This window comes from Nocardia sp. NPDC051981, from assembly GCF_040680715.1.
In the GTDB taxonomy this organism is placed as follows: Bacteria; Actinomycetota; Actinomycetes; order Mycobacteriales; family Mycobacteriaceae; genus Nocardia.
Genome location: NZ_JBFAXK010000004.1, coordinates 1 through 55,587, shown reverse-complemented (window position 1 = coordinate 55,587; position 55,587 = coordinate 1). Strand labels below are relative to the sequence as shown.

General features: G+C 68.7%; 59 protein-coding genes and 1 pseudogene (1 of these 60 only partly in view). 28 read left to right on the top strand and 32 right to left on the bottom strand.

Going from position 1 to position 55,587, the window contains the following annotated elements:
* Positions 1–311 carry the 3' portion of a hypothetical protein gene (locus AB0L60_RS09595; protein ID WP_364609978.1) on the top strand. 214 nt of this gene lie to the left of the window's left edge, so only the last 311 of its 525 coding nucleotides appear in the window; its start codon lies off the left edge, out of view; it ends in the stop codon at positions 309–311.
* Here AB0L60_RS09595 and cbiE read toward each other — a convergent pair.
* Together cbiE and AB0L60_RS09585 are read right to left on the bottom strand one after the other, a co-directional pair.
* Entirely contained in the window at positions 308–1,552 is a 1,245-nt protein-coding gene (gene cbiE / locus AB0L60_RS09590) for a precorrin-6y C5,15-methyltransferase (decarboxylating) subunit CbiE (RefSeq protein WP_364609975.1), read from the bottom strand. The two genes, AB0L60_RS09595 and cbiE, sit on opposite strands and share 4 nt — an antisense overlap.
* Entirely contained in the window at positions 1,549–2,310 is a 762-nt protein-coding gene (locus AB0L60_RS09585; protein ID WP_364609972.1) for an SDR family NAD(P)-dependent oxidoreductase, read from the bottom strand. Before AB0L60_RS09585 ends, cbiE begins: the two co-directional genes overlap by 4 nt.
* A gap of 67 nt (positions 2,311–2,377) precedes the next feature.
* Here AB0L60_RS09585 and AB0L60_RS09580 point away from each other — a divergent pair, with 67 nt between their 5' ends.
* The gene (locus tag AB0L60_RS09580; RefSeq protein WP_364609969.1) at positions 2,378–2,800 is read left to right on the top strand and encodes a PPOX class F420-dependent oxidoreductase; all 423 of its coding nucleotides are present in this window, start codon (positions 2,378–2,380) and stop codon (positions 2,798–2,800) included.
* A gap of 85 nt (positions 2,801–2,885) precedes the next feature.
* Positions 2,886–4,049 (top strand): serine hydrolase domain-containing protein, encoded by a 1,164-nt coding sequence (locus tag AB0L60_RS09575; protein ID WP_364609966.1) that lies wholly within the window; start codon positions 2,886–2,888, stop codon positions 4,047–4,049.
* A gap of 23 nt (positions 4,050–4,072) precedes the next feature.
* Here AB0L60_RS09575 and AB0L60_RS09570 read toward each other — a convergent pair whose 3' ends face one another.
* Positions 4,073–5,200: a Xaa-Pro peptidase family protein gene (locus tag AB0L60_RS09570; RefSeq protein WP_364609963.1), complete on the bottom strand. Its 1,128-nt coding sequence runs from the start codon at positions 5,198–5,200 to the stop codon at positions 4,073–4,075.
* A 272-nt stretch (positions 5,201–5,472) separates the two neighbouring features.
* On the opposite strand from AB0L60_RS09570, the gene AB0L60_RS09565 reads away from it, so the two are divergent.
* Positions 5,473–6,441: a 5'-3' exonuclease gene (locus tag AB0L60_RS09565; RefSeq protein ID WP_364609960.1), complete on the top strand. Its 969-nt coding sequence runs from the start codon at positions 5,473–5,475 to the stop codon at positions 6,439–6,441.
* On the opposite strand, the gene AB0L60_RS09560 is transcribed toward AB0L60_RS09565, so the two are convergent.
* The 13 genes from AB0L60_RS09560 to dop form a co-directional block, all read right to left on the bottom strand.
* The gene (locus AB0L60_RS09560) at positions 6,442–6,849 is read right to left on the bottom strand and encodes a hypothetical protein (RefSeq protein ID WP_364609957.1); all 408 of its coding nucleotides are present in this window, start codon (positions 6,847–6,849) and stop codon (positions 6,442–6,444) included.
* Between the two features lie 152 nt (positions 6,850–7,001).
* Complete coding sequence (locus AB0L60_RS09555) at positions 7,002–7,730, bottom strand: DUF4333 domain-containing protein (RefSeq protein WP_364609954.1); 729 nt, start codon at positions 7,728–7,730, stop codon at positions 7,002–7,004.
* Between the two features lie 112 nt (positions 7,731–7,842).
* Positions 7,843–10,539 (bottom strand): RNA helicase, encoded by a 2,697-nt coding sequence (locus AB0L60_RS09550; RefSeq protein WP_364609951.1) that lies wholly within the window; start codon positions 10,537–10,539, stop codon positions 7,843–7,845.
* Positions 10,540–10,542: 3 nt separating this feature from the next.
* On the bottom strand, positions 10,543–11,517 hold the full coding sequence (gene tatC / locus AB0L60_RS09545; RefSeq protein WP_364609949.1) for a twin-arginine translocase subunit TatC: 975 nt from the start codon (positions 11,515–11,517) through the stop codon (positions 10,543–10,545).
* Positions 11,518–11,651: 134 nt separating this feature from the next.
* Positions 11,652–11,921, bottom strand: a complete 270-nt coding sequence (gene tatA / locus AB0L60_RS09540) for a Sec-independent protein translocase subunit TatA (protein ID WP_354832182.1) — start codon at positions 11,919–11,921, stop codon at positions 11,652–11,654.
* 65 nt (positions 11,922–11,986) lie between these two features.
* Positions 11,987–13,018 (bottom strand): 2-dehydropantoate 2-reductase, encoded by a 1,032-nt coding sequence (locus AB0L60_RS09535; RefSeq protein WP_364609945.1) that lies wholly within the window; start codon positions 13,016–13,018, stop codon positions 11,987–11,989.
* Positions 13,015–14,118: a YafY family protein gene (locus tag AB0L60_RS09530; RefSeq protein ID WP_364609943.1), complete on the bottom strand. Its 1,104-nt coding sequence runs from the start codon at positions 14,116–14,118 to the stop codon at positions 13,015–13,017. The genes AB0L60_RS09535 and AB0L60_RS09530 overlap by 4 nt, the downstream gene beginning before the upstream one ends.
* Entirely contained in the window at positions 14,115–15,107 is a 993-nt protein-coding gene (locus AB0L60_RS09525; RefSeq protein WP_364609941.1) for a YafY family protein, read from the bottom strand. Before AB0L60_RS09525 ends, AB0L60_RS09530 begins: the two co-directional genes overlap by 4 nt.
* A gap of 229 nt (positions 15,108–15,336) precedes the next feature.
* Positions 15,337–16,695, bottom strand: coding sequence for a Pup--protein ligase (pafA, locus tag AB0L60_RS09520; RefSeq protein WP_354832174.1), 1,359 nt, complete (start codon positions 16,693–16,695; stop codon positions 15,337–15,339).
* A gap of 202 nt (positions 16,696–16,897) precedes the next feature.
* The gene (gene prcA, locus AB0L60_RS09515) at positions 16,898–17,668 is read right to left on the bottom strand and encodes a proteasome subunit alpha (RefSeq protein ID WP_364609936.1); all 771 of its coding nucleotides are present in this window, start codon (positions 17,666–17,668) and stop codon (positions 16,898–16,900) included.
* A complete protein-coding gene (gene prcB, locus AB0L60_RS09510; protein WP_364609932.1) occupies positions 17,665–18,441 on the bottom strand; it encodes a proteasome subunit beta in 777 nt (258 codons plus the stop codon). The genes prcA and prcB overlap by 4 nt, the downstream gene beginning before the upstream one ends.
* An 80-nt stretch (positions 18,442–18,521) precedes the next feature.
* Positions 18,522–18,716 (bottom strand): ubiquitin-like protein Pup, encoded by a 195-nt coding sequence (locus AB0L60_RS09505; protein WP_033089305.1) that lies wholly within the window; start codon positions 18,714–18,716, stop codon positions 18,522–18,524.
* A gap of 193 nt (positions 18,717–18,909) precedes the next feature.
* Positions 18,910–20,409 carry a depupylase/deamidase Dop gene (gene dop / locus AB0L60_RS09500; protein ID WP_364609927.1) on the bottom strand — a complete coding sequence of 500 codons (1,500 nt, stop codon included), beginning with the start codon at positions 20,407–20,409 and terminating at the stop codon, positions 18,910–18,912.
* A 132-nt stretch (positions 20,410–20,541) separates the two neighbouring features.
* Here dop and AB0L60_RS09495 point away from each other — a divergent pair, with 132 nt between their 5' ends.
* On the top strand, positions 20,542–21,765 hold the full coding sequence (locus tag AB0L60_RS09495) for a DUF418 domain-containing protein (RefSeq protein WP_364609924.1): 1,224 nt from the start codon (positions 20,542–20,544) through the stop codon (positions 21,763–21,765).
* A gap of 80 nt (positions 21,766–21,845) precedes the next feature.
* Here AB0L60_RS09495 and AB0L60_RS09490 read toward each other — a convergent pair whose 3' ends face one another.
* On the bottom strand, positions 21,846–22,577 hold the full coding sequence (locus tag AB0L60_RS09490) for a TetR/AcrR family transcriptional regulator (RefSeq protein WP_364609921.1): 732 nt from the start codon (positions 22,575–22,577) through the stop codon (positions 21,846–21,848).
* Between the two features lie 132 nt (positions 22,578–22,709).
* Between AB0L60_RS09490 and AB0L60_RS09485 the strand changes: the two are divergent.
* Positions 22,710–23,141, top strand: a pseudogene (locus AB0L60_RS09485) (diiron oxygenase); the annotation flags it as partial.
* Between the two features lie 34 nt (positions 23,142–23,175).
* Entirely contained in the window at positions 23,176–23,403 is a 228-nt protein-coding gene (locus AB0L60_RS09480) for a DUF4873 domain-containing protein (RefSeq protein WP_364609918.1), read from the top strand.
* 18 nt (positions 23,404–23,421) lie between these two features.
* On the opposite strand, the gene AB0L60_RS09475 is transcribed toward AB0L60_RS09480, so the two are convergent.
* Complete coding sequence (locus AB0L60_RS09475) at positions 23,422–24,111, bottom strand: TetR/AcrR family transcriptional regulator (RefSeq protein WP_364609915.1); 690 nt, start codon at positions 24,109–24,111, stop codon at positions 23,422–23,424.
* Between the two features lie 127 nt (positions 24,112–24,238).
* Here AB0L60_RS09475 and AB0L60_RS09470 point away from each other — a divergent pair, with 127 nt between their 5' ends.
* Positions 24,239–24,694, top strand: coding sequence for a nitroreductase family deazaflavin-dependent oxidoreductase (locus AB0L60_RS09470; protein ID WP_354832155.1), 456 nt, complete (start codon positions 24,239–24,241; stop codon positions 24,692–24,694).
* Between the two features lie 3 nt (positions 24,695–24,697).
* Here AB0L60_RS09470 and AB0L60_RS09465 read toward each other — a convergent pair whose 3' ends face one another.
* Together AB0L60_RS09465 and AB0L60_RS09460 are read right to left on the bottom strand one after the other, a co-directional pair.
* Positions 24,698–25,060: an ArsC/Spx/MgsR family protein gene (locus AB0L60_RS09465; RefSeq protein ID WP_364609911.1), complete on the bottom strand. Its 363-nt coding sequence runs from the start codon at positions 25,058–25,060 to the stop codon at positions 24,698–24,700.
* Between the two features lie 46 nt (positions 25,061–25,106).
* A complete protein-coding gene (locus tag AB0L60_RS09460; protein WP_364609908.1) occupies positions 25,107–26,480 on the bottom strand; it encodes a hypothetical protein in 1,374 nt (457 codons plus the stop codon).
* Positions 26,481–26,834: 354 nt separating this feature from the next.
* Between AB0L60_RS09460 and AB0L60_RS09455 the strand changes: the two genes are divergently transcribed.
* Positions 26,835–27,050 carry a type II toxin-antitoxin system VapB family antitoxin gene (locus AB0L60_RS09455; RefSeq protein ID WP_364609905.1) on the top strand — a complete coding sequence of 72 codons (216 nt, stop codon included), beginning with the start codon at positions 26,835–26,837 and terminating at the stop codon, positions 27,048–27,050.
* Complete coding sequence (locus AB0L60_RS09450; RefSeq protein WP_364609902.1) at positions 27,050–27,502, top strand: PIN domain-containing protein; 453 nt, start codon at positions 27,050–27,052, stop codon at positions 27,500–27,502. Before AB0L60_RS09455 ends, AB0L60_RS09450 begins: the two co-directional genes overlap by 1 nt.
* Here the strand turns inward: AB0L60_RS09450 and AB0L60_RS09445 are convergent, their stop codons facing one another.
* Positions 27,503–28,282, bottom strand: a complete 780-nt coding sequence (locus tag AB0L60_RS09445) for a helix-turn-helix transcriptional regulator (protein WP_364609899.1) — start codon at positions 28,280–28,282, stop codon at positions 27,503–27,505.
* Positions 28,283–28,379: 97 nt separating this feature from the next.
* On the opposite strand from AB0L60_RS09445, the gene AB0L60_RS09440 reads away from it, so the two are divergent.
* The 7 genes from AB0L60_RS09440 to AB0L60_RS09410 all read left to right on the top strand — a co-directional run bounded on the left by AB0L60_RS09440 (position 28,380) and on the right by AB0L60_RS09410 (position 34,142).
* Entirely contained in the window at positions 28,380–28,790 is a 411-nt protein-coding gene (locus AB0L60_RS09440) for a carboxymuconolactone decarboxylase family protein (RefSeq protein WP_364609896.1), read from the top strand.
* A 10-nt stretch (positions 28,791–28,800) separates the two neighbouring features.
* Positions 28,801–29,274, top strand: coding sequence for a nuclear transport factor 2 family protein (locus tag AB0L60_RS09435; RefSeq protein WP_364609893.1), 474 nt, complete (start codon positions 28,801–28,803; stop codon positions 29,272–29,274).
* A gap of 185 nt (positions 29,275–29,459) precedes the next feature.
* Entirely contained in the window at positions 29,460–31,658 is a 2,199-nt protein-coding gene (gene helR / locus AB0L60_RS09430; RefSeq protein WP_364609890.1) for an RNA polymerase recycling motor ATPase HelR, read from the top strand.
* Positions 31,659–31,892: 234 nt separating this feature from the next.
* Positions 31,893–32,132, top strand: coding sequence for a DUF6374 family protein (locus AB0L60_RS09425; RefSeq protein ID WP_364609887.1), 240 nt, complete (start codon positions 31,893–31,895; stop codon positions 32,130–32,132).
* A gap of 38 nt (positions 32,133–32,170) precedes the next feature.
* Positions 32,171–32,725, top strand: coding sequence for a YbaK/EbsC family protein (locus AB0L60_RS09420; RefSeq protein ID WP_364609884.1), 555 nt, complete (start codon positions 32,171–32,173; stop codon positions 32,723–32,725).
* Between the two features lie 482 nt (positions 32,726–33,207).
* Positions 33,208–33,717, top strand: coding sequence for a hypothetical protein (locus tag AB0L60_RS09415; RefSeq protein ID WP_364609881.1), 510 nt, complete (start codon positions 33,208–33,210; stop codon positions 33,715–33,717).
* Positions 33,718–33,815: 98 nt separating this feature from the next.
* Positions 33,816–34,142: a DUF3467 domain-containing protein gene (locus AB0L60_RS09410; RefSeq protein WP_364609878.1), complete on the top strand. Its 327-nt coding sequence runs from the start codon at positions 33,816–33,818 to the stop codon at positions 34,140–34,142.
* Between the two features lie 415 nt (positions 34,143–34,557).
* On the opposite strand, the gene glnA is transcribed toward AB0L60_RS09410, so the two are convergent.
* Positions 34,558–35,994, bottom strand: coding sequence for a type I glutamate--ammonia ligase (gene glnA, locus AB0L60_RS09405; protein ID WP_364609875.1), 1,437 nt, complete (start codon positions 35,992–35,994; stop codon positions 34,558–34,560).
* 206 nt (positions 35,995–36,200) lie between these two features.
* Here glnA and AB0L60_RS09400 point away from each other — a divergent pair, with 206 nt between their 5' ends.
* From AB0L60_RS09400 to AB0L60_RS09385, 4 genes are all read left to right on the top strand, one after another.
* On the top strand, positions 36,201–36,446 hold the full coding sequence (locus AB0L60_RS09400) for a hypothetical protein (protein ID WP_364609872.1): 246 nt from the start codon (positions 36,201–36,203) through the stop codon (positions 36,444–36,446).
* A 167-nt stretch (positions 36,447–36,613) separates the two neighbouring features.
* Positions 36,614–37,081 carry an AMP-binding protein gene (locus AB0L60_RS09395; protein WP_364609869.1) on the top strand — a complete coding sequence of 156 codons (468 nt, stop codon included), beginning with the start codon at positions 36,614–36,616 and terminating at the stop codon, positions 37,079–37,081.
* A 10-nt stretch (positions 37,082–37,091) separates the two neighbouring features.
* Complete coding sequence (locus AB0L60_RS09390) at positions 37,092–38,303, top strand: helix-turn-helix domain-containing protein (RefSeq protein ID WP_364609866.1); 1,212 nt, start codon at positions 37,092–37,094, stop codon at positions 38,301–38,303.
* A 369-nt stretch (positions 38,304–38,672) separates the two neighbouring features.
* Entirely contained in the window at positions 38,673–39,092 is a 420-nt protein-coding gene (locus AB0L60_RS09385) for a hypothetical protein (protein ID WP_364609863.1), read from the top strand.
* Positions 39,093–39,153: 61 nt separating this feature from the next.
* On the opposite strand, the gene AB0L60_RS09380 is transcribed toward AB0L60_RS09385, so the two are convergent.
* Positions 39,154–40,698, bottom strand: coding sequence for a glycosyltransferase family 39 protein (locus AB0L60_RS09380; protein WP_364610846.1), 1,545 nt, complete (start codon positions 40,696–40,698; stop codon positions 39,154–39,156).
* 153 nt (positions 40,699–40,851) lie between these two features.
* Between AB0L60_RS09380 and AB0L60_RS09375 the strand changes: the two genes are divergently transcribed.
* Entirely contained in the window at positions 40,852–41,355 is a 504-nt protein-coding gene (locus AB0L60_RS09375) for a nitroreductase family deazaflavin-dependent oxidoreductase (protein ID WP_364609860.1), read from the top strand.
* Between the two features lie 37 nt (positions 41,356–41,392).
* Here AB0L60_RS09375 and AB0L60_RS09370 read toward each other — a convergent pair whose 3' ends face one another.
* The gene (locus AB0L60_RS09370) at positions 41,393–41,773 is read right to left on the bottom strand and encodes a nitroreductase family deazaflavin-dependent oxidoreductase (RefSeq protein ID WP_364609857.1); all 381 of its coding nucleotides are present in this window, start codon (positions 41,771–41,773) and stop codon (positions 41,393–41,395) included.
* 131 nt (positions 41,774–41,904) lie between these two features.
* On the opposite strand from AB0L60_RS09370, the gene AB0L60_RS09365 reads away from it, so the two are divergent.
* Positions 41,905–42,423: an NUDIX domain-containing protein gene (locus tag AB0L60_RS09365; protein ID WP_364609854.1), complete on the top strand. Its 519-nt coding sequence runs from the start codon at positions 41,905–41,907 to the stop codon at positions 42,421–42,423.
* A gap of 353 nt (positions 42,424–42,776) precedes the next feature.
* Here the strand turns inward: AB0L60_RS09365 and AB0L60_RS09360 are convergent, their stop codons facing one another.
* Genes AB0L60_RS09360 through AB0L60_RS09330 form a run of 7 tightly spaced genes read right to left on the bottom strand, consistent with a single transcriptional unit; the run spans position 42,777 to position 49,856 of the window.
* The gene (locus AB0L60_RS09360) at positions 42,777–43,922 is read right to left on the bottom strand and encodes an ABC transporter substrate-binding protein (protein WP_364609851.1); all 1,146 of its coding nucleotides are present in this window, start codon (positions 43,920–43,922) and stop codon (positions 42,777–42,779) included.
* Entirely contained in the window at positions 43,919–44,692 is a 774-nt protein-coding gene (locus tag AB0L60_RS09355) for an ABC transporter permease subunit (RefSeq protein ID WP_364609848.1), read from the bottom strand. The genes AB0L60_RS09360 and AB0L60_RS09355 overlap by 4 nt, the downstream gene beginning before the upstream one ends.
* Positions 44,689–45,546, bottom strand: coding sequence for an ABC transporter ATP-binding protein (locus AB0L60_RS09350; protein WP_364609845.1), 858 nt, complete (start codon positions 45,544–45,546; stop codon positions 44,689–44,691). The genes AB0L60_RS09355 and AB0L60_RS09350 overlap by 4 nt, the downstream gene beginning before the upstream one ends.
* A gap of 37 nt (positions 45,547–45,583) precedes the next feature.
* Positions 45,584–46,537, bottom strand: a complete 954-nt coding sequence (locus AB0L60_RS09345) for an ABC transporter permease subunit (RefSeq protein ID WP_364609842.1) — start codon at positions 46,535–46,537, stop codon at positions 45,584–45,586.
* Positions 46,534–47,571, bottom strand: coding sequence for a TIGR03842 family LLM class F420-dependent oxidoreductase (locus AB0L60_RS09340; RefSeq protein WP_364609839.1), 1,038 nt, complete (start codon positions 47,569–47,571; stop codon positions 46,534–46,536). Before AB0L60_RS09340 ends, AB0L60_RS09345 begins: the two co-directional genes overlap by 4 nt.
* Positions 47,572–47,601: 30 nt before the next feature.
* Positions 47,602–49,023 carry a dihydropyrimidinase gene (gene hydA / locus AB0L60_RS09335; protein WP_364609836.1) on the bottom strand — a complete coding sequence of 474 codons (1,422 nt, stop codon included), beginning with the start codon at positions 49,021–49,023 and terminating at the stop codon, positions 47,602–47,604.
* A complete protein-coding gene (locus tag AB0L60_RS09330) occupies positions 49,020–49,856 on the bottom strand; it encodes a nitrilase-related carbon-nitrogen hydrolase (RefSeq protein ID WP_364609833.1) in 837 nt (278 codons plus the stop codon). The genes hydA and AB0L60_RS09330 overlap by 4 nt, the downstream gene beginning before the upstream one ends.
* A 124-nt stretch (positions 49,857–49,980) precedes the next feature.
* Here AB0L60_RS09330 and AB0L60_RS09325 point away from each other — a divergent pair, with 124 nt between their 5' ends.
* The 3 genes from AB0L60_RS09325 to AB0L60_RS09315 all read left to right on the top strand — a co-directional run bounded on the left by AB0L60_RS09325 (position 49,981) and on the right by AB0L60_RS09315 (position 52,451).
* Positions 49,981–51,393: an aminotransferase class I/II-fold pyridoxal phosphate-dependent enzyme gene (locus tag AB0L60_RS09325; protein ID WP_364609830.1), complete on the top strand. Its 1,413-nt coding sequence runs from the start codon at positions 49,981–49,983 to the stop codon at positions 51,391–51,393.
* Positions 51,394–51,482: 89 nt separating this feature from the next.
* Positions 51,483–51,923 (top strand): nuclear transport factor 2 family protein, encoded by a 441-nt coding sequence (locus tag AB0L60_RS09320; protein WP_364609827.1) that lies wholly within the window; start codon positions 51,483–51,485, stop codon positions 51,921–51,923.
* Between the two features lie 117 nt (positions 51,924–52,040).
* Complete coding sequence (locus AB0L60_RS09315) at positions 52,041–52,451, top strand: hypothetical protein (protein WP_364609824.1); 411 nt, start codon at positions 52,041–52,043, stop codon at positions 52,449–52,451.
* A 70-nt stretch (positions 52,452–52,521) separates the two neighbouring features.
* Here AB0L60_RS09315 and arc read toward each other — a convergent pair whose 3' ends face one another.
* Entirely contained in the window at positions 52,522–54,282 is a 1,761-nt protein-coding gene (gene arc / locus AB0L60_RS09310; protein ID WP_364609821.1) for a proteasome ATPase, read from the bottom strand.
* A gap of 244 nt (positions 54,283–54,526) precedes the next feature.
* Here arc and AB0L60_RS09305 point away from each other — a divergent pair, with 244 nt between their 5' ends.
* Entirely contained in the window at positions 54,527–54,973 is a 447-nt protein-coding gene (locus tag AB0L60_RS09305) for a hypothetical protein (protein ID WP_364609818.1), read from the top strand.
* 38 nt (positions 54,974–55,011) lie between these two features.
* Positions 55,012–55,437 (top strand): hypothetical protein, encoded by a 426-nt coding sequence (locus AB0L60_RS09300; protein ID WP_364609815.1) that lies wholly within the window; start codon positions 55,012–55,014, stop codon positions 55,435–55,437.
* Positions 55,438–55,587: the final 150 nt, after the last annotated feature.

Genomic DNA, 55,587 nt, shown 5'->3' with positions numbered 1-55,587 from the left:
CCTTCCGGACCTCGTCGTTCTCCACCGAGGCCGAGCAACTCGCCGAGGACGGCCGGGTGCTGGTGCAGCCCGGCGACTGGCGCGGCAATCCCGCACTCGGTTCCCGCCAGCTCCAGGGCACGGCCCGCCTGCTGAGCACGGGCACTTTCGTGCCCCGGGTGCAGGCCGAGATCGAGGCCAAGTACGGGTGGCGCACCGCTCTCGCCCGGGCCGCGCACCGCCTCGCCAACGGGAACGCGCCCTACGGCAACCTCATCGTGCTGGTGACCGTGTTCGAACCCGGCCCGCTCGCCCTGCCCCCGATCGACTAGCCCACTGCCGCACGGGGTTTCACGACCGACCACTGGGTCACCGGCAGCTGTGGCCGCCAGGCGGTGAAGCCGCCCAGCGGCTCGGCCCGATACACCTGGAAACGGCGCAACGCACCGCCGTGCCGCTCGGCCAGGCGCAGTAGCAGCACATCGGATTCGGCGGTCACCGCGCTCGCGACCAGCCGGCCCCCCGGGCGCAGCCGCTCCCAGCAGACGTCGAACATGTCGTCCTGGGTGAGCCCGCCGCCGATGAACAGCGCATCCGGCGCGGGCAGCTCCGCGAACGACTCCGGGGCCGCGCCACGCACCTCGACACCCGGGACACCCAGGACCGTGGCATTGGCCGTAATCTGCTTGCGGCGGCTCTCCATTCGCTCGAAGGCGACGGCGCGGCAGGCCGGGTTCGTGCGGCACCACTCGATGGCGATGGTGCCCGAACCGCCCCCGACATCCCACAGCAGCTCACCCGGTGCGGGCGCCAGCGCCGCGAGCGTGAGCGCCCGCACCTCGGCCTTGGTGAGCTGGCCGTCGCCGCCGTACACCTCGTCGGGCAGGCCCGGCATCCGCGTCAGGCGCGGCGAAACCCGGTCGGCGACACCATCGATGGCCACGACGTTCAGCGCATCTCCGGCCGGGTGGTCCCACCGCGCGGCGGTGCCGCGCACGATCCGCTCGTCCGGCCCGCCGAGCTGTTCCAGCACGGTGAGCGCCGACCCGCCGAAGCCATTGCGCGCCAGCAGCTCCGCGACCTGCGCCGGAGTGTGCTGATCGGAGCTCAGCACCAGCACTCGGCGCCCGCCGGACAATTCCGGGAGCACTGTCTCCACAGGCCGCCCGACCGCGCTCACCACCGGCGTCTCGTTGAGTGCCCAGCCCAGCCGTGCGCACGCCAGCGACGCCGAAGACGGCTGCGGCAACACCCGCAGGGCCTGCGCCCCAAGCAGTTTCGTCAAGGTCACGCCGATACCGAAGAACATGGGGTCGCCGCTGGCCAGCACACCGAGCCGCCGCCCCGCGTACCGTTCCAGCAGCCCCGGCAGCGCGGGCACCAGCGGCGAAGGCCACGGCACCCGCTCCGCGCGCGCCGCCTCTGCGGGGATCAGCACCAATTGCCGTGCGGAGCCCAGTAATACCTCACACGCGGCGATCTCGCGCCGCGCCGCGCCGCCCAGGCCGTCCCAGCCGTCAGCACCGATGCCGATCACCGGAATCGGCAGCAACGGGCGTGAGGTTCCGGTCATCGCGGCATCCGCCGCCACACCGAGTACGGCACATACCGCATGGCCACGAACAGCAGCCGAATCCGCCGCGGCACCGCCACATCCCGCGCCCGCCGATACAGCCCCGCCACCACCGCGTCGGCCACCTGATCGGGTGTGCTCGACAGCGGCGCGGGCTCCATCCCGGCCGTCATGCGCCCGATGACGAATCCGGATCGGACCATGAGCAGGTGAACTCCGCTGCCGTGCAAAGCCATCTGCAACCCGGACGCGAACCCGTCCAGACCGGTCTTCGCCGAGCCGTACACGTAGTTCCCGCGCCGCACCCGCACACCCGCGATGGAACTGAACACCACGATCTGACCGTCGCCCTGCTCACGCAGCAGATTCGCCAGACTGGTGAGCACGCTCACCTGGGCGACGAAATCGGTCAACACGATCTCGACCGCGTGCGCCGGATCCTCCTCGGCCCGAGCCTGATCCCCGAGAATCCCGAATGCCACCACGGCCACGCCGATGCGTCCGTGCTCGGCGATGATCTTCTCCAACAGCGGCTGGTGCGACGCCATGTCGTCGGCGTCGAACTCGACGCAGTGCACCGCCGCCGCCTCGGCGATCAGCAACTCCTTCGTCTGTTCCTGTAGCTGGTCGCTGCGGCGCGCCGCCAGAATCACCACCCGGCCGGGCGACAGCCGTCGCGCCACCTCCAGCCCGATCTCACTGCGCCCGCCGAGCACCAGCACGACGCCCTTGTCGACGTCCCGCGATCCGAAACCCATGGCCCACAGTTTGCCACCCGGGCACCGCTGTCCGGTGCTCCCGAGGCCGGATTGCTAGCGTCGGATCATGACCAGCACCGCCGCACGCCCGGAACTGTCGCCCGCCGCCGCCGACTTCGTCACCGAACGCCACCTCGCCACCCTCTCCACACTGCGCGCCAACGGCACCCCGCATGTGGTCGCGGTCGGGTTCACCTGGGATCCCGAGGCCGGCATCGCGCGCATCATCACCAATGACGGGTCGGTCAAGGTCAACAATGTGCGGCGCTCGGGCTACGCGGCGGTGAGCCAGGTCGACGGCCCGCGCTGGATCACCCTCGAGGGTCCCGCCACCGTGCTCGACGACCCCGATTCGGTGGCCGACGCGGTCGAGCGCTACGCCGGGCGCTACCGACAGCCCCGGGAGAACCCGACCCGCGTCGTGATCGCCATCGCTGTGCAGCGCGTGATGGCCAGCAGCGTCTTCAAGGGCGACGCCGCCGGGCACTGACACCGATCCCGGCTGGTGCGCGACCGATTACTTTGCGGCACACGGCACGTCCAATCTCTCGAGTGCGCACCAGAGAGGGAGAGCCATGTCCACGCTCCGAGAAGTGTTGCAGGCACACGTCGACGACGGCGGTGTCCCCGGCGCGGTCGGCCTGATCGCGCGTGGCGACCGGATGCAGACCGCCGCCGTCGGCCTGGCCCACGCGGGCGGCACGGTCCCGATGGCCGCGGATTCGCTGTTCCGCTGGGCGTCGATCACCAAGCCGCTGACCGCCGCGGCCGTGCTGATGCTCGTCGAGGACGGGGTGATCGGGTTACACGACCCCATCGCCCCGTGGCTGCCCGAACTCACCCACCCGCGCGTGGTCCGCACCCCCGGCAGTCCCCTCGACGAGGTGGTGCCCGCCCATCGCCCGATCACCGTCTTCGACCTGCTCACCTCCCGGGCGGGCTACGGCTGGGCCTCCGATTTCGAACTGCCCGCCGTCCAGGCGGTGTTCCCCGTCCAGCGCGACGGCCGGGAACCGCAGAGCTACCCGTCCATGGACGAATGGCTGGCCGAGCTGGCCGCACTGCCCATGCTGGCCCAGCCGGGCACCGCGTGGCTCTACGACACCTGCTCGGTCCTGCAGGGCGCACTCGTCGCCCGCGCCTCCGGCCGGACCTTCCCCGACTTCCTGACCGAGCGGCTGTTCGAACCGCTCGGCATGCAGGACACCGGTTTCACCGTCCCCGCCGCCCACCGCGACCGCTTCACCAGCTACTACCGCCGCGGCGACACCGGCCTCGAACTGGCCGACGCCCCCGACGGCCAGTGGAGCACTCCCCCGGCCTTCCCGCTCGGTCACGGCGGCCTCGCGGGCACCGCAGGCGACTGGCTCCGCTTCGCGCGCCTGCTGCTCGCCGACGGCGTCACCCCGGAGGGCCGGAAACTGCTGTCCGCCAACGCGGTTCGCCTCATGACCACCGACCACACCACTCCAGCCCAGCGTGCCCACGGCGATCTCTTCCTGGAGGGCCAGGGCTGGGGCTGCGGCGGCACGGTCGACATCGCCCACCTGGAACCGTGGAACGTGCCGGGCCGCTACGGCTGGGTCGGCGGCACCGGCACCTGCGCCCACATCATCCCGGCCACCGGCACCGTCACCATCCTCCTGACCCAGGTCGGTGCCGACAGCCCGACCCCGGATACGACCATGCGCGACTTCTGGCGCTACGCCGCCACTTTCGACGCCGACGCTGCCTGCTGACCCGGAATCGGGTGGGGGTGGAGCTATAGGCGGGTCAGTCCGTGGGGGCGGTTGTTCATCGACTCGCAGCCGTCCTCGGTGACGATCACAATGTCCTCGATGCGCGCGCCCCAGGCCCCCGGGAAGTAGATGCCCGGCTCGATGCTGAAGGCCATACCCGGTGCGAGGACCAGGTCGTTGCCGGACACGATGTAGGGCTCCTCGTGCACCGACAGTCCGATGCCGTGGCCGGTGCGGTGTACGAAGTAGTCGGCCAGATCTGCAGCGGCCAGCACGTCGCGGGCGGCGGCGTCGATGGATTCGGCGGTGACGCCGGGGCGCACGGCGGCCACCGCGGCGGCCTGGGCGCGTTCCAGTTCGGTGAACTGCGCGGCCACCTCCTCGCTCGGCTCGCCGAGTACGTAGGTGCGGGTGGAATCGGAGAAGTAGCCGGGCTCGACCGGACCGCCGATATCGATCACCACCACGTCACCCGGCTCGATCACCCGATCCGACACCAGGTGGTGCGGGTCCGCGCCGTGCGGGCCGCTGCCCACGATGACGAAGTCGGCCTCGGTGTGGCCCTCCTCGACAATGGCGGCCGCGATATCCGCGCCCACCTCGGCCTCGGTGCGGCCGGGACGCAGGAACTCGGCCATGCGGGCGTGCACCCGGTCGATGGCCGCGCCGGCCCGGCGCAGGGCCTCGATCTCGCTGGGGTCCTTCACCATTCGCAGCTCGCGCAGCAGCGGGGTGGCCGAAACCGGTAGCGAGCCAAGCTGATCGGCGATGGGCAGCAGGTGCAGGGCGGGCATGACATCGGTGACCGCCACCCGCGCACCGGCATTGAGCACGTTCCGGACGATGCGATACGGGTCCACCCCGTCCACCCAGTCCACGATCTGCAACCCCAGCTCACCGGCCGCCGATCCCTTCAGCGAGGCCAGCTCCAGCTTCGGGATCACCACCGAGGGCGTCTCCCCGCTGGCGGGGATCACCAGGCAGGTCAGTCGCTCGAAGGACTGCGCCCGCGACCCCATGAGGAACCGCAGGTCAGCACCCGGTGTGATGAGCAACGCGTCGAGATGAGCGTGGCGCGCCAACTCGGCCGCCCGCTCCAACCGTGACCCGTAGACCTCCGCCGCGAACCGTGACTCGTGATGAGCGCTCATGCCCACCGACGCTACTCCCCAACCCCGCCACCCTCCAGCCACTGTCGAACTTCGCACCCCACCACCGTGTGCCACCACCGGACAACACCCCGAGCCCCCTGCCGCTCAGCACTTTTCGGCCCACATACGAACCAGTGCGGCTTCGACCGCACCAGCGCGCCGGCACACCGGGTCCACCGAGCCATCCCCCGGCGGCGCCCGCACGGGTCGACGACCGACGGACACGCGGCGCTGCACGGACCTGTCGGCCGGTCCCGGTAGGGTCGACCGCTATGAGCACCCCTGCCACCGGTCCGTTGTTGCTGCTCGATGGGGCCAGTCTGTGGTTCCGGGCGTTCTATGCGATCCCGGAGAAGATCACCGCACCCGACGGGCGGCCGGTCAATGCGCTACGCGGGTTCACCGACATGGTCGCCGCGCTGGTCAAGCAGCATGCGCCGAGCCGGCTGGTGGTGTGCCTGGACCTGGACTGGCGGCCGCAGTTCCGAGTGGACCTGCTGCCGTCGTACAAGGCCCATCGGGTGGCCGAGGACGCCGGCGAGCCGGGCGCCGGGGTCGTGGCCGAGGAAGTCCCGGACACCCTCACCCCGCAGGTCGACATGATCATGGACGTGCTCGAAGCCGCCGGCATCGCGACCGCCGGGGCCGAGGGCCTGGAGGCCGATGATGTGATCGGCACCCTGGCCACCCGAGAGGGCACCGACCAGGTGATCGTCGTCAGCGGCGATCGGGATCTGCTGCAGCTGGTCCGCGACACCCCGGCACCCCCGGTGCGGGTCTTCTACGTCGGCCGCGGCCTGGCCAAGGCGGAGCTCTGGGGCCCGGCCGAGGTCTCTGCCAAATACGGTGTGCCGGAAGAGAATGCCGGCCCCGCCTACGCCGATATGGCCACGCTGCGCGGCGACGCCTCCGACGGCCTGCCCGGCGTCGCGGGCATCGGCGACAAGTCCGCCGCCCAGCTCATCTCCCGTTTCGGCTCGGTGGAGGCCCTGCGCGCCGCGGCCGCCGACCCGGACTCCGATCTCGCCAAGGGTGTGCGCGCGAAACTCGTTGCCGCCGACGACTATCTGAAGGCCGCGGCCCCCGTCGTCCGGGTCGTCCGGGATGCCGACGTCGCACACTCGGGCCCGGACCTGCTGCCCATCACTCCGGCGGACCCGGATCGCCTCGCGGAACTGGCCAGCGTCTACAACGCCGAGAACCCGGTCAAGCGGCTCATCACCGCCATGGCCAAGCGCTGATCAGTGTCGTAGCGGGCCCACGGGCCAGGTCTCGGGCTTGCCATCGAGATCGGTGATGGCGGCCTCGGTGAAATAGCCGTCCTGCGGATTGCGCAGGGTGATGTGGGTGGTGCCGGTGGCGGTGTTCCCGGCGGCGCAGCTCGGCCGGCACACGCGCCGGTACTCGGTGCCGTCGCCCTCGGCGGTGTCGGGACCCCAACTGCTCCAGGTGATGTCGCGGACGCTGAGCCCGCCGTCGCCACATGCCAGCACCATGGCGGCAGGCTGCACATCGGCCTTGTTGGTAATGCAGTCGTTGACCGCGGGACCCGCCGCCTTGGCGCCCGCGAACGGCGCGGACGCCAGCCCGGCGCTCACCACGGCCGCCACGGTCGCGGTCCAGCCCACGATACGAACAGTCGATTTCATCTTGCCCCCCGATCACGATCAACGAGAAGATTTCGGCCCACTGTACTCGTCAGCGACGATCAGACAATCCTTGGCAAACGTGAGGGCCCGACCATGATCGTCCGATCACGCCCGGGCCCAACACAATTGGCCAGTTCCCCCGCCCGAAAAAATCAGCTAGGGCGGCCGACCTCGTAGGTGCCGTCATCCTTGGTGATCTTGATGGTCACCTTCTTGCTCTCGCCACCCACCTTGAGGGTGCAGTCGAAGGTCTTGTCGACCTCGACCTTCTGACCCGACGGGCAGCTCACGTCCTGGACGTCGTCGATGCCGTAGGAGTCCTTGAGGACCTTCTGCACCCCGGACTGCACGGCCTTGTTGTCCAGCTGGTCCTTGCTCAGCAACCAGGCCAGACCACCACCGGCCGCGGCCAGCACCACCACGACGGCGACCACGATCCCGATGATCAGACCGGTCTTCTTCTTGCCGGCGGGCGGCTGCTGCGGCTGCGGCCACTGCTGGCCCGCCTGCTGGTTCCACTCCTGCTGCCCCGGCTGTCCGGGCTGACCCTGCTGCGGCCACTGCGGCTGCGGCTGCCCCCACGGCTGGTCGCCCTGCGGCTGCTGCCACTGCGGCTGGCTCTGCCCCCACGGCTGCTGCACCGGCTGCTGCGGCTGCGACTGCCCCCACGGCTGCTGCGGCTGGCCCTGCCCCCACTGCTGGGCCGGCTGCTGCTGTTGCGACGGGTCGCCCCACTGCGTGGTCGGCTGCGCGGGCTGCTGGCCACCCCACTGCTGAGTCGGTCCGGCGCCGGGCGCGGGCTGCTGACCGCCCCACTGCTGCGTCGGATCGTTGCCTCCCCCTTGACCAGGGGCGTCATTCGGTCCGTACGGGCCGCTCATCTGCTTGCCTCCAATAGCAATCCGTTGTACTCACGCTAGCCCCCCGAGCGGGAACACGCTCGTGTCCCCGCTGCGGTCGGTACATCCAAGAATCAAAGCACAGTCGTATCTACTACGCCGCGTCCACGGCTACGACACCCCGGCGGATGGCCCGCACCGCCTTGCTCGCGGTGGCCGCCACCTCGAGGTCGTCGGCGGTGCTGTGAATCTGGTCCAGCAGATCGATGACCTGGCGGCACCAGCGCACGAAATCGCCCGCGGAGAGCGGGTTTCCGCGATCACCGCTGGCGAGCAGCGCATCGGCGAGATCGTCGCCGCGGGCCCAGGTGTAGACACCTGTGACGAAACCGAGGTCGGGTTCCCGGGTGGGCTGCACCCGGTGCCGGGACTCGTCGGCGCGCAACTGCGACCACACCCCGATGGTGGCGTCCACGGCCCGGCGAATCGGCGCGGTCGGGCCCGAGGCGCCCAGGTAGCCGCCCTCCTGCCGGGATTCGTACACCAGGATGGACACCACCGCGGCCAGCTCGGCCGGGCCGAGCCCGCGCCACAGTCCCTGCCGAAGGCTTTCCGCCACAACCAGATCCGCCTCGGCGTAGATGCGGGCCAGGCGGCGGCCGTCCTGGGTGACCTCGCCGTGCTCGACGTAGCCGCGCTCCTCGAGCAGCCCGAGGATCCGGTCGAAGGTGCGTGCCAGGGAGTTGGTGGTGGCCGCCACCTGCTGGCGCAGGTGCTCGGTCTCGCGCTCGACCCGGTTGTAGCGTTCGCCGATACGCGCCAGCTGCTCCCGGTCCGGGCGCGAGTGCGCCGGATGATTGCGCAATGCCCGCCGCAGGGTCTGCAGCTCGCGGTCGTCGGCGGCCTTGGACTTGCCGCTGCCCTGCCGCCCGCGCCGGGGCACGGTGATGCCGGTGCTGCGCAGTGCGGACGCCAGGTCACGGCGCACCCGCGCGGTGCGGTGGTCGACGTGCTTGGGTAGCCGCAGCCGGCCCAGCGATTCGGCCGGGGTCGGGAAGTCGGCGGCCGAGACCCGGCCCGCCCACTTGTCCTCGGTGAGCACCAGCGGACGCGGGTCACCCGGTGTCGCATCGGGTTCCAGGATCACGGCCAGACCCTGTCGGCGTCCGGACGGAATCGCCACCACGTCCCCGCGCCGCAGCGCGGTGAGCGCGGACACCGCGGCCTGTCGCCGGTCCGTGCGGCCCTGCCGTTCCAGGTGCCGCTCCCGGTCCCGGACGCGTTCGCGCAGCTGGATGTATTCGAAGAAGCTCTCATCGCCGAGCTGCGAGCGCAGCTTGCGGAGCTGGGCCTCGTTGCGTTCGATGCCCCGCACCAGGCCCACGACCGACCGGTCGGCCTGGAACTGGGCGAAGGACCGCTCCAGCAGCGCCCGCGACTCCACCGCACCCATGCGATCGACCAGATTGATCGACATGTTGTAGCCCGGCCGGAACGACGACCGCAACGGATAGGTCCGCGTCGAGGCCAGACCCGCCACCGCGCTGGTATCCACCTCCGGCTGCCACAGCACCACCGCGTGGCCCTCGACGTCGATCCCGCGCCGCCCGGCCCGCCCGGTGAGCTGCGTGTACTCCCCCGGCGTCAGCTCGGCGTGGCTCTCGCCGTTGAACTTCACCAGCCGCTCGAGCACCACGGTCCGCGCCGGCATATTGATGCCGAGAGCCAGTGTCTCCGTGGCGAACACGGCCCGCACCAGCCCGCGCACGAACAGTTCCTCGACCGTGTGCCGGAAGGCGGGCAGCATGCCCGCGTGGTGCGCGGCGAAGCCGCGATGCAGCGCCTCGCGCCACTCCCAGTACCCGAGCACCTCGAGGTCACTGCGCGGCAGATCCCCGGTGTGCTTCTCGATGATGGCGTCGATCTCCGCGCGATCGTCCTCGCGCGAGAGATCCAGCCGCGAGCGCACGCACTGTGCCAGGGCCCCATCGCATCCGGCGCGGCTGAAGATGAACGTGATCGCCGGCAACAGCCCCTCGTCATCGAGGCGGGCGATCACCTCCGGCCGCGGCATGGGCCGGAACGAGCGCCGCGGCCCGCCGCGACCGCGCCCCGGCACCGCCCAATTGTCCATCCGGTCAACGGCTTCGCGGTGCTTGATGTAGCGCTGCAGGTCGCCGTCCACGATCACCTTGGCATCGCTGGACTTCGGATCGAACAGGTCGAACATGCGCCTGCCGACCATGACGTGCTGCCACAGCGGCACCGGCCGGGTCTCGTCCACGATCACCGCGGTGTCACCGCGCACGGTCTCCATCCACGCGCCGAACTCCTCGGCATTGGAGACCGTCGCGGACAGGCTGACCAGGCGCACCTCCGGCGGCAGGTGCAGGATGACCTCCTCCCACACCGCGCCGCGGAAGCGGTCGGCCAGGTAGTGCACCTCGTCCATGACGACGTACGAAAGCCCGCGCAGCGCATCGGAACTCGCGTACAGCATGTTGCGCAGTACCTCGGTGGTCATCACCACCACCGAGGCGTCGGGGTTGATGGACTGGTCGCCGGTCAGCAAGCCGACCTCGTCGCGGCCATAACGTTCGGTGAGATCGGCGAACTTCTGGTTCGACAGCGCCTTGATGGGCGTGGTGTAGAAACACTTCCCGCCCGCGGCCAGCGCCAGATGCACCGCGAACTCGCCGACCACGGTTTTGCCGGCGCCGGTGGGCGCGCAGACGAGCACACTGTGCCCGCCCTCGAGCGCCTCACACGACTGCCGCTGGAACGGATCGAGCTCGAATTTCAGTTCGGTGGCGAATGCCGCCAGTTCGCCAGTAAGCGACCTTGATGTCACTTTTCAGAGAGTATCGGAGTAATCCGACACGCCTCGCGTTGTTTTCTCGAGCGGTGCGGCAACCACGGGTTCCGCGGTCGGCACCGGAGTCGGGGCGTCGACACCGCCGGGCGTGGTGTCCAGCGGGGACGCCTCGTCGTCGGCGAGCTTGTCCCAGGCCTCCGCATTGCGGGCCCGGCGCCTGTCGTTGAGGCGCGCGAACTGCACCGCGATCTCGAACAGCAGCGTCAGCGCGAGCGCCAGCGACAGCATGGAGATCGGGTCCTGCGGGGTCACGATGGCCGCGAACACGAACAGGCCGAAGATCAGCCCGCGCCGCCACTTGGTGAGCCGCTGATAGGTCAGCACCCCGAGGAAGTTCAAACCCACGATGAGCAAAGGGGTTTCGAAGCTGACGCCGAAGATGACCAGCAGCTTGATGATGAAGCTGAAGTACTGCGCACCGCTCAGCGCGGTGATCTGCACGTTGTTGCCGATGGTCATCAGGAAGCTGAGCGCGTGGGCGACCACCCAGTACGCCAGCACCGCACCGGTGACGAACAGCGCCGCGCCCGCCGCCACGAACGAGATCGCGTACTTGCGTTCCTTGGCGTACAGACCGGGCGTGATGAACGCCCACAGCTGATACAGCCAGAACGGGCTGGCCACCACCACACCCGCGGTGGTGCCGACCTTCAGGCGCAGCGTGAACTGCTCGAAGGGCGCGGTCGCCAGCAATCGGCAGGCGCCGTCGGTGCTCAGATTGGCCCGCGAGGAGGCGGGCAGATCACAGTAGGGACCACGCAGGATCTCACCGAGACTCTCGATCCCGAAGATCGAATGCGAGTACCAGAAGAACCCGAACAGGGTGCCGATCGCGACCCACGCCAGCGCGATGAGCAAGCGCCTGCGGAGCTCCGAGAGGTGCTCCACCAAGGACATGGTGCCGTCGGGGTTCGTGCGGCGCTTACTGCGCCGGGGATCGAACGGGATGCGCATGTGTGTGTGACTGCCTCCGCCTTGCGGCCAAAGAAGACGCGGGCGCGACTGCACGCCCCTGAAGATCCGGAGTAACCGGACCCGGACAACGCCTCATCCGGGATGAGCGGCGCTCATCCCGGCTGGTCGTGGCCTCAGGCCTTCTGCTGGTCGTTCGGCTGCGGCGTAGGCTGCACCGGCTGGGCGGGCGGCAGCTGGGCCGGCGGCTGCACCGGCTGGGCCTGGGCCTCGGGAGCGGCCTCGCCCGTCTTGCCCTCGTTCTGCATCTGGCTGACCTCGGTCTTGAAGATGCGCATCGAGCGACCCAGGCTACGGGCCGCGTCGGGCATGCGCTTCGAACCGAAGAACAGCAAGAAGATCAGCACGACGATCAGCAAGTGCCACGGGCTGATGGCGCCTGTCATTCCATTACCTCCAAAGACTCTGGTGAGTCCGATGCTACCGGACCCGCATATCGCGAAGCTTGTTGTCAACCCTTGTTCGCCGCGCCGTCACGCGCGGCGTCGGTGAGCTGTTCCAGCAATTCCGGGCCCGACCAGGTGCGCCGGTCGCCGTTCTCCGCAGCTGACACGAGTTCGATCAGCTTCTGGTTCACCGGCGTGGGTATTCCTACCATGGCCCCGAGACTCACGATTTCACCGCACAGCCAAGGGATTTCGGTTCTGCGCCCGGCGGCCAGGTCGTCGGCCATGGACGAGCGGGCCACCGGATCGACTGCCAGCACCTTTCCGGCAACCCGGCGGAAGACGCCGTCGGGCACGGTCAGCAGCCGGGCCATCATCTCCGGTGGCAGCGGCGTGAGCCGGGCCGGGCGGATGCGGGCCGCCGCCATCACGTCCAGGGCCTCCCGCTGGGCCAGCGCCAGACAGCGGCGGTAGTCGCGGGTACCGAGCTCCTCGCGCAGCGGGCGGCCCGACAGCGCGTTGATGGGGTTGTTCAGGTTCAGCAGCAGCTTCGCCCACTGGATGGGCAGCAGATCGGCATACCGTTCGAAGCCCAGACCGGACTTGGCGAAGACCGCACCGAACCGGTTGAGCACCGGGTCGTCGGCGACGTCGACCGTGCCCGCGGTGCCGCGGTGGAAGCGGCCCTGACCGTGATGAACGACATTGAACATGACCATCCCGGCCAGCACCACGCAGGTGGGCAGGAGCTCGCGGATGACCGCGTCGTTGCCGATGCCGTTCTGCAGGCTGATCACCACCGTGCCGGGCCGCAGCAGGCCGGCCAGTTCGGCGGCGGCGGTGGCGGTGGCCGCGGATTTCACGGTGATCAGCACCAGATCGGCGTCACCGGCGGGCTCGGTGACCGCGCGGAAGGCGTCCGGTTCGACCCGCGCGTCATTGCCGTCCAGATCGGTGAGCCGCAGCCCGAAGGTGCGCAGCTCCTCCACCACGCGCGGCCGTCCGACGAAGGTGACCTCGGCCCCGGCCGCGGCGAGCCGACCGCCTACGTAACAGCCGATGCTGCCCGCCCCCAGCACCGTCACACGGAAACTCAAGCGGGACCGACCCCCTCGAACCCGGCGTAGGCGGCCAGCGCCGAGCTGGACCGCTCGCGCACCGCGGTCACCAGTTCGGCCGGGCCGAGCACGGTGACGCCGGCGCCGAAGCCGAGCAGCAGCCGCGCCATCCAGTCCAGGGTGGCGAAACGCATGGTGGCCTCGACGCTGCCGTCCTGGTGGGCGGTGACCCGGTGCATCGGGTACTGCTCGAGCACCCAGGCGTAGTCGGGGCGAATCAGCAAGCGCGCCAGCGGGACCGCGGGATCGTCGACGAACAGGTCCAGGGCGGCGGTCTCGTCGGCGGCGGCCTCGGCGGGCGGGCGGGCCGGCTCGTCGAGCTCGGTGGCCTCCTCGATGCGGTCGAGGCGGAACAGGCGCACGCCCTCGGCCTGCCGGCACCACGCCTGCAGGTAGCTGTTGTTGTCCACCAGCACGATTCGGATCGGGTCCACAATGCGCTCGGAGACCACGTCGCGGCTGGCCGAGTAATAGACCAGGCATAGCGCGTGATCGTGCTCCAGCGCGGCCCGGACGGTTGCCACGGCGGGGGCCTCGATCGGCACGGGGAGCGGCGGTCCGGCGAATTCCCGGCCGGTAATGGCGGATTCGATCTTCGCGATAGCGGCGTGCGCCGCGCTCGGATCCACCATGCCGGGCAGGTCCGCGATGGAGCGCAGCGCCACCAGCAACGCGGTCGCCTCCAGGGAGGTGAGGCGCAGCGGCCGGTCGATGCCCGCGGAGAAGGTGACCTCGATGCTCTCCTCGGAGAACGACAGGTCGATGAGATCGCCCGGACCGTATCCGGGCAGGCCGCACATCCACAGCTGGTTGAGATCGGTCATCAGCTGCTTGGTGGACACGCCGAGTTCGGCCGCCGCCTCCGCCGCGCTGATGCCCGGATTGGCCTGGAAGTACGGAATCATGTTGAGCAGCCGGGCCAGCCGGGTCGAGAGCCGGCTGGTGCTGGCCGCCGCGCTCCCCCGCCGGTCCTTCGCACCATCGGAAGCCCGTGCGCCGTCACCGGTTCCGCCCCGGCGCGCGCCGCCGGCGTCGATCACATTGTCTCCCCGGCGTTTCCGCGACGCAGCCTCGCTCATGCCGACACCTCCGTCCGCTCCAGCACCGACTTCAGGCGCGCGATCACATTCTCGCGCAGGTCTTCCGGGGCGAGCACCAGGGCGTCCGCGCCGAGTCCGGTGATGAGCCGGGCCAGCCAGTCCCGGGATCGAATGGGCACCTCCACGATCGAGCCGGAACGTCCGCCGAGCGTGCGCTCCTCCATGACCGGCCCGAGGCGGCGGATCTCCTGCCCGCGGCCCTCGGCCACCCACACCGTGGCCGAGCCGCTGATCGGGGTCTGCGCGGTGACCTCGGCGACCACGGCCCGCAGGTCCAGGTCCTCGGGCTTGTGCACCGCATTGGCCGGGCCGTACTCGGTGACGTCCTCGTCGATGCGGGAGATGCGGAACACGCGCTGCGCGTTGCGGACATTGTCGTGCGCGACCAGATACCAGCGGCCGTGGTGGGTGACCACACCCCAGGGCTGCACGTCCCGTTCCACCGGATCCCCGTGGGACTGCCGGTGTTTGAACGTCACCGCCCGTCCGGCGTCGATGGCCGCGAGCAGTTTGCCGAGTACCGGTTCCGAGCCGCGGGTGCGGGCCGGGACCGCGGGCACCGCCGACACCCCGGCGTCGGGCTCCACGTGAATACCGGCCGCGCGCAGCTTGAGCAGTCCGCCCTCGGCGGCCGCGGCCAGCTCCGGGGACTCCCACAGCTGCACCGCCACCGCGACCGCGGCGGACTCCTCGCTGGTCAGATCGATATCGGGTAGTTCGTACGCATCCCGGTTGATGCGGTAGCCCTCGACACCCGAGTACCGGCTCACCGGACCGATTTCCAGGGGTATGCCCAGATCGCGCAGCTCGTTCTTGTCGCGCTCGAACATCCGGCTGAACGCCTCGTCGCTCGCGGACTCCTCGTACCCGGCGACCGACTCCCGGATACGCTCCGCGGTCAGAAACTGCCGGGTGGACAGCAGCGCGATAACCAGATTCATCAACCGCTCGACCTTGGATATCGCCACCCCGTAGAGAGTAGTGGACTGGGTTCGATTTGCCTCCGCTGCGCTCCGGCAGGGTTCGCGGGCAGGCACGGGGAGGCGGAGCCGTGAAGGTCTCGTTCTTCCCTCCCTCCGCTCCTCCGCTTCGCACCCCCGCTCCACTCAGTCCAGAACGAGACGGGCCGCGAACCTTCGGGCGTCCTCCGAAATCGGAGAATCCGAGTGTTCGCGGCCCGTGATCAGGAAAAACAGCTCACATGGAGGCGATGAGGCGATCCACGCGCTCGTCGACCGAGCGGAACGGGTCCTTGCAGAGCACCGTGCGCTGAGCCTGATCGTTGAGCTTGAGGTGGACCCAGTCGACGGTGAAGTCGCGGCCCGCCTCCTGAGCGGCGGTGATGAAATCGCCGCGCAGCTTGGCGCGGGTGGTCTGCGGCGGCGTGGTCACCGCCGCGTCGACCGCCTCGTCCTCGGTGATCCGCTTGGCCAGACCCTTGCGGGCGAGCAGGTCGAAGACGCCGCGGCCGCGCTTGATGTCGTGGTAGGCCAGATCCAGCTGGGCGATCTTGGGATCGGACAGCTCCATGTTGTAGCGGTCCTGGTACCGCTGGAACAGCTTGCGCTTGATGATCCAGTCGATCTCGGTGTCCACCTTGGCGAAGTCCTGCGCCTCGACGGCGTCCAGGGTGCGGCCCCACAGATCTACCACGGCGTCGACCTGCGGGTCGCGGTCGCGGTTGCGCAGGTGCTCGACGGCGCGGGCGTAGTACTCACGCTGGATGTCGAGCGCCGAGGCCTGCCGGCCACCGGCCAGCCGCACCGGACGCCGGCCGGTCAGATCGTGCGACACCTCGCGGATGGCGCGAATCGGGTTGTCCAGAGCGAAGTCTCGGAACGCGACACCCGCCTCGATCATCTCGAGCACCAGCGAGGCCGTGCCCACCTTGAGCATGGTGGTGGTCTCGGCCATGTTCGAGTCGCCCACGATCACGTGCAGGCGCCGGTACTTCTCGGCATCGGCGTGCGGCTCGTCGCGGGTATTGATGATCGGCCGGGAACGGGTGGTCGCCGAGGAGACGCCCTCCCAGATGTGCTCGGCCCGCTGCGATAGGCAGAAGGTGGCCGCCTTCGGCGTCTGGAGCACCTTGCCCGCACCGCAGATCAGCTGGCGGGTTACCAGGAACGGCAGTAGCACGTCGGAGATCCGGGAGAATTCGCCGGCGCGGACCACGAGAAAGTTCTCGTGGCAGCCGTAGGAGTTGCCCGCGGAGTCGGTGTTGTTCTTGAACAGGTAGATATCGCCGCCGATACCCTCCTCCGCGAGCCGCTGCTCGGCGTCTATGAGCAGATCCTCCAGGACCCGCTCGCCGGCGCGGTCGTGGGTGACCAACTGCACCAGGCTGTCACATTCGGCCGTGGCGTACTCCGGATGGGAACCGACATCGAGGTAGAGCCGGGCACCATTACGAAGGAACACGTTCGAGCTACGGCCCCAGGAAACTACCCGGCGGAAGAGATACCGGGCCACCTCGTCAGGACTCAACCGACGGTGACCGTGGAACGTGCACGTCACCCCGAATTCGGTCTCGATCCCCATGATTCGTCGCTGCACCCTATCGACATTACAGCGGAGTTGTCGCCGGTAACGGGCTTGTCGGACAGCTGATGCAAACGTATTCACAACGATTTAGCACGGGATGCAACGTGGCACGCTCTCTACCCTGCGAAAAAGCAAGGCTCCTTTGCACTCTGCTATTGAGAGTGCAAAGGAGCCTTATCCCGAATAGCGGGATTTGCCTACGCCGGCGCGGGCCCTATGACGGGTCCCCGCTCGACGGCTTCTCGGCCTCGGCCGCCGCGTTCGCGGTCGGCACCGTGCCGGTCACCAACTCCTGCAGCGCCGCGCCCTGGATGCGGCGGAACGCCCGCCGCGGCCGGGACTGCTCCAGGGTTGCCACCTCGAGCGAGCCGGAACCCATGGAGCGCTGCTTGTCCTTGTCGCCCTCGGGGACGGCCTTCTGCAGCGCGGCCACCGCCATGGCGATGGCCGAATGCAGGTCCATGCCCGGCTGGTAGGAGTTTTTGAGGGCGGTGGTGATCGGCTCGGTGTTGCCGCCCATCACCACGAATTCCCGCTCGTCGACGATGGATCCGTCGAAGTTGATGCGGTAGAGCACCGAGTTCGAGGACTGCTCCGGATAGCCCACCTCCGCGACGCAGATCTCCACCTCATAGGGCTTGAGCTGGTCGGTGAAGATGGTGCCGAGGCTCTGCGCGTAGAGGTTGGCCAGGAAGCGGCCGGTGACATCGCGGCGGTCGAACTGGTAGCCGCGCAGATCCGCCTGCAGGATGCCCCCGCGGCGCAGCGCCTCGAACTCGTTGTACTTGCCGACCGCGGCGAATCCGACCCGGTCGTAGAGCTCACTGATCTTGTGGAGGGTGGCCGAGGGATTCTCGGCCACGAACACCACACCCTTGTCGTACACCAGCACCACGACACTGCGGCCCCGTGCGATGCCCTTGCGCGCAAGTTCGGTCTTGTCGCGCATGATCTGTTCGGCCGACGCGTAATACGGCAGTGTCATGCTTCGCCGATCCCCTCTGCCGCCAGCGCGGCCCGCTCCTCCACCATCGCCCGCGTGATCTCCTTCAGGCGCTCCTCGGTCACTTCCTCGGAGCCCTCGGCGTCGATCACGATCGCGGTCGGATAGATGTTCCGCATCGTGTCGGGCCCACCGGTGGCGGTGTCGTCGTCAGCGGCGTCGAAGAGCGATTCGATCGCGATCCGCAGCGCCCGGTCCTGATCGATCCCGCGCGCGTAGGTCTTCTTCAGCGACGACTTGGCGAACAGTGAACCCGACCCCACCGCGGTGTACCCGAAGCGCTCTTCGCTGCGGCCGCCGACCACGTCGTAGGACACGATGCGCCCGGACTTGTCCGGGTCCTGCGCGTCCGGGTCGAAGCCGACCAGCAGCGGCACCACCGCGAGACCCTGCAGGGCCGCGGGAAGGTTGTCGCGCACCATCTTCGACAGCTTGTTGGACTTGCCGTCGAAGGTGAGGGGCACGCCCTCGATCTTCTCGTAGTACTCGAGCTCCACCGCGAACAGGCGGATCATCTCGATCGCCATGCCCGCGGTGCCGGCGATGCCGGCCGCGGAGTAGGTGTCGGTGATGTACACCTTCTCGATGTCACGGCTGGCCAGCAGGTTGCCCTGGGTGGCCCGGCGATCGCCCGCGATCAGCACACCGCCGCGGTAGCTGACCGCGACGATGGTGGTGCCGTGTGGCGCTATGTCCGACGGCACGCCCGGATTGGGGTGCGTGCCGTCGGGTCGGATTCCGTTGCCGGGCAACATTTCCGGAGCGTGCAAACGCAGGTACTCGGAGAAAGAGGATTGGGCGAACCCCAACTGGAGCCGCAGGGGGTCACCTTGGGTCACTGGCCGCCCTTCTGCACGTATGCGCGGACGAAGTCCTCCGCGTTCTCCTCGAGCACGTCGTCGATCTCGTCGAGCAGGTCGTCGGTTTCCTCCGCCAGCTTCTCGCGACGCTCCTGTCCCGCCCCGCCGTCGCCGACCGGGCCCTCGTCCTCGTCGCCGCCACCGGCGCGCTTGGTCTGCTCTTGTGCCATAGCAGCCGACCTCCTCTGTGATCATCGGCGAGCACCGGAGAAGATCCGATGCTCGTCCCCCAACACTACCCACCAGCGGGGACAACATGCCGGATTAAGCGTCATTGTGCTGTTGCCGCGATCTCCCCGCCGCCATGTCGCGGACACGAAAAAGGGGTACGGGATTCAGTTCCCGTACCCCTTCCGCATGGGCCTAGTGGGTCAGCTGCTGGACCAGCTCCGAGGCGGTGTGCACGCCGTCCAGGAGTTTGCCCACGTGGGACTTGGTGCCACGACGGGGCTCCAGGGTGGGGATGCGGACCAGGGAGTCACCGCCCAGGTCGAAGATGACCGAATCCCAGCTCGCGGCCGCGATATCCGCGCCGAAGCGGCGCAGGCACTCACCGCGGAAGTAGGCGCGGGTGTCGGTGGGCGGGTTGGTCATGGCGTCGGTGACATCCTGCTCGGTCACCAGGCGCTGCATGGAGCCGCGGGCCACCAGGCGGTTGTAGAGGCCCTTGTCCAGGCGCACATCCGAGTACTGCAGGTCGACCAGGTGCAGCTTGGGGGCGGCCCAGGACAGGCCCTCACGGTTGCGCATGCCCTCGAGCAGGCGCAGTTTGGCGGTCCAGTCGAGCAGGTCCGCGGTTTCGAGGGGGTCACGCTCGAGCAGGTCCAGCACGTGGGCCCACTTCTCGATGACGTCCTTGGTGCGCTCGTCGTCGCTTCCGGTGCGGTCCATGAACTTCTCGACCCGGTCGAGGTAGATGCGTTGCAGCGCAAGGCCGGTCAGTTCGCGGCCGTCCGAAAGCGCAACGGTGGCACGCAGAGTCGGGTCGTGGCTGATGGTGTGCACGGCGGTGACCGGGCGGGCCAGCTGCAGATCCGAGAGGTCCTCGCCGGCCTCGATCAGGTCCAGCACCAGGGCGGTGGTGCCGACCTTGAGGTAGGTGGACCATTCGGCGAGGTTGGCGTCGCCGATGATGACGTGCAGGCGGCGGTACTTGTCGGCGTCGGCGTGCGGCTCGTCGCGGGTGTTGATGATGCCGCGCTTGAGGGTGGTCTCCAGGCCGACCTCGACCTCGATGTAGTCCGCGCGCTGCGACAGCTGGAAACCGGGCTGGTCACCGGACTGGCCGATGCCGACCCGGCCGGAGCCGCAGATCACCTGGCGGGACGCGAAGAACGGGGTCAGACCCAGGATGATCTGGTTGAACGGGGTCTCGCGGCTCATGAGGTAGTTCTCGTGGGTGCCATAGGAGGCGCCCTTGCCGTCGACGTTGTTCTTGTACAGCTGCATGCGCGGGGCGCCGGGGACGCTGGAGGCGAAGCGGGCGGCGGCCTCCATGACCCGCTCACCGGCCTTGTCCCAGATGACCGCGTCCAGCGGGTCGGTGACCTCGGGGGCGGAGTACTCCGGATGGGCGTGGTCGACGTAGAGGCGGGCTCCGTTGGTGAGGATCATATTGGCCGCGCCGACCTCGTCGGCGTCGATCACCGGCGCGGGCCCGTTGAGCCGGCCGAGATCGAAACCGCGCGCGTCGCGCAACGGCGATTCCACCTCATAATCCCAGCGTGTGCGCTTGGCGCGCGGCACGCCCTCGGCCGCGGCGTAGGCGAGCACCGCCTGGGTGGATGTGAGAATCGGGTTGGCCGACGGCTCGGTAGGCGTCGAAATGCCGTACTCGACCTCGATTCCGATGATGCGCTGCATGCGATCGAGCCTAGGCGAAAGGCACACCCGGACGCGGGTGGACTGTCCGGGTTGGCGTCATTCGCTGGTCGTAGCCGGGGTCGTTCTCCTGGGCGATCCGCGCCGAACCGTGGCGACGGCACAATGACCGGCATGGTCGAATCGGCTTCCGCCCCGCGCCCGGCGCTCGCGCCCACTCCCGCCGCGGACCCGAATCCCGTTTCCGCGCAGCCGCGTTCGGGGCGGCTGGCGGCACTGGACGTGCTGCGCGGCATCGCCATTCTGGGGACGCTGGGCACCAATATCTGGATCTTCACCAATGCCGAAGGGCTGCTCGGCTATATCTCGCGCAGTGACGAACCGCACGGAGCCTGGTTGTGGACCGAGCGGCTGCTGCAGCAGCTGGCGCAGGGGAAGTTCCTGGGCTTGCTGACCATCATGTTCGGCATCGGGCTGGCTATCCAGCAGCGATCGGCGGTGCGCGGCGGCCGGGCCTGGCCGGGCGGATATCCGGTGCGGGCCGGGCTGCTGCTGCTCGACGGGCTGGTCAACTTCTTCTTCGTCGCCGAGTTCGACGTGCTGATGGGGTACGCGGTCACCGGGCTGGTGGTGGCGTTCATCCTGGCGACGAGCCCGCAGGCGCAACGGCGTTGGCTGATGGTGGCGGCGGGCATCCACCTGACCATGCTGTCGCTGATCGCCGTGGCGATCGTGCTGGGCCCCGCGGGCGGAGACGGCGGGCACCGGCCGCTGGACCCGAATCCGTATGCGGACGGCTCGTTCTGGGATCTGGTGGCCTTCCGCTGGGATCACGTGCTGCTGTTCCGGCTGGAGCCGATCTTCATCCTCCCGATGTCGATCGCGCTGTTCCTGGTGGGCGCGCGGCTGTTCCGGGCCGGGGTGTTCCGGCCCGAGGGCGCGCGAATCCGCAAGCGCCTCATGATGATCGGGTTCGCGGCCGCCGCGCCGGTCGATCTGGTCCTGGGCCTGACCGGCGGCGACCTGATCCTGGTGACCCGCTATGGCACCGCGCCACTGGTCTCGCTCGGCATCCTGGCCCTGGTCGCGGAGTGCTACGCGCACCGCCCGGACCCCGGGTTCGTCGCGCGCCGCTTCGCCGAGGTGGGCCGAATGGCGTTGAGCTGCTATATCGTTCAGAATCTGGTGTCGGGATTCCTGTGCTACGGCTGGGGTCTGGGGCTGGCGAGCCTGGTGTCGGCGAATGCGCGGGTGCCGGTCACCGCCGGGATCTATGTGCTGGTCTGCGCGCTCATGCTGGTATTCGCCCACGTCTGGCTGCGCCGCTTCGACCGCGGGCCGGTCGAGTGGCTGTGGAACCGCAGCTACCGCCAGCTCACCGGGCACGGGAGCCGCTGACCACTCAGCGGCCGTCCGAGTCACTCAGCGGCTGTCCGAGCCCGGCGCGGAGGCAGGCGAAGCGGATTCGGCCGTGCTGGTTACACCACCCGCGCGGCCTCCGCGCGGGACAGCAGTTCACTCACCACGGTGTCGCGGGTGAGCGGGACGTCCAGGCTGCGAGCGTTGCCCTCGAGCAGCGCCAGGACGGATTCGGTGAGGATGCCCTCGACTTGCTCGGAGGACAGGGTGGGGGCGGCGCGCCAGCTGTTGACCACGCCGTCGACGAAGCCGACGGTGCCGAAGGCCATGGGGCGGGCCCGATTCCGGTCGATGCCGAAGCGCTCGAGGGCGTCGGCGAACAGGTCGGCGAGCCGGCCGCCGATGCGGTCGCGAGCGCCGGCCAGAGCGGTCGCGGCCTCGCCGTGCGGGTCGCCGGTGGCCAGGAAGCGGTGCAGTTCCGGGTGGCGTTCGACCCAGCCGACGTAGCTGCCGACCGCGCCGCGCACCAGATCGCGGACGGTACCGTCGGGGTGCAGGCGCGGCAGTAGTTCGGCGGTCAGGGATACCAGGATGTGGCGGCGGATGGCGTCGTCGAGGTCGGCGCGGCCGTCGAAGTGCCGGTAGACGACCGGGCGCGGGACCTGCAGGCGGTCGGCGATCTGCTGGACCGAGACCTCGGTGCCGTTCTCCTCGATGACGGCCAGCGCGGCATCGAGCATGGCGGCGCGGCGCTGCGCCTTGTGGCCATTCCAGCGGGTGCTGCGACCGTCGGCCGCCCGCTCTCGATCCCGGAGGGAGGGCTGCGCGGGTCTGCGTCGGGTGCCGGTCACGGGCCTCACGATACTCACCTCACCGTTGACCGAGACAGTATGTAGCACTAATCTGAGTGTAACAGCCTGTATCAGTAACGAATCAGGAGCTGTCATGGGCGACAACGCTGTCTCCGCCCCACGGCCGCCGCACTGTCCGGGCGGGAGTCCTTCGCTCAGCGCTTGCTGACCGGATCGGTCAAGAAGTCCTACGATCCGGTAGTCGACATGGACTGGGACGCCCCGCTGGATCCGGACAAACTCTTCCTGCCGCCCGAGGTCGTCTCGCTCTACGCCACCCCGCTGTGGGAGGGCATGACACCCGCGCAGCGCCGCGAGCTCTCCCGCGAGGAGCTCGCCAATGTGCTGTCGGTCGGCATCCGGTTCGAGAACGTGCTCAACCGGCTGCTGCTGCGCGAGCTGATGGCAAGCGATCCGACCTCCCGGCATGCGCACTACACGCTCACCGAGATGGGCGACGAATGCCGGCACATGATGACGTTCGGCAAGCTCATCGATCGAATCGGCACACGGCCCTACTGGCCGAACCGGTTCGAGCGCTGGACGATCAGCGCGCTGCAGCTGTTGCTGCGCACTGCTGGACGCCCCCGGTGCCGAGGTGGCGGTGCGCGTGGCATTGACCGGGCATCTCGATCCGATCGACGGCCAATTCCATTGGCACGGGCGGATTTCCGCAGCCGACGGGAACGAACTGCCCGATCCCGGCCGCGGGCAGGTGTTCCTGACCGTGCCGGGTAGTGCGCCCGCGCCCGGCGTGCTCCAGGAGCGGGACCCGTGGGGGAATCTGCGGATCGCCGGGATCGGCGCGCCACCGTTCCCGCTGTAGCGCACCGAGGTTCGAGTGTTACTCGGTGAGCCCGATGAGGTCGGCCATGGTCTCGACCGAGTAGGCGAAGAACGGCCCGGCCGGGTCCATCGTGTTGTCCAGCTGCCCGAACAGCTCGAAGGTGACCACGCCGAACAGCTGGGTCAGGCCCACCATGGCGCGCGCCACCGCCGGTTCGGGCATACCGGAGTTCAGGAATGCCGCGATCAAGGCGGATTGGGTCTCGAGTTCGGGGGTGAGGGTTTCCGCGGGCGTGGCCAGGGTACCGGACTGCCAGGCCCGGTGGACGATGCCGAGCGCGGCGAGGGGTCCGCGCGACGCGGGTGCGACGGTGGTCTGCGGGGCGCGATAGCCCGGCACCGGTGATCCGTACACCAGCGCGTACTCGTGGGGGTGCGCGATCGCCCAGTCCCGCACGGCATTCGACAGGGCCCGCCACTGAGCGCGGGGGGTGGTCTCGGTCGCGACCGCGTGCTCGACGGCATCGCCGAGGGCGTTGTAGGCCTCGATGATCAGTGTGGTCAGCAGTTCGTCGCGACTGGGGAAATACCGGTACAGCGCCGAGGACACCATGCCCAGTTCACGGGCGATGGCCCGCAGCGAGAGCGCGGGTGCGCCGGATTCGGCGAGCTGCCGGCGCGCGGCGTCGGTGATCTCGCGGGTGATCTCGGCGCGGGCACGGGCACGGGCGGTACGGGGCACGCTCATTCCGACAGTGTGCCACGAATCGGATCACCGACAAATTTCGAGAGCACTGCTCTTGACAGCCGGAGCGTCATGCGCGCACACTGATCACATCAGAGAGCACCGCTCTCGCAAATCGAAGGAGTGCCTCATGGACGCCCACACCGCCGCCACCCGTTACCTCGGCCCGAAGGGCCTGGACCCCTACATGAACCGCTTCTTCAACCTGTTGCCCAAGCTCGGCATCAGCATCGCCGGCTCCCGGCTGCTGGCCGTGCGCGGCCGCAAGTCCGGCGAGTGGCGCACCACCCTGGTCAATGTCCTCACCACCGACGACGGCGCCCGCTACCTGGTCGCCCCGCGCGGGCACACCCAGTGGGTCCGCAACCTGCGCGTCGCGGGATCCGGCGAACTGCGCCTGGGCCGCAAGGTCCAGACCTTCACCGCCACCGAACTCCCCGACGCCGACAAGATCCCGGTGCTGCGCGCCTACCTCGACCGCTGGGGCTGGGAAGTCGGCCGCTTCTTCGAGGGCGTCACCAAGCACGCCACCGACGCCGAATTGGCCGACATCGCCCCGGGTTTCCCCGTTTTCGCGCTGGCCTGAGGGTCAGCGGAGTTGGTCGAGGGTTTCCTCGTCGCGGGCCAGATAGGCGCGGCCGTCGGCGGTGAGGACGATGGGGCGCTGGATCAGTCGCGGATGCGTGGCCAGGGCCTCGACCCAGCGGTCGCGGTCAGCGGGGGTCCGGCCCCACGCCGAGACGTCCAGTTCCTTCGCCTCGGGTTCGGCGGCGCGGGTGATGTCCCACGGTTCGAGGCCGAGTTTGGTCAGGGCAGCGCGGATCTCGTTGGCCGAGGGCGGGTTGTCGAGGTAGCGGCGCTCGACATAGTCGGTGCCGGTGTCGTCGAGCACCGCCTTGGCGGTACGGCTCTTGGAGCACTTGGGGTTGTGCCAGATTTCGGTCGCTGCCATGGGTTCAGCCTAGGCGGCGGCGACCGGGCCACCGCTCACCGGCACATCAGACCCAGTCGACGACCCAGCGGTAGGGACGCATCCAGTACAGGCCACCCTCGGGAACGGGCGCGCCCCAGCGCTGTTCGGCCTGGGTGAGCTGCCAGCGGTATTCGGGGGCGGGCTCGCCACCGTGGATCTCGTAGAGGTGACGCCGCCAGGTATTGATCATGGCGGGGACGGCCTGCTGGTCGTTCTCGTAGGCCCACTCCAGGTTTCGCATCATGAGGCTGTCCACGGCATGGTTGGCGGCATTGGGGTCGCCGCTGCTCAGCGAGTGCAGGAAGGCCGCGACCAGGTTGTAGGCGATGGCGTCGTGGACCGAGGTCTGGCCGTTCTCGAGCGACCAGATACCCAGGTAGGTCGGACCCTGCTCGTCGATCCACACCGCGTGCGCCTCGCCGACCCGGTTGTCGAAGATGAGCGCGGTGAGCAGGCCCAGCGTGGACTTGCCCATGATGAGCGGATCGGGACTGCCGCTGGAGAGGGCGTCGTCGATGAGCGCCCGGTAGGCGGCCGCGGCGATGCCGGGCCGGTTGGCGTCCATGAGGGCGTCGGCGGTCTCGCCGCCGGCGAGCTGCGCGGCCGGCGGCTGGGACGGGCCGGAGACCGCCTGCGGCACGCCGTCGCCGACCTGCAGGAACTGGGTCTGCATGGCGTCGGGGGCAATCGGATCCGACAGCGGCACGCCGTTGCCCAGCGGGTCGTCCAGATCCAGGTTGACGGCGAGGGGTTCCTGCAGGCTGGGCGCGGTTTGCAGGTATTCCAGTGCCACCCGGGCGAATTCGTTGTCCTGACTCTCCAGCCATTCGCGCCCGGCGCGCAGCGTGTCGACGAGATGGCCGCCGACGCCCTGTTCGATGGCGGCGCACAGCGCGTAGTAGCCGTAGCCGCGGTAGTTGTCGTGGCCGACGCCCTCGGTGATCAGCAGCTGCGCATATCTGCTTGCCAGATCGTGTCTTTCGAGATCGCCGAGCAGCGTGCACGCGGTCATGGCGGCCATCAGCACCTCGGCGTGTTCGCCGTGGGCGCGCCGCAGGTCGATACAGCGGTCGGCCATGACGACGGCGCTGTCGGGCAGGCTCTGCTGGGTGGCGGCCTCGACGGCCATCGAGTACATGGTGGCCAGCGTGGCGGGCGGGATGTCGGCCGGGTAGCGGGCCGGGCCATGTTCGGCCAGGCGCAGGGCCTGCGCGTAATCGCCCGCGGCGAAGGCCGATCGGAAGCGGTAGGAGACGATCCAGCCGTACTCCTTGGGATCGGGCGCCGCGTCGAGCCCGTCATCGAACGCCGACAAACGGGCCAGCGCCTCGTCGGCCCGGCCGCCGTCCAGCATGCCGCTCGCCTCGTTCATCACCTCGACGAACGCATTTCGATCCATGGCCTACTCGCCTTCCCGCATATGTCAGCCCCGGATCGTATGACCGTGCCACCACAGTGCGTGGCCAGTGAGGTCAAGGTCATAGTTTGACTCCACCCCACATGACCACGCGTTGTCATTCGCGTGGCACGTTGTGTCACAACGATATTCCCGCACCCCGACGCGAACCCGCCTCCCTGCGGGCCATTCTCGCGTCGCGGCCGATCCGTCCTGACCACAATCTAACGACAACACGCCAACCCGCCCCGCAACCCCGCTCGGCGCGTCGGGGCTCGGGATTCGCTCATCGGGGCGGCGGTGGCGCGACGAGGATATACTGTCGACACAATGCGTATATCCCCTCGGGAGGTGGCGATGCCGAAGACCCTGATCGATATTCCGGACGACCTCATGGAACAGGCCCGCAAGGTGACCGGCGGCGCCACCAAGACCGAGACCGTCCGCACCGCCCTGCGACTCCTGGTCCGCCAGCGCCAGCAGCATGACGCCATCGCCTGGTTCGCCGATGCGGCGCCGTTCCTAACCGGCACCGAACCGACCGAAGGGACCGATCCCGCTCAGCCGCGGTGATGGGCCTCGGCACGAACCGCGCTCTGTATCTGGCCGACCACAGCGCGGTGTCGCGAATTCAATGCTGCCCGCAGGTCCGCGCGGCATTCGACCGTCTCAACGCCGACGCCGGGGTGCTGTGCTCGAATGCCGTGACGCTCGACGAAGCGTGCTACAGCGCCCGCGATTCCGAGGATCTGGATCGCATCATCGGGATCTATACGGAGGTTTTCCATTTCCTCCCGATGGACCCGGCGATCGACCGACTGGTCAGTGCCATCCGGCGGCAGCTGTGGGCCCACGGTCACGGGCGGTCGGCCCAGGCCACCGATGTGCTGATCGCGGCGACCGCGGTGCACTACGACGCCACGGTGCTGCACTACGACAAGCATTTCGACCTCATCGCCGAGGCCTTCCCGGCCCTGCGCCAGCAGTGGGTGGTCCCGCGCGGCTCGGCGGACCGACCCGGTTGATCAGAGAACGGGGAGGATGATGCCCGGGTCGGGGGTGAAGGTGACGATGCGCTGGCGGGGGTCGCCGGGGAGTTCGAGGTTCTCGTAGGAGAAGCCGAGGTCGCCGGAGTGGGGGTGGCGGACGAGTTTGCCGCCGTGGGTGCGGCGCTCGACATCGCCGACGCGCCAGAGCGCGGCGAATTCCGAACTGCCGGTGGAGAGTTCGTCGACGAGGGCGATGGTGGCGGGGTCTGCGGGGTAGAGACCCGCGACGCGGCGCAGCTGGGCGACGGTCGCGGCGGCGACATCGCCCCAGTCGCGGTAGAAGTCCCGGGCGGCGGGGTCGGAGAACAGTGCGCGGGCCATGTTCTCGTCGGCCATGCGGCCGAACACGTAGTGCGCCAGCGGGTTCGCGGCGAGCACGTCGAACAGGTCGGTGATGACCAGGGCGGGCGCCTTGTCGATCAGGTCGAGCATCCGCAGCAGTTCGGGACGCGGTGCGGGAGCGGCGGTTTCGGCCGTGCGGGGCGGGCGGGCCAGCGTGTGCAGGTGCTCGGTCTCGACCGGGTTGAGCCGCAGCGCGGAGGCGAGGGAGTCGAGCACCTCGGTCGACGGGTTGGCGGCGCGGCGCTGTTCGAGGCGCTGGTAGTACTCGACGCTGATGCCCGCGAGGTGCGCGAGCTCGGCGCGGCGCAGGCCGGGCACCCGGCGCAGACCGGACGGCGGCAGGCCCGACTCGCGCGGATCGACCCGCGCCCGACGGGACTTCAGGAACTCCGCCAGGTCCGCGCGCACTGCCATGCCCGCAGTCTGGCACAGGGCGGCGGTGGGTGGCCCTGAGAGTACGAGGCACGGCGTGCACTGGTTACGTCCTGCCGTGGCGAGCAGGCTCGGTCTCGTGAACGAGAGATTCGGGCGGGGAACGGCCCGCCAAGCCCAACTCGGTGGGAGCGGAGACGTACGCAGCCGGGTCTATGACGAGCTGGCCGATATCGCACCGGATCTGCACCGGTTCGCCGTCGAATTCGCCTATGGCGACATCCATTCCAGGCCGGGCCTGGATGCCGGGCGGCGCGAGCTGGTGATCCTTGGTGCGCTCATCGCGCTCGGGGACACCCGCCCGCAGCTGGAGGCGCACCTCGGTTCCGCGCTGAATGCCGGTGTGGCGCCGGGCGAGATCGTCGAGGCGATCCTGCAGGCCCTCCCCTACGCGGGTTTTCCGCGTGTTCTCTCCGCCATGAGCCTGGCGCGCGGCGTGCTCGCCGGTCGCGATCTGCTCCCCGTCACCACCGATTCGATTGCCCAGTAGGAGATCTGCCATGACTGCCACCGCTCAGCAGCGTGCCGACATCATCGACGCCGCCACCCGCCTGTTCTGGTTCATCGACATTCGCGACTGGGACGCCTTCCCCGGTGTCTTCGCCGACGAGGTCACCCTCGATTACTCGAGCATCTGGGGCGGCGAGCCCGCGACCGTCACCCCGGAGCAGATCCGCGCCGACTGGGAGAAGCTGATCGGCAGCTTCGACGCCACGCAGCATCTGCTCGGCAATCACCTGGTCACCGTGGACGGCGAGCGCGCGGAACTGACTGCGGTCTTCCAGGCGGTCCACATCCTGGCCAATCGATTCGGTTCGCCGCGGTGGACGCTGGGCGGCACCTACCGCATCGGCCTGCACCGGGTCGGGGGCGAGTGGAAGGTGGATTCGATGGTGATGACGGCCCAGTGGGCCGACGGCAACAAAGACATCCTGACCCTGGCCTCGGGCGGGCAACGCCCTGCCGCGGCCTAGGAAAACCCGGATGCGGCGCAGAGGAATTCGGGAGAGGAAGAGGAAGGAATGGAAAGAATCGTCGTCCTTTCCCCTTCAACCATATAACACAGTGGGGGACTTGCGGCAAGGCCCCGGTATTGGCGCACAATCGCTGGCCGAGGGCTGCAACCTGCGCGAATGGGCGCGCGGGCGGGCAGCGGGGAATGGCCAGGCGGGAAGGTGTGGTGCTGGTGTCGGACCAGGGGTACGAGAAGGAACTGCTCGCGGAGCAGGAGTATGTGACCGGGCTGTACGCGCGGCTGGACGCCGAGCGGGCCCGGGTGAAGGGCCGCTACGGCGAGACGCTGCGTTCGCGTGGCACCACCCTGGTGGAGCGGGATGCGGAGGTGCGGGCGCTGGGCAAGGAGGTCAAGCGCCTCGAGGTGGCCGACAACGGGCTGTGCTTCGGGCGGCTGGACAGCGTGACCGGCGAGCACTCGTATATCGGGCGCCTCGGGATCTTCGACGAGGCGAACGAATTCGAACCGCTGCTGTTGGATTGGCGGGCGCCCGCGTCGCAGGCGTTCTATATCGCGACCGCCGCGAGCCCGGAGAACATGCGGCGCCGTCGCCAATTCCACACGCGCGGGCGGCTGGTGGCCGATTTCACCGACGAGGTGTTCGGCCATCCCGGTGACGGCGAGCGCGGTGACGCGGCCCTGCTGGCTGCGGTGAACGCGCCGCGCGGCGAGGGCATGCGCGACATTGTGGCCACCATTCAGGCCGAGCAGGACCGGATCATCCGGCTCGATCACCCGGGCGTGCTGGTGATCGAGGGCGGGCCGGGCACCGGCAAGACCGTGGTGGCGCTGCACCGGGTCGCGTATCTGCTGTACACCCAACGTGCGCAGATGGAACGCAACGGCGTGCTGGTGGTGGGCCCGCACACGGCCTTCCTCAGGCACATCGGGCGGGTGCTGCCGTCGCTGGGCGAGACGAACGTGGTCTTCACCACCACTGGCGATCTCATGCCCGGACTGAGCATCACGGCCGAGGACGGACCGGAAGCGGTGCGGCTCAAGGGTTCCCTGCGGATCCTCGACGTGCTGAAGGCCGCGATCGCCGACCGTCAGCGGGTGCCGCAGGAGCCGGTGCCGATCGAACTGTCGGATGTGACGGTGCGCATCGGCGCGGATATCGCCGGCTGGGCGCGGGAGGAGGCGCGCGGTAGCGGGTTGCCGCACAACCAGGCTCGCGCGACCTTCCTCGAGGTGCTCACCTGGGCGCTCACCGAGCGGGCCATCAAGCGGATCGGCGAGGGCTGGCTGACCCGCGACGACCGTGAGGCCTGGGAGAACATGCGCACCGATCTGCGCACCGAACTCGCCGAGCACGACGGATTCACGGCGCTGATGGACGAGCTGTGGCCCACGCTGACACCGGAAACGCTGCTGGCGGAACTGCTTTCGTCCACCGACCGGCTGCGCGCGGCGGGCGCCGACGAGACGCTGTGGCGAGCGGACGGTGCGGCGTGGACGGTGTCCGATGTCCCGCTGCTCGACGAACTGGTCGATCTGCTGGGCCGGGACACCTCCGCCGAGGAGGCGGCGGCCGAGCGGGAACGGAAGGCCCAGGCCGCGTACGCCGAAGGCGTGCTCGACCTGCTGGTCGGCCGCGCCGACCACATGGACGACGAGGATCACCTGTTCGCCACCGACCTGCTCTACGGCGACGACCTGGCCGAGCGCTTCCTGGAACGCGACACTCGGGAACTCGCCGAACGTGCTGCCGCGGACCGGGATTGGACCTACCGGCACATCGTGGTCGACGAGGCGCAGGAGCTGTCGGCAATGGACTGGCGGGTGCTGATGCGCCGCTGCCCGAGCCATTCCTTCACCGTGGTGGGCGATCTCGCGCAGCGTCGGTCCGCGGCGGGCGCGACCTCCTGGGACGCCATGCTGGAACCGTACGTCCCCGGCCGCTGGGCCTACCGCTCGCTCACGGTGAACTACCGCACCCCGGCGGAGATCATGGCCGTGGCCGCCGCCGTCCTGACCGGCTTCGCACCCGAGGTGACGCCGCCGGAGTCGGTGCGCTCCTGCGGCGTGCAGCCGTGGGCGCGACAGCTCACCCTCGGCGAGATGCCTTCGGCCATCGAGGAATTCACCCGCCACGAGGCGGGCCGCGAGGGCACCAGCATCGTGATCGGCCCGCCCGGCATGCCGGGCACGGTCCCCGCCTCCGAAACCAAGGGCCTCGAATTCGACGCGGTCCTGGTGGTCGAGCCCGAACACATCCTCGCCGACGGCCCCCGCGGCGCGGCCGAACTCTACGTCGCCCTCACCCGCGCCACCCAGCGCCTGGGCGTCCTGCACGAGGGCCCGCTCCCAGCGGCCCTCGCCGGTCTCTACACGTCGAAGTAGAGCTCGGCCTACATCCTGGACGTTTGCGGTAGGTAGATGGCCGTATCCGTTGCCTACCTGCATGTTCGATGTCGGCACCGTTGGCGGGCCCGGGCCTCGGCGAGGTGCGCTGCGGACGGACCGCGGACGGTTCCGGGCATTCGCGCAGAGGTTGTCCATGCGCTGACGTCCGGAGTCTGTCGGACCGCTCGCCTACTATCGAAAGTTTGTTCGACTCGAGGTAGTCTTGCGATCATGCCGGAACTGCCTCGCCTGGAATGGGCACGCATGAACCTCGACCAGGTGCGTGCCCAGCTGCTCGCCGCGGCCTCCCGCGGTCGGTTCCTCACGCCCGAGCAGCTGGAGAATGCGGCGGGCAAGATCGAAGAGGGTTTGCGGGTCTACGAGGAGGAGACCGGCCACACGGCGCCCGAGCCCCGGCCGGACAGCCCGCGGCCGATCTGTTCGAACCCTCGCCGCCACCGCAACCGTTGAGCAGGACGAGATCCTCGTCCCGGCGCGAGGAATCGACGATGACCTATGCTGAAAGCCCAGGTCCGCTGGGGTTAATGGTGGTACCCACCAGTCATTGGAGGTCCGTCATGTCCATATCGCCAACCGTGCAGCAGTGCCTGACGGATGCGGGCGCCGAGTATGAACTCGTACCGCATCCACACAGCCACAACAGCTCAGAAACCGCCGAAACCGCCCATATCCCTGGCGACCGGCTCGCAAAGACAGTCCTCCTGGAAGACGAGCAAGGCTACGTCGCCGCCGTGCTGCCCTCCACCTACCACCTACGACTCGCGAAGCTCTGGTCGCAAACGGGTCGGCGGCTGGTGCTCGCCAAGGAATCGAACTTCCGGGAAACCTTCACGGACTGCGAGGTCGGCGCAATCCCGCCCATGTGCACCGCCTACGGCATGACGACACTGATGGACGAGAGTCTCACCACGCAGCCGGATATCTATTTCGAGGCCGGTGATCATGAGACGCTCGTCCACCTGCAGACCGACCAGTTCATACGCCTGATGGAACGGGCCGAGAAAGCACACTTTTCCCACCGCTCGCAAACCACCCGCCACTGAGTTCCCGCAACCGCTGATGCAGAAGCGTCAACCCTACGGTTGACGGCGATGCCCCCATGCCGACTTGCATGAGGGCCCGCTTGCGCGAAATCAGCCCTCGCGCAAGACATCTGGATTCATTGCCAGCTACTGCCCGGCAGCCGTTCGCCCAATAGCGGCCCACCGATTGGCCGAACCGGTGGCCGAGGATGTCAACCCGACTGCCGAGGACGGCGACGGGGCGGGCCGGTTCGGCTGTTCGCGGTACTGTCACGCCCCCCGCGGGTGGCTGCCATCGCGTATTGCTGTTCCCACAGGTCCGTACCTCCCCGAGCCATCTCCTCGAGCCCGGGTTTGGGCATGTTTCGTCGGCTTTGCGTACTGGTTGCTGAAAAGTTACTACCGCGCGGTGATGGATTGGGCAGAATGGCACCGGTCACACGAGTTCTTCCCGCAACAACCTCAGTGTCTCAATCCACACATCGTTGAAAGGGAGCTCGAACATGGCACAGGAAACCAGCGGCTCTGCGACGGCGGAAGCTCGACGCGACATCGACGTGCAGGCGGAAGTGGAATTGCTGCGGATGCGGATGGACGAAGCCCGGCAGGAGGCGCAGAGTGCCCGCCAGTACGCGATGCAGGCCTCGGGTCTCGCACGCCAGGCGCAGGCGCAGGCACGGCAGGTGCAGCATCAGGCCCAGCATGCGCAGCAGGACGCCAACCAGGCCAACCAGCAGGCACAGCAGGCCCGCCAGCAGGCGATGCTGGCCACCAACCAGGCCCAGCAGGCCCAGAGCGAGGCCGACCGGGCGCAAAGCCAGGCCCAGCAGGCCCAGGGCGAGGCCAATCAATCCCAGCAGCGGGCCAGCACCGCTCAAGAGCAGGCCGACCAGGCCACCCAATTGGCGCAGCAGGCCGAGGACCAGGCCAACCGGGCACAGGACCGCGCCGGTCAGTGGGAGATACAGCTCCACCAGATCCGCCAGCAAGCCCGCCTCCAGCAGGGCCGCTGACCCGGCGAGGATGACGCAGTGACCACAGTTCTGGCGGTCGGCCACACCGGGCACCCGGTGTGGCCGGTTCGCCGGCCCTGCTATCGAGGAGGTTCGCGGTGAGTGGCCCGGTTCCGCCGCCCGCGGACGAATCCGATGTCGACGTCGAGGTCATCGTGCCGGAGACCGTCAGTGCCGGCGTGTACGCCAACGGGTTCACCTGCTGGTACAACCGCACCGACTTCACCCTCGATTGCCTTGTCTACCTGCCCACCGAACCGGGCGCTGTCAACCCGGCCGGTCAGCCCACGATGCGACAACCGGTGCAGGTCACCTCCCGGGTGAAGTTCCCACCCGCGCTGATCTTCCGGCTCATGCAAACCCTCAACGACAGCATGAGCAACTACGAACGCCAATTCGGCCCCATCACCCACCTCGGCGAATAGCCTGTCCACGGAGAAATGCATGCAGACCCCGAAATCAAGCCCCATCACCATCATCGCCGGCCCAGCTGACCGCCCCGTCGTCTGCGACCCAGCCGTACGGTACCGGCCCCAGATAATCCCGGGCCGCCACTACCTCGTCGCCCCCGCCGCCCCGCACCCACAACCCGAACCCTCCTGAATATGACGGACGGGTGTTGTTGTTTTGCGGGCTTGCAACATCATTGGCGTCTCCCGCCCATCACGCGCAGTTACGGCGGTCTCCTTACTGCCGGGCAAGGAGACAAGCGCGGTTGCCGAAGGGGACATACAGCACACGAAGCGGCGGTGGCCATCATTCACTGATGGCCACCGCCGCTTCGTTTTCCGACCACTGCGTACCGAGCCCGGGAATCAGTTGTGTTCGTGCAGTTCAGGTTTACACGTCGAAGTAGAGCTCGAACTCGTACGGGTGGGGGCGGACGTTGATCTCGGCGATCTCGGCGTCGCGCTTGAGGCGGATCCAGGTGTCGATCAGGTCGTCGGTGAAAACCCCGCCCCGCGTGAGGTAGTCGTGGTCGGCCTCGAGCCGGTCGATGACCTGTTCGAGGCTGCCGGGGGTCTGGGTGACCTCGGCGCTCTCCTCCGGGGTTAGCTCGTAGAGGTCCTTGTCGACCGGCAGGGCGGGCTCGATCTTGTTGGTGATGCCGTCGAGCCCGGCCATCATCATGGCGGCGAAGGACAGGTACGGGTTGCCGGAGGAGTCGGGGCAGCGGAATTCGAGGCGCTTGGCGCCGGCGCTGGTGCCGGTCACCGGAATGCGCACGGCGGCGGAGCGATTGCGCTGGCTGTAGACCAGATTCACCGGCGCCTCGAATCCGGGCACCAGGCGCTTGTAGGAGTTCACCGTGGGGTTGGTGAAGGCCAGCAGGGACGGCGCGTGGTGCAGCAGGCCGCCGATGTAGTGGCGGGCCAGATCGGACAGGCCCGCGTAGCCGGCCTCGTCGTAGAACAGCGGTGAGCCTTCCTTCCACAGGGATTGGTGCACGTGCATGCCGGATCCGTTGTCGCCGAACAGCGGTTTGGGCATGAAGGTGACGGTCTTGCCGGACTCCCAGGCGGTGTTCTTGACGATGTACTTGTAGAGCATCAGGTCGTCGGCGGCGGCGAGCAGGGTGTTGAACCGGTAGTTGATCTCCGCCTGCCCGGCGGTGCCGACCTCGTGATGCCCCTTCTCCAATTCGAATCCGGCGCGCTGCAGATGGGTGCACATGCGGTCGCGCAGGTCCACGTCCGCGTCATACGGGGCGACCGGGAAATAGCCGCCCTTGGGCCGGACCTTGTAGCCGCGGTTGGGGGTGCCGTCGGGATTCGTGCGCCGGCCGGTGTTCCAGTCGGCCGACGACGAATCCACCTCGTAGAAGGCCCCGTTCATGGCGGTGTCGTAGCGCACCGAATCGAAGATGTAGAACTCGGCCTCGGGCCCGAAGTAGGCGGTGTCGGCAATACCGGTGGAGCGTAGGTATTCCTCGGCCTTGCGGGCCACATTGCGGGGATCGCGGCTGTAGGCGGCACGGGTGTGCGGGTCGTGGACGAAGCAGCTGATGTTGAGGGTCTTGGCGGCGCGGAACGAATCCAGTTGCGCGGTGCGCAGATCCGGTAGGAGCAGCATGTCGGACTCGTGGATGGCCTGGAAGCCGCGCACCGACGAACCGTCGAAGGCGATGCCGTTCTCGACCAGATCCGCGCCGAACATGCTCGCCGGGATCGAGAAATGCTGCTGGATACCGGGGACGTCGCAGAATCGGATGTCGACGTATTCGACTTCCTCGACGTCGATATAGCTCTGAACTCCGTTGATGGTAGGGGTGATCACCGCTCGCTCCTCGGGCCACGCACGCCTACCCGATCGGACGGCCCGGTCGGGGTCCGGCGGTCCTGTTCGTGCTAACACGATACGTCGCAGGCATTCGGGGATGGACGCGAATGAGACTGTGTTACCAGAGCACTGCCGCCTCCCCGAGACTTCAGCGCACCGCAGAGAGCCGTCGAACGTCCTGCACGCGTGCCGGCGGTCGGGCTGTGGCCGAATTCCGGACGTACCCCCGGAGTTACCCACATCTTGCGAAATCATTCGGCGGCGGCTCCCCCGCCGACAAGGTGGTCTCCTATCTGCCCGACGCGCACGCCGCCAATCACTGGTTCGCGCACTACCTGTCCATGCTGACCGGCGGCGAGATCACCACCTGCCCGGATCCGCGGCAGGTGGCGGGCGCGCTCACCGAGGTGCGTCCGACGGTGTTCCTGGCGTGCCCCGGGTGTGGGTGAAAGTCAAAGCGGCACTGGAGGAACGGGGCGCCGCCGAGACCGGCCCGCTGTAGCGGCTGCTCATCGGCTGGGCCATCCGCACCGGCCGGGCGTGAGCGCGGGCCGCGTCGGACGGCCGCGCGCGGAGCGTGCTCGACACCGTGCGGTCCCGGCTCGCGGATCGCCTAGTGCTGTCCAGGATTCACGCACAGCTGGGCATGGACCGCATCCGGATCGCCGTCACCGGCTCCGAGCCCATCCCGCGCGGCACCCACGAGTTCTTCCTGGGCCTGGGCCTGCCGCTGTGCGAGGGCTACGGCATGACCGAGTGCGCCGCGGGCGCGACCGTGGACCGCCCCGAACGCATCAAGATCGGCACGGTGGGCCGGCCGCTGGCCGCCGCCTTGGCCGAACGCCATCAGCTGACCGATCGGAGTCTGCCGGCCCTGGCCGCGCACCCGCGGGTGCTGAAATCCCTGCAGGAGGGCATCGACGCGGCGAACAGCAAGCTCTCGCGAGTCGAACAGATCAAGAGGTTCGCGGTGCTGCCCGAGGTGTGGACCCCTGGCAGTGATCACCTCACGGCCACCGGGAAACTCAGACGCAAACCGATAGCTACCACGTACGCCGCTACTATCGACTCGCTGTACGGGTAGTAGGAGAGTGATGCAGGCGCGATTGCGGGACCGAACGCTCGAGGAGCTGTACCGGCGCGCGGTCGTGGCGCGCGCGGAGGCACCGGCCTCGATGCCGCGCTACCGCACCCTGCCCGAACCTCTGGTGGCCGGCGGTTTCGAACGCGGCATCAGCCTGAATGTGGATCTGTTCTTCGAGTTCATGCGCTCCGGCCGCGCGCCCTCGCCGGAGGACACCCAGGAGGTCGTGCAGATCGCGCTGAGCCGGGTCCACGACGGTGAATCCCTCGAGCAAGTGCTGGGCCGCTACAGCACGGGCGCGGAATACCTGTGGTCTCGTCTGAAGGACACCGCCTCCGAGCTGGAGCGGGAGCTGCTCGAGGACGCCGCGGTGTCGCTGCTGCGGTACATCACGCTGCTCACCACCCGCATCGCCACCGCGTGCGTGCAGCGCGCGCACGATCCGCGCTGGGAGTTGCTGGAACGCCGCCGCGCCATCGCCGACGCGCTGCTCGCCGGCCGCGACCCGATCGAATGGGCGGACGAACCGGCCATCACGGTGCCGGACGCGTTCCTGGTCGCGGCGTTCCGGCTGGGCACGACCCGCAGCGCCGACACCGGCGAGCTGCGGCATCGCATCGAGTCCATTCCGGGTGTGTTCCTGCGGCTGGACAGCGGTGGCTGGACCGCGCTGCTGCCGCTGCAACCCGGCGACGACGGCACCGCCACACTGACCGCACTGACCAGCCGCCTGCCCGGTCCCGCGCGGCCCACGCCACAGCCCGAGGCGCCGCTGTCCCGGATGGGCCCGCCCGCACCGTTCTGGGTGGGCGTCGCCACCGCCGCGTCGCACGCGGAGGTTCCCGCGGTCTTTGCCGAGGCTCGCCTGCTGGCCGAGCTCGGCCGCTGCCTGGACCGCCCCCAGCCGGTCTGCCGCCGCCCGGATCTCATGTTCGAATACACCGTCGCCGCAGGTGGTTCCGCCCGCGCGGGGCTGGCGGCCGTGCTCGCGCCGCTGGATTCCCAGCCGTTGCTGGCGGAGACCCTGGAGGTCTTCGTGGACACCGGCTTCAATCAGCTGGCCACCGCCCGGCTGCTCACCATCCACCGCAATACCGTCACCTACCGGCTGGCCCGGGTGCACGAACTGACGGGCCTGGATCCGCACCGCCCGACCGACGCCATGACGCTGTCGGCCGCCCGCATCGCCCGGCGGCTCGAAATCGCCTGCTTCGCACCGTAATCCCCCCGAACCGGCCCGCGACGCATCCTCGTTGCGGGTCTGCATGATTCACCGGCCCCGCCGCTTGGACATATGCACAGCCGCTTGGACATATGCACAATGGCCTGTGCCACGGTCTCGGCGATTGCCGGTAGCGGCGCGCGGGCGCAGTGCGGTCTGCTGAACTCCGACGATGAGGTCGTGCGGGACGCCGGAGATCCGGCGGACCCGACCGCGGCCTCCCGACCATCCGCAGAGGTAGATCGTTGAGTAGCTTCTTCCGGCCGCTTCGCTGCCGTCTGGCCCCGTGGGCCGTGGCCGGTTTCTCCGTGCTGGCCATGACCGTCACGTCCAACCACCCCTGCCGGGGCCGCGCCGGTATTCTGTGCGGTGCCCGACGCGGGTGAACTTCGGACTCCGAGCGGCTATCAGCCGACTCCCGAGCGGTACGGGGTGGGTTATCAACTGGGACAGGTCGTTCCGCTCTCCGATGGCACCCAGCTGCAGGCCGTGGTGCGCTACCCGACCGATCCGGCGACCGGGCAGCGGGCGGCGGGCGAGTTCCCGGTCGTCGTCAACTTCACCACCTACGGGGCGGTGACCAGCGCGCTCACCGCCGCCGTCACCGGCGTCATCGACGACCTGCACATCCAGCTCCTTCGGCGCTGGTGGTTCCACTCGGATCGGCGGACTCGTTCACGCACTGAACCGGACAGCCGAGGGCGCAAGGTCGGCGCTGCGCCGATTCGGCGGGCGCGGCTTGCGGACGCCGCTGCCAGCCCGCGAAGATCGACCCCCGTGACACGCTGACAGACTCGAGGTCTGCCGCTCGGCGAGGGGCCCGCGCCCACGGTCGTCCCGCTGCGCGCCGCTACAGGTGCATCCAGTTCGGCCACACCTGTGACCACGGCTGCTTCGGGCCCGTGCACTTCCAGATGGTGACGTCCTGGGTATTGCCCTTGAAGCCCAGCCTGGTGTCCACCTTGCCGACGGGTTCGACGTGCCCGAACTGGCTGCGCAGCACCGCCTCGGAGCTGCCGACGGCCAGCACCACGGTGGCATCGCCGGGCGGGGCGCCGAAGTAGCCGAAGCCGCGACCGGGGCTGTACAGCGGCGGTAGCCGGTCTCGGCCGAGCTCGTCGAGCGCGCTCGCCTGCCAGTAGGTGTCGGTGATGATGACCGCGTGTGCGCGCTCGGCCGGGGTGAGCGCCCGGTAGGCGCGGGTCACCTCGTCGGTGAGCTCATGCCACCCGAAGGAGCCGTACACGCCGATACTGATGGCGGCCTCGGCGTCGTCACGGGGCGGATGCACCTGATCGGCGGGCCGCCACGGGGCCGAGTGGAGCGTGAAAACCGTTGCGCCCAGCGCCAATACGGCCACGCATACGGTGAGCGCCCGGCGCCAAACCAGGCCGATCCGCTCGGCCGTGCCGACCACGCCGACCGCGCCCGCCGCGATCAGCACCCCGTACATGCCCGCCGCGTAGTAGATCCGCCCGCCAGCGATCAGGAACGCCGCGTACAACAGCAGCAGGGTGACACCCAGAAACCGGTAGGGCCGCAGCACATCCCAGCGCAACAGCACCCACAGTCCCCACAAGAGCAGCAGGGCGCCCAGATATCCCGCCAGGCTCACCGACATCGGCACGAACAACAGCCGGCCGCCCAGGATCCCCTGCTCGGATCCGATCACCCCGCCCATCTTCAGCTGCGGCCAGGAGTGCCGGGCCTGCCAGATCAGTTCCGGCACCGTGGCGGCCACCACGATCGCCCCGCCCACCCACAGCAGCGGCCGCCGCACCAGCTCGCGCGGCCCGCACAGCAGGCTGCTCGCCGCGACCGCGATCCAGAAGAACGGGATCAGCCACTTCACCTGCATATCCAGCGCGGTGACCAGGGCGGCGGCCAGCAGCAGGCGGTCGTCGCGGGTCCGCACCCAGCGCACCACCAGCCAGGTGATGATCACCCACAGTGCGGTGTCGACGGCATTGGTGGTGAGCATGGTCCCCTGCAACAGCAAGAACGGCGAGCTGGCGTATCCGATCGCGGCGAGCAGCTGCGCCCACCGGCCGCCATCGAATTCCCGCGCGAGCATGGCGCAGAGCACGATCGCGGTCACCGTCAACGCGACCGAAGGCAGCCGCAGCACGAAGAACGATCCGGGCGCGAGGCTGTCCATCAGCCACGCCAGCAGCGGCAGCACCGGCCCCTGATCGGCGTACCCGAACGCGGGCCGCCGGCCCGCGGCCAGGAAGTACAGCTCGTCCCCGAAATACCCGTACCGGCTCGCCGACAACAGCAGCACCACTGCCGCCGGCACCGCGACAGCCGCGACGGTCCACCGCGCCATGGGCGGGCGTTCCTCGGCCTTGGCGTGCCGTCCGGCACCGAGCGGCCGAGCTGGGCGATTCATCACATCGGTCAACGCGCACTCCTCGCCGACGGGTCATGATGCGAACACTCCGGAATCTACAGCTTATTTCCAGCAAATTCCGGACACGGCGACACGAGATCTATACTCGATGCCGATGTGACTGCCGCACAACGCGTTTCAGCGAAGGAGGACGGCATGACCGACCGAACCCCCGAGACCAATCCCTACGGGACCCCGACCACCACCGGGCCGGAGACGATCCCGTCCTATCAGAACCTGCTCAATACCTTCATTCGCGGCCTGCTGCGAGTGCCGGTGCTCTCCGCCCAGGTCGGCAAGCGGCTGTGCGTGCTGCATGTGGTGGGCCGCAAATCGGGCAGGCACTACGACGTACCCGTCGCCTACACCCGCCACGACGGCGACATCCTGGTCGGCACCGCCAAGCATCCGTGGGTCAGCAATGTCCGCAAGGGCGTGCCCATCGAGGTGTCCTTCGGCGGGACCAGGCACACTGCCGACGCCGAGGTGGTCACCGATGCCGAATCGGTGGTGCGGCTGTCGGAGGTCATCGCCCGCGACAACAAGCAGTGGGCCAAGTTCAACGGCATGGGCGTCGACACGGCGGGCAATCCCAACCTCGCCGATGCCTACCAGAGCTGGCAGCAGGGTTGTGTGATCATTCGGCTCACCGTGCGCTGATCCGCCCACTCACGTGTGCCGAGCCGCCTGCCGGGTGTCAGTCGGCGCGCCGGGCCTGGACATAGTCCTCGGCGTTCAGGCCCACCAGTACCTGACGCACCAGCGGCGGGGCCCACGAGGCGGAGGCGTCGTGGCCGACCACCGGATCGGTGAGGGTCATCGTGTGCCCGCGGGTCTCGAACTCGAAGGTCCCCGCCGCCCGAATGTTCTTCAGCCAGTCCACGTCCCGTCCGTAGGTCAGGGCGATGCGGTAGCCGCCGTCGCGCTCGAAGACCATGACCGGGGACCGGTAGACACGCCCGGACCGACGACCGCGGTGGATCACGATCCCGAAGAACGGCGCCACCCGGGCCCCGACCCCCAGGACCGGGTTGCTGACCCGCCGATTGATCCTCGCGAGTACCTGCGGCAGCGGCATGATCTCGTCCTCCCTGACGAAAACGGTTGCGCCCCTGAGGCTACGCCGGTAGCCGGGAGCCCGCGCGGCATCGCTACTGTGCACAGCAGGGCGCCGGGTCCCGCGGCGCGGCAGGAAGGAGAGCCCGGTCCATGCCGGAGATGATCGCGGTGTACGACGCCGCCGGTCGTGAGATCGGCGCCCAGGAGCGCGCGGTGGTGTACGCCGAGGGCCTGTGGCACGCCAGTGCGGGCGTGCTGGTCCGCTCGGGCGACGGATCGAAGGTATACGTGCACAAGCGGACCGATACCAAAGCCGTTTTCGCCGGCATGCACGACTGCCTGGCGGGCGGTGTGCTGGATCCGGGCGAGGAACCGGCCGCCGCGGCGGTCCGGGAGCTGGGCGAGGAACTGGGCATCCAACTGGGCCCGCACGACGATCGGCCGCTGCCGCTGGCGAGCGCGTCCTGGGACGGCGAGTGGGCGGGGCGGCCGATGCGCTGCCATCTGTTCGCCTACGAGCTGCGCTACGACGGGCCGATCCGGCATCAGCCGGAGGAGATCGCCGACGGCTGGTGGTGGTCCGACGAGGAGCTGCGGTCGCATCTGGAGAACCCGGCGTGGCCGTTCGTGCCCGACACCCGGGTGCTCATCCCGGACCTGCTGCGCTGAGCCCACGAACGCCGACGGCCCACCGAATCCCGCGCGATTCGATGGGCCGTCGTGCTACAGCGGTTTCAGGCGGTCGGCGTGGTGCCGCCGGCACTGCCGCTGAACAGACCCTGGATGGTCTTGATCAGAACCTGAGCCAGGAAATCCGAAGCGGATCCGGACACGGGGTACTCCTCATCTTTCAAATGACATGTCGGGCATGTGAATCATGCACGGTTCACATTCGAGGGGAACCCATTTCCCGGGGAAACATTTTCCGAACCCGACGAGAGCTATACGGTAGAACGTGTTCCACCTGGGTTTATATCGGTTTGATAAAATTGTGACTTACGCCACATAATGGACGGAAGGCGCTACTTCCCGCCCTCGGCGAGGGTGACCGGCTGTGCGACGTAGGAACCACCGGTGACATCGACACCCTGGGACTTCAACTGGTCCAGGGCCTTCGTGACGTACTCGACGCTGTACGCGGCGGCGTCGGGATCCTTGGTGAGGACCGTCTTACCCTCCTGGTTACGGGTGGTCTTCGCGATCGAGACGGTGCGGTCCCACGCCGCCTGGTCGATCATCCCGATTCCGCTCGGAGACGGCCAGATCAGCTTGTTCACCTCGGTGATCTGCCACTGCTGATGACTCGCGCCCAGGGTCGACCCGGCGGCCACGGTCAGATCGCGGCACTTGTCCACGTTGTCGCGGCAGAAGGCCCAGCCCTTCAGCGAGGCGGCGATGAACTTCACCGTCTGATCGGCGTACTTGGCGTCCTTCAGCTTGTCGGTGTTGGCCCAGATGGCGTCCTGGAGCATGGCCACACCCTGATCGTTCCAGTCGATGGTGGCGAAATCGTCTGCCGTGTACAGCTTTCCGGTGGCGGGGTTCTTCACCTCGAGCAGTTGCGCGTACTCGTTGTAGGACATGGCCTGGGCGGCGTCGATGTCGTGGGCGAGGAAGGCGTTCATGTCGAACTGCTGCTGGACCAGGGTGACGTCCTTGGCGGGGTCCAGGCCCGCCTTGGTCATGCCGGCGAAGAGTTCGAATTCGTTGCCGTAGCCCCAGTTTCCGACCTTCTTGCCCTTCAGGTCGGCGGGGCCGTTGATGCCCGCGCTCTTGAACGACACCTGCTTGGTGCCGGAGCGCTGGAAGATCTGGGCGACATCGGTGATGCCCGCACCGGCCTCCCGGGAGGCCAGGGCCTTGGGCACCCAGGCGATCGCGTAGTCGGCCTGTCCCTGGGCCAGGACGGTCTGGGGCACGATATCGGTGCCGCCGTCGAGGATCTGGACGTCGAGACCCTGCTCCTTGTAGTAGCCCTGGGACTGCGCGGCCAGGTAGCCCGCGAACTGGCCCTGCTTGAACCATTGCAGTTGCAGCTTGACCTTGGTGAGCCCGTCGGCGGTGGTCGGGGAATTGTCGGTGGTGCTGCATCCGGACAGTGCCGCCACCGCCAGGGTGGCGGCGGCCAGCACGGCCCGGATGCGGAATCTGCGGGTGGCACTTCTCATTTCGATCTCCCAGGGATGGTGCGGGGTCTGCGGGTGAGCTGTTCGAGCAGCAACACGGCGGCCAGGAACACCAGGCCGAGGATCATGGCGGCGACCACGTAGGCCCAGGCGCGCGGATAGGCGGTATTGGCCGCCGCGGAGGTGATGCGGCTGCCCAGGCCGTGCTGCAGACCGCCGAAGTATTCGGCGATGATCGCCGCGATCACCGCACCGGGCGCCGCGATGCGCAGACCGGTGAACAGGTACGGCAGCGCGGCGGGCAGGCGCACGGTGCGGGTGATCTGCCAGCCGGTGGCGGCGTAGGCGGTCATGAGGTCTTCGTGCACCCGCGGGACCTGACGCAATCCCCGGGTGGTGCTGACGAAGACGGGGAAGAACACGACGATGGTGGCCACCAGCCGGCGCGGCAGGTCGGTGGTGGTGGAGTACATGGAGTTCAGCAGCGGCGCCAGCGCCACGATGGGCACCGCCGCCGCGCCGGCCGCCAGCGCGCCGAGCACCCCGTCGACCACCCGGAAGCGCACGGCCACCGTGGCGGCGGCCATGCCGAGCACCGCACCGGCGAGCAGGCCGGCCAGCGCGTTCTTCCCGGTGGCCAGGGCGGCCTCCAGGATGGCGCGGTGATTGTCGGCGAACACCTGGCCGATGGCGCTGGGCGCGGGCAGCAGGAACGACGGGACGCCCGCCGCGACGGTCAGCACCTGCCACAGCACCAGCAGGGCGACGCCGAAAAGCACTGGCGGCAACCAGGATCGGAGCACGCGGGTCATCGCATGTCCCGTCCGGCGGCGCTTTTCGGCGTGCCTGCGCCGCCGTGCCCCTCATGCAGGGCGGCGCGGACCGCGGCCACAGCGGTGAAGAATTCCTCGCTGGACCGGACCTCGTCATCGCTGTGGCGGTCCCGGCCGCCGGTGGCCAGCACCTCGGTGATGCGCCCGGGACGCGGGGTCATGACCACCACGCGGTCGGAGAGGAAGACCGCCTCCGGGATCGAGTGCGTGACGAAAACCACTGCGGCGCCGGTCTCTTCGGCGATGCGCAGCAGTTCGCCCTGCATGCGCTCGCGGGTCATCTCGTCGAGCGCGCCGAACGGCTCGTCCATGAGCAGCAGCGGTGGTTTGCGGGCCAGCGCGCGGGCGATGGCGACGCGCTGCTGCATGCCGCCGGACAGCTCGGCCGGGAAGCGCCGCGCGAATTCGGTCAGGCCGGTGATCTCGAGCAGTTCGGCACTGCGGGAGCGCCTTTCGGCCCTGCGCACCCCGTGCAGCTGCAACGGCAGTTCGACGTTCTCCTGCACCGTCCGCCAATCCAGCAGTCCGGCCTGCTGGAAGGCGATGCCGTACTCCTGATCGAGCCGGGCCTGCCTGGCCGTCTTCCCGTGCACCACAACGGTTCCCGAGCTCGGCTGCTCCAGGTCGGCCACGATCCGCAGCAGCGTCGACTTGCCGCACCCGGACGGGCCGATCAGGGAAACGAATTCACCCGCCGCGACGCGCAGGCTCACGTCCTCGAGCGCGGTCACCGCGCCGGCGGCGAATATCTTGCCGACGCCACGCAACTCGACGGCGGGTATGGCCGCGGCCACCGCCGGTTCCGGTGCGGCCGCGGATGTCTCGACGGTCACGGGGTACCTCCGAACGAACGAACGGGTAGAGCGATGGTCACCGGGTCGCTCCCGCGGTGTGGCCGGGCCGGGCATAGCGGCGCAGCAGCACCTCGGCGAGCGAGACCAATCCGGTGAGCACCACCCCCAACAGGGCCGCCGCGATCACCGCGGCGTACAACCGCGCCGCATTGCCGGTCGACTGCTGGGAGAAGACGATGATCTGGCGGCCGATCCCGCCCGCGGTGCCGGTCGAGATCTCGGCCACCACACAGCCGATCACCGCGGCGGCGGCGCCCAGCCGCAGGGCGGGCAGGATGTGCGGCACCGCCGCGGGCAACCGCAGATGTATCAGGGTGGCCCACCATCCCGCCGCGCAGCTGTGCAGCAGCTCCACCGAAGCCCGTGCCGGAGACTGCAATCCGCGCAGCGTGCCGATGGCGACCGGGAAGAACACGAGGTAGGACGCGATCACCACGATGCTCATCCACGGCTGCCACGGCCGGCCCGCGATGACGATCTTGCCGCCCCACCCCGCCACCAGCGGGGCAAGCGCGATCAGCGGAACGGTCTGCGAGACGATCACATACGGCAGCAGCCCGCGCTCGACCCACGAGAACCGCTGCATGAGCACCGCCAGCGCGACACCGACCACCGTGCCCAGCGCCAGCGCCAGCAGCGCGAGTTCGAGCGTGAAGCCCGCCGTACGCAACAGGGTCGCGCCGACGGTGGTCTTCCCGTCCCGTTCCCCCAGCACGGTCAGCACCGCCCAGGAATGCGGCAGCGCGCCGTCGGAGGTGCGGGGCAGGACGCGCTGGTTCCCGATGCTCACGCCATTGGCCGGAACCAGCGCCTTCACCAGCTCCCAGATCGCGATGAGCAGGGCGAAGGCCACGATCGGATACAGCAGCCGCCATCCGCGCCCACGGCCCGCGAGGGTGGTGCGGGTGAACGAGAATTCCTTCGGCTCGGTACTGCTCGGGGACGGTAGGTCGGTCGTCGTCACGCTCACGATCCGGTCACCGTCGCCTCGATCGGATGCGCCAGGCGTGGCAGGACGGCTTCGCCGTAGGCCTCGAGGGTGGAGGTCTTGGCGTCGTGTTGCAGGTAGACCGCGAACTGGTCGACACCCAGGGCCTCGAGCTCGCGCAGCCGGGTCAGGTGCTCGTCCGGGGTGCCGAGAATGCAGAAGCGGTCCACGATGTCGTCGGGAACGAACTCGGCGTGCACGTTTCCCGCCCTGCCGTGCACGTTGTAGTCGTAGCCGCGCCGCCCGGCGATGTAGTCGGTCAGCGCCTTGGGCACCTCGGAATCGGAGCCGTAGCGGGCGACGATGTCCGCGACGTGGTTGCCGACCATGCCGCCGAACCAGCGGCATTGCTCGCGTGCGTGTTTCAGCGATCCGACGGTGCCGTCGGTGATGTAGGCGGGTGCCGCCACGCAGATGGTCACCTCCCCCGGGTCTCGGCCCGCGCGTTCGGTGGCGGCCCGGACGCGGGCGATGGTCCAGGCGGTGATGTCCGGGTCGGCGAGCTGGAGAATGAACCCGTCGGCCACCTCGCCGGTGAGATCCAGGGCGCGCGGACCGTATCCGGCGACCCACACCGGCAGCCGGGAGTCCCGCGCCCACGGGAAGCGGACGGTGGTGTCGCCGAAGTGCGCGCTGCGGCCGTTGCCCAATTCCCTGATGACGTCGATGGATTCGCGCAGGGTCGCCAGGGTGGCGGGCCGCCCGCCCAGGGTGCGGACGGCCGAATCGCCGCGGCCGATACCGCAGATGGTGCGGTTGCCGAACATGTCGTTGAGGGTGGCGAAGGTGGAGGCGGTGACGGTCCAGTCACGAGTGGACGGGTTGGTCACCATCGGGCCCACCATGACCTTGCGGGTCGCGGCGAGAATCTGGCTGTAGATGACGTAGGGCTCCTGCCACAGCAGGTGCGAATCGAAGGTCCACACATGCGAGAACCCGTGTGTCTCAGCGATTCTCGCCAGTTCCACCACCCGCGACGCGGGCGGCGTGCACTGCAGCACCACACCGATGTCCATGCGGCACTCTCCCCTCGTAGCTCGGGTTCGTCAGATGAGGTTCTGGGACAGGCCGCGTTTGACGTACCGGCCGTGGCCGGCACTGCCCAGGTACTGCCCCGCGTCGACGATCACCCGGCCGCGCGAGAGCACGGTGTCCACGTGCCCGTCGATCTCGAAGCCCTCGTAGGCCGAATGGTCCATGTTCATGTGGTGGGTCTTGCCCAGGCCGATGCTGGTGTGCCCGTGGGGGTCGTAGATCACCACGTCCGCGTCCGCGCCGGGGCTGATGACGCCCTTGCGCGGGTAGAGCCCGAACATGCGGGCCGGGACGGTGCAGCACACCTCCACCCATTTCTCGAGGGAGATGCGGCCGTCCTTCACGCCCTGGAACATCAGGTCCACGCGGTGCTCGATGCCGCCGATCCCGTTGGGAATCTTGCTGAAATCGCCGAGGCCGAGCTCCTTCTGATCCTTCATGCAGAAGGGGCAGTGGTCGGTGGCCACGGTGCTGACGTCGCCGGTGCGGATGTAGCGCCACAGCTCGTCCTGATGACCTTCGGCACGGGCCCGCAGCGGTGTCGAGCACACCCATTTCGCGCCCTCGAAACCCGGTGCGCCCAGGTTCTCCTCGAGCGAGAGGTACAGGTACTGCGGACACGTCTCGCCGAAGACGTTCTGGCCCTTGCCCCGTGCCTGCGCGATCTGTTCCAGGGCCTGCTTGGCGGAGACGTGGACGACGTAGAGCGGGGCGCCCGTCAACTGCGCCAGCATGATCGCGCGGTGGGTGGCCTCCGCCTCCATCTGCCACGGGCGCGTGAGGCCGTGGTAGTACGGCGCGGTCTCACCCCGCGAAAGCGCCTGTTCCACCAGCACATCGATGGCGATCCCGTTCTCGGCGTGCATCATGAGCAGGGCGCCGAGCTCGCCCGCGGTCTGCATGGCGCGCAGGATCTGGCCGTCGTCGGAGTAGAACACGCCCGGGTAGGCCATGAACAGCTTGAAGCTGGTGACACCCTCGGACACCAATTCGCTCATGCCCTTGAGGGATTCGGCGTCCACCGAGCCGACGATCTGATGGAACCCGTAGTCGACGGCGCAGTTTCCGGCCGCCTTCTCGTGCCACAGCGCCAGGCTGTCCTGGACCCGCTCGCCCGGCTTCTGCACCGCGAAGTCGACGATGGTGGTGGTACCGCCCCACGCGGCGGCGCGGGTGCCGGTCTCGAAGGTGTCCGACGCCTCGGTGCCGCCGAACGGCAGCTGCATGTGGGTGTGGCCGTCGACGCCGCCGGGGATCACATACTTGCCGGTGGCGTCGATGACGGTGTCGGCGGTGGCGGCCAGGTCGGCGCCGAGCGCGGTGGATCCAGGCTGCACCACCGCGGCGATGGTCTCGCCGTCGATGAGGACGTCGAGAGACTGGGATCCGGTGGCGGACACCACGATTCCGCCGTGGATGAACGTCGTGCTCACGGCTCCACCAGCTTTCCGTAGGCATCCGGACGCCGATCCCGATAGAAGGCCCAGCGGTCGCGCACCACATTGATCAGTTCCATGTCCAGGTCGCGGACCACCAGCTCGGGGGCGGTGTCGGAGGCGACCTCACCCACGAACTGTCCCTCGGGGTCGACGAAGTAGCTGGTGCCGTAGAAGTCGTCGTCGCCGTACTCCTCGATGCCCACCCGGTTGATGGCCCCGATGAAGTACTCGTTGGCCACCGCCGAGGCGGGCTGCTCCAGCCTCCACAGGTAGCTCGACAGTCCGCGCGAGGTAGCCGAGGGATTGAACACGATCTCCGCTCCGGCCAGGCCCAGCGCTCGCCAGCCCTCGGGGAAGTGCCGGTCGTAGCAGATGTAGACCCCGACTCTGCCGACGGCGGTGTCGAAGACCGGCCAGCCCAGATTGCCGGGGCGGAAGTAGAACTTCTCCCAGAACCCGTGGACCTGCGGAATATGGTGTTTGCGGTACTTACCGAGGTAGGTCCCGTCGGCGTCCACGACCGCCGCCGTGTTGTACAGCAGTCCCGGCTGCTCCTGCTCGTAGACGGGCAGCACCATCACCAGGCCGAGCTCGCGGGCCAGCGCCGCGAACCGCTCCACGGTGGGGCCCGGCACCGATTCGGCGTAGTCGTAGAACTTGGTGTCCTGGACCTGGCAGAAGTACGGCCCGTAGAACAGCTCCTGGAAGCAGATCACCTTGGCCCCCGCCGCAGCAGCCTGCCGCGCGTAGTCCTCGTGCGCTTTGATCATTGACTCTTTGTCGCCGGTCCAGCTCGTCTGCACCAGCGCCGCTCGAACAATCGCCATAGTTTGTGATACTGCACCTGAAACGAATTCGCTTGTGTTACAAGATGAAGGAAACGATTTCGTGACCGTAAAACCTCCGGCACACCCGTCGGAGCCACCCCAGTCCCGCTCGCACACTGAGTCTGTGACCGCCGAATCCGCCGCCGATCTCGCCGCCGCCGCACACGACCGCACCGCGGCCGGGATCGCGGCCGGAATCGGCCAGCGGATCCGTTCCGGCGCGCTGGCACCCGGCACCCGGCTGCCCACCGTGCGCGAGGTGGCCCGGGAGCTGAAGGTCTCCCCCGTGACGGTCAATCAGGCATGGCGGGCGCTGGCGGCCGCCGGGGCGATCGTGGCGCGCGGCCGGGCGGGTACCTTCGTCCAGGACGTGCCGCACGCCCCGCGCACGCCCGCCGCCGGACGCTATCAACGCCTCCACCCCCACTCCGACAGCGTCTTCCGCATCGACCTCTCACGCGGCACCCCCGATCCGGCGCTGCTCCCCGACCTCACCGCCGCATTGCGCGGTCTCGGCGACGACGGCCGCATCGACGACCTGTCGGCCACCTACCTCGGCGAGGCCGTGCTCCCCGAGCTCGAGGCCGCCGTTCGCGCGGACTGGCCGGCCCGCGCCGAACGGTTCACCATCCTCGACGGCGCGCTCGACGCCGTCGACCGCCTGCTCGCCGCCCACGTCCGGCTGGGTGACGCGGTGGCGGTCGAGAACCCGTGCTTCCCGCCGTTTCTGGACCTGCTGGCCCGGCTCGGGGCGCGTCCGGTTCCGATCGATCTCGACGAATCCGGTATGCGTCCGGATCGGCTGGCCGCCGCCCTGGCGGCCCGCTCCCCGGCCCTCGTGCTGCTCCAGCCGCGCGCTCAGAACCCCACCGGCGCCTCGCTGTCGGCCCGGCGGGTGCGCGAACTGGCCGACGTGCTGGCCGATGCCGCGGTCGTCGCGGGCGGCACGCCGGTCATCGTCGAGGACGACCACAGTTCGGGCATCACCCACGCGCCGCTGCGCTCCCTCGCGGCCCGCCTGCCGACCCGCACCGTGCACATTCGCTCCTACTCCAAATCCCACGGCGCGGACCTGCGCCTGGCCGCCGTCGGCGGCCCCGCCGACCTGCTCGACCCACTCCTCGAACGGCGCATGCTGGGACCCGGCTGGACCAGCCGGCTGCTCCAGCGGGTGCTCCTGCACATGCTCACCGACGACGCCGCCCGCACCACCGTCACCACGGCCCGCGACATCTATCGCGCACGCGCCGACGCCCTGCGAAAATCCCTGTCGCACCACGACATCCGTCTCCCCCGCGGCGACGGAATCAATCTCTGGTTCCCCGTCGCGGACGAGAACGCCGCCATGATCTCCCTCGCCGCCGCCGGCATCAAAGCGGCCCCGGGCGGCCCGTTCGAGGTGACCGACCACCCCCACATCGACCACCTTCGCCTCACCGTCGCCGCCCTGGCCGACCCCGTAATCCCCGAGGTGGCACGGCATCTCGCCACCGCCGCGGTGGCCGTGCCGACCTACCGCCGGGTCCGGCGGGCCTGACACCGAATCCCATCCAGTGGGCAATCACGGGTCACGCCTGCCCCGGACCAGTAGGAACGATCTCGACCCCGTCGTATCGAGGAGACCCCATGGACCAGCTGGAAACCCGACTCGCCCTGCGCGAACTGACCGAGCGCTACGCCTCCCACGCCGACCGCCGCCGCGATGCCGCGATCGCCGAACTCTTCACCGCGGACGGCACATTGGTCATCGAGTGGGGTGGCGAGCAGCCCACGACGACGGTGCGGGGACGCGCCCGGATCGAAGCGGCCATGCGGCCCCTCGACCGCTACCGCATCACCCGGCACGTGATCGCCAACCAGCTGCTGGACTTCTCCGGTGACGAGGTGCGGGGCGAAACCTATTGCACCGCTTCCCATGTCTACGACGACGCCGACGGCTCCCGGGTCTTCGTCATGCACATCCGCTACGACGACACCTTCACCCGCGAGGGCGGCGCGTGGCGGTTCCGGCAGCGCCGGCTCATCGTCGACTGGACCGAGGATCGGCGGCTGCGCGGCACTCGGTGATCACGGTCCCGGCGTGCGATTGCCTCCACCGCGACCATGCCGTCCGTTACAGTCGCCCGGCACGAACCGATGCTCTCATCGATGCGCACTGTCAATCGACGTTCCATGGAGGGGTACATGAACACGATCACCCGTAGCGTCACCGGCCTGGCCACCGCGGCCGCCCTCACCGGTGCCGTCCTCGGCCTCGGGACCGGCTCGGCGGCCGCCGACGACTGGCCGGTCCAGCAGGACCGCAGCCCCATCTACGTTTTCGAGACCCATGACTTCCTCACCCCCGGCGACCCCGACTTCTGGAACCCGCTGGTCAACCGTGCCCGCCTCACCTCGCCGTACGGCACCTCGACCCGCATCGTCTGCTCCGGCTTCCACGGTGTCACCACCAACTGCGTCCAGGCCGACGCGGACGGCAACCCGCACGCACTGAAGCGGCTGCCGTTCAACTTCCCGAACGTGAGCGGCTCCGGCGCTCCAGGTGGCGGTGTCTCGCACTGGGTCTACCCCGGCTTCATCCCCGGGATCAGCTGACCCGCACCGGCCTCCACGCGTGCGAAGGGGCTCGCATCCGAAAGGATGCGAGCCCCTTGGCTTTTCCGGCTTACAGGTACTGGCCGGTGTTCGACTCGGTGTCGATGGCGCGGCTGGCGCTGGCGTTCTTCCCCGTCACCAAGGTGCGGATGTAGACGATGCGCTCACCCTTCTTACCCGAGATGCGGGCCCAGTCATCGGGATTCGTGGTGTTGGGCAGGTCCTCGTTCTCGGAGAACTCGTCCACGATCGAATCGTAGAGATGCTGGATACGCAGACCCGGATTGCCGGTTTCCAGGACGGACTTGATGGCGTACTTCTTGGCCCGGTCCACGATGTTCTGGATCATGGCGCCGGAGTTGAAGTCCTTGAAGTACAGGACCTCCTTGTCACCGTTGGCGTAGGTGACCTCCAGGAAGCGGTTGTCCTCGGACTCGGCGTACATGCGGTCCACCACGCGTTCGATGGTGGCCTGCACGCACTTGCCGCGATCGCCGTCGAACTCCTGCAGATCCTCGCTGTGCAGCGGCAGCGTCTCCGTCAGGTACTTGGAGAAGATGTCCTGCGCGGCTTCGGCGTCCGGGCGCTCGATCTTGATCTTCACGTCCAGGCGGCCGGGCCGCAGGATCGCGGGATCGATCATGTCCTCACGGTTGGAGGCGCCGATCACGATCACGTTCTCCAGGCCCTCGACGCCGTCGATCTCCGAGAGCAGCTGCGGCACAACGGTCGTCTCCACATCGGAGGAGACACCCGAACCGCGGGTGCGGAAGATCGAGTCCATCTCGTCGAAGAACACGATCACCGGGGTGCCCTCGGACGCCTTCTCGCGGGCCCGCTGGAAGATGATCCGGATGTGGCGCTCGGTCTCACCCACGAACTTGTTGAGCAGCTCGGGGCCCTTGATGTTCAGGAAGAACGACTTGGCTTCCTTGGCGTCCTCACCGCGCGCCTCGGCGATCTTCTTGGCGAGCGAGTTGGCAACGGCCTTGGCGATCAACGTCTTACCGCATCCGGGCGGACCGTAGAGCAGCACGCCCTTAGGCGGGCGCAGCGCGTACTCGCGGAACAGATCCTTGTGCAGGAACGGCAATTCGACCGCGTCGCGGATCTGCTCGATCTGGCGCGAGAGACCGCCGATGTCCTCGTAGTCGACATCCGGCACCTCTTCGAGCACCAGGTCCTCGACCTCGGCCTTGGGGATCCGCTCGAAGGCGAATCCGGCCTTGGTGTCGACCAGCAGCGAATCACCCGGCCGCAGTTTGCGAATCGGACGATCCGGATCCTCGAGGTCGTCCACGTCGACCAGGGCGGTCAGCGGCCCGGACAACCAGACCACCCGCTCCTCGTCGGCATGCCCGACGACCAGCGCGCGGCGCCCGTCGTCGAGAATCTCACGCAGCGTGCCGATCTCACCGATGGAGTCGAAACCGCCCGCCTCGACCACGGTCAGCGCCTCGTTGAGACGCACGGTCTGCCCGTAGTGGAGGGTGGTGGTGTCGATATTCGGCGAACACGTCAGCCGCATCTTGCGCCCGGAAGTGAACACATCGACCGTCTGATCGTCGTACACGCCGATGAGGACGCCGTAGCCCGAGGGTGGCTGGCCGAGGCGGTCCACTTCCTCACGGAGAGCGACCAGTTGCTGGCGCGCTTCCTTCAAGGTGTCCATCAGTTTGGTATTGCGAATCGTCAGCGAATCGACGCGCGCTTCCAATTCCCGTGTGCGATCCGGCGTGTCGGCGAGTTGCCTCCGGAGTGCAGCGGCCTCGGCGCGTACTGCCTCGAGTTCCCTCCAGGCGGCCGAATCCGAATGTTCGATGGGGCTCATGATGCTGCTCCTCCCAGTCCCGGTCTATCAACGCTACCGGGCTCTAACCGTTCCCGCTTTCCGACATGGTTTCGTCGTGATCACATCTAGGCTGCGGCGTGCAGGCCGGACGGGCATGTTAGCCTGCCCTAACCTGTTTCCGGCGAGTTAAATCGCCGCACCGAGCCGAAAGGCGCCGTTGATGCTCCTTCCCACCAGTCGTACTCCTGGTATGCGCAACGTCACGCGGACGCTTCGTGTTTCCGTGGCTACCGTCGCGGCCTTCGCGGCCGTTACGGCAACTGTGACCGGCTGCGGCTCCGACGACAAGGGTTCTTCGTCCTCGACCACCACGGTGTCGGCCACCGCCGCCGCGCCCGCGCCGACCGCGGACGCCCTGCAGGGCGTGCTCACGGCCTTCGCCGACCCGGCGAAGCCGGCTGCCGACAAGGCCAAACTAGTCGTCGACGGCGACAAACGTCTCGGAAATATCGACACCATGAACCAGGGACTGGCGCATTACCAGGTCGGGTTCACCGTCGGCGAGATCAAGCAGGACGGGGCCAAGGCCGACGCGAAGGTGTCGGTGACCTCGCCGCACGGCACCATGCCCGACGTCCCGATGACCTTCCAGTACAGCGACGGCGCGTGGAAGCTCTCCGACGCCGGCGCCTGCACCATCCTCGGCATGGCCCGCGCGGCCTGCCAGTAACCACCCACCCCCTCGAGTCCCGAAAGGCCCGTTCGTTCATGCTCGCTCGTTCCGCTCGCCTGTCCCTGGCCGTCGCCGCGGCCGCCGTCGCCCTCACCTCGGGTGCGGGCCTCGCCGGCGCCGACACCCCCGCGCCCTCCGCCGACGAGTTGCAGTCGACGCTGACCCGCTTCACCGACCCGGCCGTACCGGCCGTCGACAAGGCGAACCTGATGGTCAACGGCGGTGCGCGCACCTCGAACATCGAGACGATGAACCGGGGCCTGGCCAACTACGGCAGCATCGGCTGGACGGTCTCGGGCGTGCAGGCCGACGGCGACACCGCCAATGCGTCGGTCGCCATCGTCTCCCCGCACGGCACCATGCCCGGCGTGCCGATGAGCTGGCAGCACACCGACGCGGGCTGGCAGCTGTCGGAGAACACCGGCTGCACCATCCTGGCCATGGGCAAGGCGCCCTGCTGACGCGGCGGAACCGCTTCGCGATCGGCTGAATACGACGACGCGCCCCCGCCGTTCCGGCAGGTTCTAGGGATCGTCGCAACACCTTCGATCGTGAGGGGTTGCGATGGAGTTCGAGATCCGGGCGGACCGGACGCCTCGAGGACAGCGGGG

Bases quoted from the DNA above. Each gene is read 5' to 3' on its own strand.
- AB0L60_RS09415 (WP_364609881.1), top strand. From the start codon at position 33,208: ATGGCACAGGAAACCAGCGGCTCTGCGACGGCGGAAGCTCGACGCGAC.
- AB0L60_RS09420 (WP_364609884.1), top strand. From the start codon at position 32,171: ATGACCTATGCTGAAAGCCCAGGTCCGCTGGGGTTAATGGTGGTACCC.
- AB0L60_RS09435 (WP_364609893.1), top strand. From the start codon at position 28,801: ATGACTGCCACCGCTCAGCAGCGTGCCGACATCATCGACGCCGCCACC.
- prcA (WP_364609936.1), bottom strand. From the start codon at position 17,668: ATGACACTGCCGTATTACGCGTCGGCCGAACAGATCATGCGCGACAAG.
- AB0L60_RS09300 (WP_364609815.1), top strand. From the start codon at position 55,012: ATGCTCGCTCGTTCCGCTCGCCTGTCCCTGGCCGTCGCCGCGGCCGCC.
- AB0L60_RS09475 (WP_364609915.1), bottom strand. From the start codon at position 24,111: ATGAGCGTGCCCCGTACCGCCCGTGCCCGTGCCCGCGCCGAGATCACC.
- AB0L60_RS09355 (WP_364609848.1), bottom strand. From the start codon at position 44,692: ATGACCCGCGTGCTCCGATCCTGGTTGCCGCCAGTGCTTTTCGGCGTC.
- tatA (WP_354832182.1), bottom strand. From the start codon at position 11,921: ATGACAGGCGCCATCAGCCCGTGGCACTTGCTGATCGTCGTGCTGATC.
- prcB (WP_364609932.1), bottom strand. From the start codon at position 18,441: ATGTTGCCCGGCAACGGAATCCGACCCGACGGCACGCACCCCAATCCG.
- AB0L60_RS09340 (WP_364609839.1), bottom strand. From the start codon at position 47,571: ATGGACATCGGTGTGGTGCTGCAGTGCACGCCGCCCGCGTCGCGGGTG.
- AB0L60_RS09360 (WP_364609851.1), bottom strand. From the start codon at position 43,922: ATGAGAAGTGCCACCCGCAGATTCCGCATCCGGGCCGTGCTGGCCGCC.
- AB0L60_RS09390 (WP_364609866.1), top strand. From the start codon at position 37,092: ATGCAGGCGCGATTGCGGGACCGAACGCTCGAGGAGCTGTACCGGCGC.
- AB0L60_RS09445 (WP_364609899.1), bottom strand. From the start codon at position 28,282: ATGGCAGTGCGCGCGGACCTGGCGGAGTTCCTGAAGTCCCGTCGGGCG.
- AB0L60_RS09470 (WP_354832155.1), top strand. From the start codon at position 24,239: ATGGACGCCCACACCGCCGCCACCCGTTACCTCGGCCCGAAGGGCCTG.
- AB0L60_RS09375 (WP_364609860.1), top strand. From the start codon at position 40,852: ATGACCGACCGAACCCCCGAGACCAATCCCTACGGGACCCCGACCACC.
- AB0L60_RS09455 (WP_364609905.1), top strand. From the start codon at position 26,835: ATGCCGAAGACCCTGATCGATATTCCGGACGACCTCATGGAACAGGCC.
- AB0L60_RS09560 (WP_364609957.1), bottom strand. From the start codon at position 6,849: ATGAAATCGACTGTTCGTATCGTGGGCTGGACCGCGACCGTGGCGGCC.
- AB0L60_RS09565 (WP_364609960.1), top strand. From the start codon at position 5,473: ATGAGCACCCCTGCCACCGGTCCGTTGTTGCTGCTCGATGGGGCCAGT.
- AB0L60_RS09465 (WP_364609911.1), bottom strand. From the start codon at position 25,060: ATGGCAGCGACCGAAATCTGGCACAACCCCAAGTGCTCCAAGAGCCGT.
- AB0L60_RS09575 (WP_364609966.1), top strand. From the start codon at position 2,886: ATGTCCACGCTCCGAGAAGTGTTGCAGGCACACGTCGACGACGGCGGT.
- AB0L60_RS09505 (WP_033089305.1), bottom strand. From the start codon at position 18,716: ATGGCACAAGAGCAGACCAAGCGCGCCGGTGGCGGCGACGAGGACGAG.
- AB0L60_RS09330 (WP_364609833.1), bottom strand. From the start codon at position 49,856: ATGGCGATTGTTCGAGCGGCGCTGGTGCAGACGAGCTGGACCGGCGAC.
- AB0L60_RS09585 (WP_364609972.1), bottom strand. From the start codon at position 2,310: ATGGGTTTCGGATCGCGGGACGTCGACAAGGGCGTCGTGCTGGTGCTC.
- AB0L60_RS09555 (WP_364609954.1), bottom strand. From the start codon at position 7,730: ATGAGCGGCCCGTACGGACCGAATGACGCCCCTGGTCAAGGGGGAGGC.
- AB0L60_RS09530 (WP_364609943.1), bottom strand. From the start codon at position 14,118: ATGAGCGAGGCTGCGTCGCGGAAACGCCGGGGAGACAATGTGATCGAC.
- arc (WP_364609821.1), bottom strand. From the start codon at position 54,282: ATGAGCCCCATCGAACATTCGGATTCGGCCGCCTGGAGGGAACTCGAG.
- AB0L60_RS09570 (WP_364609963.1), bottom strand. From the start codon at position 5,200: ATGAGCGCTCATCACGAGTCACGGTTCGCGGCGGAGGTCTACGGGTCA.
- AB0L60_RS09450 (WP_364609902.1), top strand. From the start codon at position 27,050: ATGGGCCTCGGCACGAACCGCGCTCTGTATCTGGCCGACCACAGCGCG.
- cbiE (WP_364609975.1), bottom strand. From the start codon at position 1,552: ATGACCGGAACCTCACGCCCGTTGCTGCCGATTCCGGTGATCGGCATC.
- dop (WP_364609927.1), bottom strand. From the start codon at position 20,409: ATGCAGCGCATCATCGGAATCGAGGTCGAGTACGGCATTTCGACGCCT.
- AB0L60_RS09315 (WP_364609824.1), top strand. From the start codon at position 52,041: ATGAACACGATCACCCGTAGCGTCACCGGCCTGGCCACCGCGGCCGCC.
- AB0L60_RS09460 (WP_364609908.1), bottom strand. From the start codon at position 26,480: ATGGATCGAAATGCGTTCGTCGAGGTGATGAACGAGGCGAGCGGCATG.
- AB0L60_RS09425 (WP_364609887.1), top strand. From the start codon at position 31,893: ATGCCGGAACTGCCTCGCCTGGAATGGGCACGCATGAACCTCGACCAG.
- AB0L60_RS09320 (WP_364609827.1), top strand. From the start codon at position 51,483: ATGGACCAGCTGGAAACCCGACTCGCCCTGCGCGAACTGACCGAGCGC.
- helR (WP_364609890.1), top strand. From the start codon at position 29,460: ATGGCCAGGCGGGAAGGTGTGGTGCTGGTGTCGGACCAGGGGTACGAG.
- tatC (WP_364609949.1), bottom strand. From the start codon at position 11,517: ATGCGCATCCCGTTCGATCCCCGGCGCAGTAAGCGCCGCACGAACCCC.
- AB0L60_RS09365 (WP_364609854.1), top strand. From the start codon at position 41,905: ATGCCGGAGATGATCGCGGTGTACGACGCCGCCGGTCGTGAGATCGGC.
- AB0L60_RS09580 (WP_364609969.1), top strand. From the start codon at position 2,378: ATGACCAGCACCGCCGCACGCCCGGAACTGTCGCCCGCCGCCGCCGAC.
- AB0L60_RS09495 (WP_364609924.1), top strand. From the start codon at position 20,542: ATGGTCGAATCGGCTTCCGCCCCGCGCCCGGCGCTCGCGCCCACTCCC.
- AB0L60_RS09370 (WP_364609857.1), bottom strand. From the start codon at position 41,773: ATGCCGCTGCCGCAGGTACTCGCGAGGATCAATCGGCGGGTCAGCAAC.